Source organism: Ralstonia sp. UBA689, from assembly GCF_002298975.1.
Classification (GTDB): Bacteria; Pseudomonadota; Gammaproteobacteria; order Burkholderiales; family Burkholderiaceae; genus Ralstonia.
In genome coordinates this window covers 169,254-226,645 of the sequence record NZ_DBMV01000037.1, presented here as the reverse complement: position 1 = coordinate 226,645, position 57,392 = coordinate 169,254, and the positions used below count along the sequence as shown (strand labels likewise).

Annotated in this window: 49 protein-coding genes and 1 pseudogene (2 of these 50 cut by a window edge); 33 read left to right on the top strand and 17 right to left on the bottom strand. The window is 64.4% G+C overall.

The window, feature by feature from the left end; genetic code table 11:
• The 4 genes in view from B4F51_RS17725 to argE are tightly spaced (at most 13 nt apart) and all read left to right on the top strand, a layout consistent with a single transcriptional unit that may run on beyond the window.
• Positions 1–115: the 3' end of an ABC transporter permease gene (locus B4F51_RS17725; protein ID WP_296227701.1), read on the top strand. 800 nt of this gene lie to the left of the window's left edge; 115 of the gene's 915 nt are visible here — the last part of the coding sequence; its start codon lies beyond the left edge, outside the window; its stop codon occupies positions 113–115.
• Positions 112–1,128, top strand: coding sequence for an ABC transporter ATP-binding protein (locus B4F51_RS17720; protein ID WP_296227699.1), 1,017 nt, complete (start codon positions 112–114; stop codon positions 1,126–1,128). Before B4F51_RS17725 ends, B4F51_RS17720 begins: the two co-directional genes overlap by 4 nt.
• The gene (locus B4F51_RS17715) at positions 1,125–2,192 is read left to right on the top strand and encodes an ABC transporter ATP-binding protein (protein WP_296227696.1); all 1,068 of its coding nucleotides are present in this window, start codon (positions 1,125–1,127) and stop codon (positions 2,190–2,192) included. The genes B4F51_RS17720 and B4F51_RS17715 overlap by 4 nt, the downstream gene beginning before the upstream one ends.
• 13 nt (positions 2,193–2,205) lie before the next feature.
• Positions 2,206–3,411 (top strand): acetylornithine deacetylase, encoded by a 1,206-nt coding sequence (gene argE / locus B4F51_RS17710; RefSeq protein WP_296227694.1) that lies wholly within the window; start codon positions 2,206–2,208, stop codon positions 3,409–3,411.
• Between the two features lie 158 nt (positions 3,412–3,569).
• Here the strand turns inward: argE and B4F51_RS17705 are convergent, their stop codons facing one another.
• Positions 3,570–4,703 (bottom strand): ABC transporter substrate-binding protein, encoded by a 1,134-nt coding sequence (locus tag B4F51_RS17705; RefSeq protein WP_296227721.1) that lies wholly within the window; start codon positions 4,701–4,703, stop codon positions 3,570–3,572.
• A 272-nt stretch (positions 4,704–4,975) separates the two neighbouring features.
• Between B4F51_RS17705 and B4F51_RS17700 the strand changes: the two genes are divergently transcribed.
• The 3 genes from B4F51_RS17700 (at position 4,976) to B4F51_RS17690 (ending at position 10,070) form a co-directional block, all read left to right on the top strand.
• Positions 4,976–7,096, top strand: a complete 2,121-nt coding sequence (locus tag B4F51_RS17700; protein WP_296227692.1) for a molybdopterin-containing oxidoreductase family protein — start codon at positions 4,976–4,978, stop codon at positions 7,094–7,096.
• Between the two features lie 13 nt (positions 7,097–7,109).
• Complete coding sequence (locus tag B4F51_RS17695) at positions 7,110–8,210, top strand: aminopeptidase (RefSeq protein ID WP_296227690.1); 1,101 nt, start codon at positions 7,110–7,112, stop codon at positions 8,208–8,210.
• Positions 8,211–8,360: 150 nt separating this feature from the next.
• Positions 8,361–10,070: a long-chain fatty acid--CoA ligase gene (locus B4F51_RS17690; RefSeq protein WP_296227688.1), complete on the top strand. Its 1,710-nt coding sequence runs from the start codon at positions 8,361–8,363 to the stop codon at positions 10,068–10,070.
• 170 nt (positions 10,071–10,240) lie between these two features.
• Here the strand turns inward: B4F51_RS17690 and trhA are convergent, their stop codons facing one another.
• The 3 genes from trhA to B4F51_RS17675 form a co-directional block, all read right to left on the bottom strand.
• Positions 10,241–10,858 carry a PAQR family membrane homeostasis protein TrhA gene (gene trhA, locus B4F51_RS17685; RefSeq protein ID WP_296227686.1) on the bottom strand — a complete coding sequence of 206 codons (618 nt, stop codon included), beginning with the start codon at positions 10,856–10,858 and terminating at the stop codon, positions 10,241–10,243.
• A gap of 200 nt (positions 10,859–11,058) precedes the next feature.
• Positions 11,059–12,384: an MFS transporter gene (locus B4F51_RS17680; protein ID WP_296227684.1), complete on the bottom strand. Its 1,326-nt coding sequence runs from the start codon at positions 12,382–12,384 to the stop codon at positions 11,059–11,061.
• Between the two features lie 163 nt (positions 12,385–12,547).
• Positions 12,548–13,726, bottom strand: coding sequence for a porin (locus B4F51_RS17675; RefSeq protein WP_296227682.1), 1,179 nt, complete (start codon positions 13,724–13,726; stop codon positions 12,548–12,550).
• Between the two features lie 393 nt (positions 13,727–14,119).
• Here B4F51_RS17675 and coq7 point away from each other — a divergent pair, with 393 nt between their 5' ends.
• The 18 genes from coq7 to lpxC all read left to right on the top strand — a co-directional run bounded on the left by coq7 (position 14,120) and on the right by lpxC (position 34,805).
• The gene (coq7, locus tag B4F51_RS17670; RefSeq protein ID WP_296227681.1) at positions 14,120–14,761 is read left to right on the top strand and encodes a 2-polyprenyl-3-methyl-6-methoxy-1,4-benzoquinone monooxygenase; all 642 of its coding nucleotides are present in this window, start codon (positions 14,120–14,122) and stop codon (positions 14,759–14,761) included.
• A 360-nt stretch (positions 14,762–15,121) separates the two neighbouring features.
• Entirely contained in the window at positions 15,122–15,550 is a 429-nt protein-coding gene (gene mraZ / locus B4F51_RS17665) for a division/cell wall cluster transcriptional repressor MraZ (RefSeq protein ID WP_296227678.1), read from the top strand.
• Between the two features lie 9 nt (positions 15,551–15,559).
• On the top strand, positions 15,560–16,519 hold the full coding sequence (rsmH, locus tag B4F51_RS17660; RefSeq protein ID WP_296227676.1) for a 16S rRNA (cytosine(1402)-N(4))-methyltransferase RsmH: 960 nt from the start codon (positions 15,560–15,562) through the stop codon (positions 16,517–16,519).
• Between the two features lie 16 nt (positions 16,520–16,535).
• The gene (gene ftsL / locus B4F51_RS17655) at positions 16,536–16,871 is read left to right on the top strand and encodes a cell division protein FtsL (protein WP_296227674.1); all 336 of its coding nucleotides are present in this window, start codon (positions 16,536–16,538) and stop codon (positions 16,869–16,871) included.
• The gene (locus B4F51_RS17650) at positions 16,868–18,655 is read left to right on the top strand and encodes a peptidoglycan D,D-transpeptidase FtsI family protein (RefSeq protein ID WP_296227673.1); all 1,788 of its coding nucleotides are present in this window, start codon (positions 16,868–16,870) and stop codon (positions 18,653–18,655) included. The genes ftsL and B4F51_RS17650 overlap by 4 nt, the downstream gene beginning before the upstream one ends.
• Entirely contained in the window at positions 18,652–20,205 is a 1,554-nt protein-coding gene (locus B4F51_RS17645) for a UDP-N-acetylmuramoyl-L-alanyl-D-glutamate--2,6-diaminopimelate ligase (RefSeq protein WP_296227672.1), read from the top strand. The genes B4F51_RS17650 and B4F51_RS17645 overlap by 4 nt, the downstream gene beginning before the upstream one ends.
• Positions 20,202–21,641, top strand: a complete 1,440-nt coding sequence (locus tag B4F51_RS17640) for a UDP-N-acetylmuramoyl-tripeptide--D-alanyl-D-alanine ligase (RefSeq protein ID WP_296227670.1) — start codon at positions 20,202–20,204, stop codon at positions 21,639–21,641. The genes B4F51_RS17645 and B4F51_RS17640 overlap by 4 nt, the downstream gene beginning before the upstream one ends.
• A 15-nt stretch (positions 21,642–21,656) precedes the next feature.
• Positions 21,657–22,826: a phospho-N-acetylmuramoyl-pentapeptide-transferase gene (mraY, locus tag B4F51_RS17635; protein ID WP_296227669.1), complete on the top strand. Its 1,170-nt coding sequence runs from the start codon at positions 21,657–21,659 to the stop codon at positions 22,824–22,826.
• A 172-nt stretch (positions 22,827–22,998) separates the two neighbouring features.
• Entirely contained in the window at positions 22,999–24,498 is a 1,500-nt protein-coding gene (gene murD, locus B4F51_RS17630) for a UDP-N-acetylmuramoyl-L-alanine--D-glutamate ligase (RefSeq protein ID WP_296227719.1), read from the top strand.
• Positions 24,495–25,736 carry a putative lipid II flippase FtsW gene (ftsW, locus tag B4F51_RS17625; RefSeq protein ID WP_296227666.1) on the top strand — a complete coding sequence of 414 codons (1,242 nt, stop codon included), beginning with the start codon at positions 24,495–24,497 and terminating at the stop codon, positions 25,734–25,736. The genes murD and ftsW overlap by 4 nt, the downstream gene beginning before the upstream one ends.
• Positions 25,733–26,818: an undecaprenyldiphospho-muramoylpentapeptide beta-N-acetylglucosaminyltransferase gene (gene murG, locus B4F51_RS17620; protein ID WP_296227664.1), complete on the top strand. Its 1,086-nt coding sequence runs from the start codon at positions 25,733–25,735 to the stop codon at positions 26,816–26,818. The genes ftsW and murG overlap by 4 nt, the downstream gene beginning before the upstream one ends.
• A 15-nt stretch (positions 26,819–26,833) precedes the next feature.
• Positions 26,834–28,285: a UDP-N-acetylmuramate--L-alanine ligase gene (murC, locus tag B4F51_RS17615; protein ID WP_296227662.1), complete on the top strand. Its 1,452-nt coding sequence runs from the start codon at positions 26,834–26,836 to the stop codon at positions 28,283–28,285.
• Positions 28,282–29,277: a D-alanine--D-alanine ligase gene (locus tag B4F51_RS17610; protein ID WP_296227661.1), complete on the top strand. Its 996-nt coding sequence runs from the start codon at positions 28,282–28,284 to the stop codon at positions 29,275–29,277. Before murC ends, B4F51_RS17610 begins: the two co-directional genes overlap by 4 nt.
• Before the next feature lie 37 nt (positions 29,278–29,314).
• Positions 29,315–30,202 carry a cell division protein FtsQ/DivIB gene (locus B4F51_RS17605; protein WP_296227659.1) on the top strand — a complete coding sequence of 296 codons (888 nt, stop codon included), beginning with the start codon at positions 29,315–29,317 and terminating at the stop codon, positions 30,200–30,202.
• The gene (gene ftsA / locus B4F51_RS17600; RefSeq protein ID WP_296227657.1) at positions 30,199–31,431 is read left to right on the top strand and encodes a cell division protein FtsA; all 1,233 of its coding nucleotides are present in this window, start codon (positions 30,199–30,201) and stop codon (positions 31,429–31,431) included. The genes B4F51_RS17605 and ftsA overlap by 4 nt, the downstream gene beginning before the upstream one ends.
• Before the next feature lie 140 nt (positions 31,432–31,571).
• A complete protein-coding gene (ftsZ, locus tag B4F51_RS17595; protein WP_296227656.1) occupies positions 31,572–32,774 on the top strand; it encodes a cell division protein FtsZ in 1,203 nt (400 codons plus the stop codon).
• Positions 32,775–33,142: 368 nt separating this feature from the next.
• Complete coding sequence (locus B4F51_RS17590) at positions 33,143–33,643, top strand: peroxiredoxin (protein WP_296227654.1); 501 nt, start codon at positions 33,143–33,145, stop codon at positions 33,641–33,643.
• Between the two features lie 244 nt (positions 33,644–33,887).
• Positions 33,888–34,805, top strand: coding sequence for a UDP-3-O-acyl-N-acetylglucosamine deacetylase (gene lpxC, locus B4F51_RS17585; RefSeq protein ID WP_296227652.1), 918 nt, complete (start codon positions 33,888–33,890; stop codon positions 34,803–34,805).
• A 48-nt stretch (positions 34,806–34,853) separates the two neighbouring features.
• On the opposite strand, the gene B4F51_RS17580 is transcribed toward lpxC, so the two are convergent.
• A complete protein-coding gene (locus B4F51_RS17580) occupies positions 34,854–35,363 on the bottom strand; it encodes a DciA family protein (protein ID WP_296227651.1) in 510 nt (169 codons plus the stop codon).
• 80 nt (positions 35,364–35,443) lie between these two features.
• Here B4F51_RS17580 and B4F51_RS17575 point away from each other — a divergent pair, with 80 nt between their 5' ends.
• The 5 genes from B4F51_RS17575 to B4F51_RS17555 all read left to right on the top strand — a co-directional run bounded on the left by B4F51_RS17575 (position 35,444) and on the right by B4F51_RS17555 (position 42,146).
• A complete protein-coding gene (locus tag B4F51_RS17575; RefSeq protein ID WP_296227649.1) occupies positions 35,444–36,409 on the top strand; it encodes a M23 family metallopeptidase in 966 nt (321 codons plus the stop codon).
• A 262-nt stretch (positions 36,410–36,671) separates the two neighbouring features.
• Entirely contained in the window at positions 36,672–39,476 is a 2,805-nt protein-coding gene (gene secA, locus B4F51_RS17570; protein WP_296227647.1) for a preprotein translocase subunit SecA, read from the top strand.
• A 94-nt stretch (positions 39,477–39,570) separates the two neighbouring features.
• Positions 39,571–40,800, top strand: coding sequence for a bifunctional glutamate N-acetyltransferase/amino-acid acetyltransferase ArgJ (gene argJ, locus B4F51_RS17565; RefSeq protein WP_296227645.1), 1,230 nt, complete (start codon positions 39,571–39,573; stop codon positions 40,798–40,800).
• A 16-nt stretch (positions 40,801–40,816) separates the two neighbouring features.
• Positions 40,817–41,701: an ATP-binding protein gene (locus B4F51_RS17560; protein ID WP_296227643.1), complete on the top strand. Its 885-nt coding sequence runs from the start codon at positions 40,817–40,819 to the stop codon at positions 41,699–41,701.
• Complete coding sequence (locus B4F51_RS17555; protein ID WP_414706785.1) at positions 41,679–42,146, top strand: NUDIX domain-containing protein; 468 nt, start codon at positions 41,679–41,681, stop codon at positions 42,144–42,146. Before B4F51_RS17560 ends, B4F51_RS17555 begins: the two co-directional genes overlap by 23 nt.
• Before the next feature lie 22 nt (positions 42,147–42,168).
• Here the strand turns inward: B4F51_RS17555 and B4F51_RS17550 are convergent, their stop codons facing one another.
• From B4F51_RS17550 to B4F51_RS17510, 9 genes are all read right to left on the bottom strand, one after another.
• Positions 42,169–42,735, bottom strand: a complete 567-nt coding sequence (locus B4F51_RS17550; RefSeq protein ID WP_296227717.1) for a c-type cytochrome — start codon at positions 42,733–42,735, stop codon at positions 42,169–42,171.
• Between the two features lie 87 nt (positions 42,736–42,822).
• Positions 42,823–44,163, bottom strand: coding sequence for a cytochrome C (locus tag B4F51_RS17545; protein ID WP_296227639.1), 1,341 nt, complete (start codon positions 44,161–44,163; stop codon positions 42,823–42,825).
• Positions 44,164–44,394: 231 nt separating this feature from the next.
• Complete coding sequence (locus tag B4F51_RS17540) at positions 44,395–44,601, bottom strand: DNA gyrase inhibitor YacG (RefSeq protein WP_296227637.1); 207 nt, start codon at positions 44,599–44,601, stop codon at positions 44,395–44,397.
• A gap of 11 nt (positions 44,602–44,612) precedes the next feature.
• Entirely contained in the window at positions 44,613–45,371 is a 759-nt protein-coding gene (gene zapD, locus B4F51_RS17535) for a cell division protein ZapD (RefSeq protein ID WP_296227635.1), read from the bottom strand.
• 126 nt (positions 45,372–45,497) lie between these two features.
• Entirely contained in the window at positions 45,498–46,112 is a 615-nt protein-coding gene (coaE, locus tag B4F51_RS17530) for a dephospho-CoA kinase (protein WP_296227634.1), read from the bottom strand.
• 13 nt (positions 46,113–46,125) lie between these two features.
• On the bottom strand, positions 46,126–47,007 hold the full coding sequence (locus tag B4F51_RS17525) for a prepilin peptidase (RefSeq protein WP_296227632.1): 882 nt from the start codon (positions 47,005–47,007) through the stop codon (positions 46,126–46,128).
• Entirely contained in the window at positions 47,007–48,284 is a 1,278-nt protein-coding gene (locus tag B4F51_RS17520; RefSeq protein WP_296227630.1) for a type II secretion system F family protein, read from the bottom strand. Before B4F51_RS17520 ends, B4F51_RS17525 begins: the two co-directional genes overlap by 1 nt.
• Positions 48,285–48,328: 44 nt before the next feature.
• The gene (gene pilB, locus B4F51_RS17515) at positions 48,329–50,056 is read right to left on the bottom strand and encodes a type IV-A pilus assembly ATPase PilB (protein ID WP_296227628.1); all 1,728 of its coding nucleotides are present in this window, start codon (positions 50,054–50,056) and stop codon (positions 48,329–48,331) included.
• A gap of 261 nt (positions 50,057–50,317) precedes the next feature.
• Positions 50,318–51,592, bottom strand: coding sequence for an HlyC/CorC family transporter (locus B4F51_RS17510; protein WP_296227627.1), 1,275 nt, complete (start codon positions 51,590–51,592; stop codon positions 50,318–50,320).
• Here B4F51_RS17510 and B4F51_RS17505 point away from each other — a divergent pair.
• On the top strand, positions 51,492–51,920 hold the full coding sequence (locus B4F51_RS17505; RefSeq protein WP_296227725.1) for a hypothetical protein: 429 nt from the start codon (positions 51,492–51,494) through the stop codon (positions 51,918–51,920). The genes B4F51_RS17510 and B4F51_RS17505 overlap by 101 nt on opposite strands.
• Here B4F51_RS17505 and B4F51_RS17500 read toward each other — a convergent pair.
• From B4F51_RS17500 to B4F51_RS17490, 3 genes and pseudogenes are all read right to left on the bottom strand, one after another.
• Positions 51,882–52,396 (bottom strand): annotated as a pseudogene (locus B4F51_RS17500) (NAD(P)H-dependent flavin oxidoreductase); the annotation flags it as partial. The gene B4F51_RS17505 and the pseudogene B4F51_RS17500 sit on opposite strands and share 39 nt — an antisense overlap.
• A gap of 39 nt (positions 52,397–52,435) precedes the next feature.
• Positions 52,436–53,632, bottom strand: a complete 1,197-nt coding sequence (locus tag B4F51_RS17495) for a CaiB/BaiF CoA transferase family protein (protein WP_296227625.1) — start codon at positions 53,630–53,632, stop codon at positions 52,436–52,438.
• A gap of 107 nt (positions 53,633–53,739) precedes the next feature.
• Positions 53,740–55,113 carry an MFS transporter gene (locus B4F51_RS17490; RefSeq protein WP_296227622.1) on the bottom strand — a complete coding sequence of 458 codons (1,374 nt, stop codon included), beginning with the start codon at positions 55,111–55,113 and terminating at the stop codon, positions 53,740–53,742.
• 497 nt (positions 55,114–55,610) lie between these two features.
• On the opposite strand from B4F51_RS17490, the gene B4F51_RS17485 reads away from it, so the two are divergent.
• Together B4F51_RS17485 and B4F51_RS17480 are read left to right on the top strand one after the other, a co-directional pair.
• Positions 55,611–56,639 carry an AraC family transcriptional regulator gene (locus B4F51_RS17485; RefSeq protein ID WP_296227620.1) on the top strand — a complete coding sequence of 343 codons (1,029 nt, stop codon included), beginning with the start codon at positions 55,611–55,613 and terminating at the stop codon, positions 56,637–56,639.
• Positions 56,640–57,198: 559 nt separating this feature from the next.
• On the top strand, positions 57,199–57,392 hold the start of the coding sequence (locus tag B4F51_RS17480) for a 3-hydroxyacyl-CoA dehydrogenase NAD-binding domain-containing protein (protein ID WP_296227619.1). 1,930 nt of this gene lie beyond the right edge of the window; 194 of the gene's 2,124 nt are visible here — the first part of the coding sequence; its start codon is at positions 57,199–57,201; its stop codon lies beyond the right edge, outside the window.

Genomic DNA, 57,392 nt, shown 5'->3' with positions numbered 1-57,392 from the left:
CAAGTACTGGATCAGCTTCTTCCCTGGGCTGGCGCTGCTTGTGACCATCGTGTCGATGAATCTGGTGTCCGACCAGCTTCGTGACGTGCTCAACCCGCGCCTGCAGACGCTATGACGACAGCCAACAACAAACCGACGCTCGTCGTCGAAGGCCTGAAGACCGAATTTGTCACGCGTGCCGGCATTGCGCGGGCAGTGGACGATGTGTCCTTCACCGTGGGCCGCGGCGAGATCATGGGCCTCGTCGGCGAGTCAGGCTCGGGCAAGTCGATGACCGGTTACTCGATCATGGGCTTGATCGATCCGCCGGGGCGCGTGGTCGGCGGACGCATCGAGCTGACCGGCCGCGATGGTGTCACGCACGACTTGCGCGCGCTCTCGGCCCGCCAGATGCGCGACATGCGCGGCAACCGCATCGCCATGATCTTCCAAGACCCGATGATGACGCTGAACCCGGTCCTGCGTGTCGACACGCAAATGATCGAGGCGGTGCAGGCACATCAGCGTGTGAGCCACGCCCAGGCACGGGAGATGGCGCGCGAGGCGCTGGCCAAGGTCGGCATTCCCTCGCCGGACGAGCGGCTGACGGCATATCCACACCAGTTCTCGGGTGGCATGCGGCAGCGTGTCGCCATTGCTATCGCATTGCTCAACAATCCCGACCTCATCATCGCCGATGAGCCGACCACGGCGCTGGACGTCACCATCCAGGGCCAGATCCTGGCCGAGGTGCAGGCACTGTGCCGAGAGAGCGGAACCGCGCTGATCTGGATCACGCACGATCTGTCCGTGGTGGCCGGGCTGGCCGACAGCGTGTGCGTGATGTACGCCGGCCGCATCGTCGAGCAAGGCAGCGTGCAGCAGGTGCTGGAGACGCCGCGCCATCCATACACATTCGGACTGATTGCCTCGGCGCCGTCGCGCAACCCGCGCGGTGTGCCGCTGCGGCAGATTCCTGGGATGACACCGTCGCTGCTGGCATTGCCCGGCGGTTGCGCCTTCCGAGAGCGCTGCGCCTTCGCTACCGAGGTCTGCAAGCAGACGCCCACACTCGACATGCTCGACGATGGCCGCAGCTTGCGTTGTTTCCACCCCGTCACCATCCGCCCCGAGGAGGCCACTGCATGAACGCGATGCATCCCGAGCACGATGCCATGGCGGTCACGGGGGCGACCGAGGCAACGTCCGCTGAACCGCTGGTGCCGATTCTGTCTCTGCACGGCATGTCCAAACGCTTCGTGAAGGGGCTCGACATCTCCTCGCGCATTGCCAACTGGTTTGGTGCAGGCGTGGAGGAAGAGGTGGTGCACGCGGTCGACCATGTTGACCTTGATATCGTCACGGGTGAAGTTGTCGGGCTGGTTGGCGAATCGGGCTGCGGCAAATCCACGCTGGGCCGTCTGGCAGTGGGTCTGCACAAGCCCACCGCCGGCACGCGGCTGTGGAAGGGCGTCGACCTGGACCGTCTACCGCCCGAGCGTCGCCGCGAAAAGCAGCTTGCCATCCAGATGATCTTTCAGGACCCGTACGCGTCGCTCAACCCGCGCATGCGCGTGCAGGACATCGTCGGCGAGGCACCGGTCGTGCACGGCATGGTGAGCGCAGCCGAGCAGCGCGACTACGTGGCCGAGATGCTCACGCGCGTCGGTCTGGACCCGAGCCTGATGCGCCGCTTTCCGCACCAGTTCTCGGGCGGGCAGCGGGCGCGCATCGGCATTGCGCGGGCGCTGGCGGTCAAGCCGGAATTCCTTGTCTGCGACGAATCGGTGGCGGCGCTGGATGTATCGATCCAGGCGCAGGTGCTGAACCTGTTCATCTGCCTGCGCGAGCAGTTGAACCTCACGTATCTGTTCATCAGCCACGACCTGGGCGTCGTGAAGCATGTCAGCGACCGCGTCGTCATCATGTACCTCGGCCGGGTGGTGGAGTCTGCGCCCACGGAAGCGATCTTTGCGTCGCCCAACCACCCATACACACAGGCGTTGCTGGCCGAAGCGCCTAAACTGGAGGTTCGCAAGAAGACCTATGTGGCGATCTCGGGCGAGATTCCTTCGCCGCTGCATCCGCCCACCGGCTGCCATTTCCACCCGCGCTGCCCGCATGCTATGCCGCGCTGCAAGACCGAGCAGCCGGTGCTCAAGGAGATCGCGCCGCTCAGGTTTTCAGCCTGCCACCTGAACGACATGGCCTGAGCGCCAGACCAACATGTCAGCCGACGCCTCCACCCCGCAACCGTCCGATGATGTCCTGCAACTGATCCGCACGTTGGTGGCGTTCGACACCGTCAGCCGCAATTCCAACCTTGGCCTGATCGAATGGGTGCGTGACCGCCTGCGCGCCCAGGGCGCCGAATGTCGCCTCACCTACGACGCCACCGGCGGCAAGGCCAACCTGTTTGCCACGCTGTCGCCGGGGCGCAAGCCAGGATTGGTGCTCTCGGGCCATACCGACGTGGTGCCCGTGGATGGTCAGCCGTGGGACACCAACCCATTCGACGCGCAACTTCGCGATGGCCGCCTGTATGGACGCGGCACGGCCGACATGAAGAGCTTCATCGCCGTGGCACTCGCGCACGTGCCAGATTTCATGGCCACAACGGATAGAGGGGGCGACGCCAGCTTCCACCTCTCACTATCCTACGACGAGGAGATCGGCTGCGTGGGCGTGCGCGGCCTGCTGCGCGATCTGGAGGCCAATGGCATCCAGCCCGCCGGCTGCATCGTCGGCGAGCCCACTTCGATGCGCGCCATCATCGCGCACAAGGGCAAGCGGGAATACCGCTGCTGCGTGCGCGGCAAGGAAGCGCATTCTGCACTGACGCCGCAGGGCGTGAACGCCATTGAGTTTGCGGCGCTGCTGATTGCGCATATCCGCTCGCTGGCTGCCCGCCTGGCTGAAGAGGAGGCGCGCGATGCCGCCTTCGTCGTACCGCACACCACGCTCAACACAGGCACCATTAAGGGCGGCATTGCCACCAACGTGGTGCCGCGCGATTGCGAATTCACCTTCGACTTCCGCTACCTGCCGGGCACCGACCCCGATTGGCTCTTTGGCGAAGTCGAGCGCCATGCGCACGACACGCTGTTGCCGCAGATGCGCAGGATTGCCAGCGACGCCGACATCAGCTTTGCCATCAAGGCCAACACACCGGGCCTGTCGATTGCGCCCACGCACGAGCTGGTCGCGCTGGCGCAAGCGCTGGCTGACAGCCGGGGCATGGTGGGCAAGGTCGACTACGGCACCGAGGCGGGGCTGTTCTCCCGCGCGGGCGTCCCGACGGTGGTATGCGGCCCCGGCAATATCGAGCAGGCACACAAGCCCAACGAATACATCGAGCTGTCGCAGATCGCGCAGTGCGAGGCGTTCATGCGGCGGCTTGCGCAGCGGCAGCCGCAAGTGCAGTCGGCTTGAGGCCTGCCCCCGGGCCTTTGCATACCAGGATGGAAACGTTGCGTGCCGGGCGCTGAACTTGGTGCGCGAGGTTCTTAGCCCGGCATTCGGAGTTCAGAACTCGGCGTGCGAGGTCTTGAACCCGGTGCTCCGGGTTCAGAGTGCCGCGCGTGGCACGATCAGCGGATCACCTGGCCGCTCGAATTGATGATCGTCATCTCGACGAATTTCGAGCCGACATGGTTGCTCGGCGAGAAGTTGACGTTGAAGCCGCCCAGATCGTAGTTGCCCATCGATTCGAGGGCGGTAATCAGCTTCTCGCGCGTGAGGTCGCGGCCGGCACGCTTGAGGCCCTCCACGAACACGCGGGCGGCCACGTAGCCTTCGATGCTGCCGTAGTCGAAGTCCGAGATGCCCTCGGCCTTGAGCAGCTTTTGGTAGTCGCGCACCAGCGGCGAGGCGCCGCTATACGGATACGGCATCACCTGCGAGATGATCACGCCGCCGCCGGCCTTGCCCAGCGTGTTGGCCAGCGCCTTGGTGCCGACGAACGACACGTTGTAGAACTGGCCCGCGTAGCCCTGTTCCTGTGCATCCTTCACGAGCGCCGCCACGGTCTGGTACGCGCTGATGACGACGATGGCCTCCGGCTTCTGTGCCAGCACCGTGCTGATGGCGCCCTTCACGTCGGTCGTGTTGCGGGCTACGCTGGCCTGCGCGGTGAGTGTGACGCCCTTGCCGGCGGCGGTGCCCAGCGCGCGCTGCACGCCGTCCAGGCCGGCCTTGCCGTAGGCGTCGTCGTTGTAGACCACGGCGATGCGCTTGAGGCCCGTCGTGCGGATCTGCTGCACGATGGAGGCGGTTTCGTCGTTGTAGCTGGCGCGCACGTGAAATACGTTGCGCACGAACGGCTCGCGCAGCGCCATTGCACCGGAGTAGGGCGCGAAGAACGGCACGCCAGCCGAGGTGGCCAGCTTGAGCGCGGCCAGGCTGGTCGGTGTGCCGACGTAACCGAAGAGGGCGAATACCTTGGTGTCGCTGATCAGCGTCTTGGTATTGCGCGCGGCGGCGTCGGGCTCGTAGAAGTCATCGAGCACCTTGAGTTCGATCTTGCGGCCGTTGACGCCGCCGGCCGCGTTGACGGCGTTGAAGTACAGCTTGGCGCCCAGGTTCAGCTGCTGGCCGAGCTGGGAGGCTGGGCCGCTCATGGGCGCGGATTGGCCAATCACGATGGTGTCGTTGGTGACGCCGACTTCGGCGTGGGCGGCGGCCAGGCTCAGGCCAAGCACGCAGGCGGACAAGCGGGCAGACATGCGAACAAGCGTGCCCGTCAACGAAATAGCCATGGATTCTCCCCCCAGAGAAAGACGTGATGGGCGCGCTCCCCAGACGCCCAGAACAGCCCGCGTGGCCCGGAAGCGCAGTGTAGGGGCCGACGGGCGGCCATCATAATCGAATACAATCGGCACAAAAAGGCTGAAACCGGCTGCAGGCGCGCCAGACGCATGCATGCAACAATCGTGCGCGGTGTACTGCACATGAGGCAGCACACGCGCATCATGCCAAGCCCCTCGCGGAGCCCCCGATGTCCACCCAAGTCATCCGTGCCGCCTGTCCGCACGACTGTCCCGATACCTGCGCCTTGCTCGTCACTGTGGAAGACGGCCGTGCCATCCGCGTGCAGGGCGATCCGGACCACCCCACCACGCAGGGCGTGCTCTGCACCAAGGTCAACCGCTACACAGAGCGCACCTATCACCCCAACCGTTTGCTCACGCCGATGAAGCGCGTGGGCGCCAAGGGCGAGGGCAAGTTCGCGCCCATCTCTTGGGACGAGGCGCTCGACACGATCGCTACACGCCTGGGCGAGATTGCCGCGCGCAACCCGCAGTCCATCCTGCCGTACAGCTACGCCGGCACCATGGGCCTCGTGCAGGGCGAGAGCATGGCCGCGCGCTTCTTCCACAAACTGGGTGCGTCGCTGCTCGATCGCACGATTTGCGCATCGGCCGGGGCGACGGCATTGCGCTATACGTATGGCGCGAGCCTCGGCATGGACATCGAGCACGTGCAGGATGCCAAGCTGATCCTGATCTGGGGTGCCAACCCGATCGCCTCCAACCTGCATTTCTGGACGCGCGCGCAGGAGGCCAAACGGCGCGGCGCCACGCTCGTCGCCATTGATCCTTATCGTTCGTTGACCGCCGAGAAGTGTCATCGCCACCTGGCCGTGCGCCCAGGCACCGATGCAGCGCTGGCACTGGCGATGATCCATGTGCTGATCCGCGACGATCTGCTCGATCACGACTACATCGCCAATCACACGGTCGGCTTTGATGCGCTGCGTGAGCGTGCGCAGCAGTACACACCCGAATACGCGGCCACGCTGTGCGGCATCGACGCGGCCAATATCGAATGGCTGGCCAAGCTGTACGGCACAACCGTTGTGCGCGACAGGCAGCCGGCAGCCATCCGCCTGAACTACGGCATGCAGCGTGCCCACGGCGGCGGGCAGGGCGTGCGTGCGGCGGCGTGCCTGCCGTCGCTAGTGGGGGCGTGGCGCGAGCCGGCGGGCGGGCTGCAGTTGTCCACTTCGGGCTTCTTCCCGATCGACAGCGCCACCTTGCAGCGCCCGGATCTGCTGCCGACCTGGCCGCACGTGCCGCGCACCATCAACATGAGCACCATTGGCGACGCGCTGCTTCATGTGGGAGATGAGGCGGGCGATGCAGCGTTCGGCCCGAAGGTCGAGGCGGTGGTCGTCTACAACAGCAACCCGGTGGCGGTGGCGCCGGACTCGCGCAAGGTCGCTGCCGGCTTCGCGCGCGAAGACCTCTTCACCGTGGTGCTGGAACATTTCCAGACCGACACCGCCGACTACGCCGACATCCTCCTGCCCGCCACCACGCAGCTCGAACACGTGGACGTGCACAAGGCCTACGGCCACACTTACGTGCTCGCCAACAACGCTGCCATCGCGCCGATGGGGCAGTCGTTGCCGAACACCGAGATTTTTCGCCGTCTCGCGCAACGCATGGGTTTTAACGACACCTGCTTTGCCGACTCGGACGACGACATCGCCGCCCAGGCCGTGCGCCGTGACGACCCGGCCGCTGCGCACATCGACTGGGCGACGCTCAAGCGCGACGGCTGGCAGAAGCTGGCGCACCCGGCCGCGCCGCTCGCACGTGGCGGCTATCGCACGCCGTCGGGTCGCTGCGAGTTCTATTCCGAACAGATGGCCAAGGACGGGCTCGATCCACTGCCCGGCTATGTGCCGCCGCATGAGTCGGCCATCAGCACGCCAGAGCTGGCCAAGCGTTACCCGCTGTCGATGATCTCGCCGCCGGCGCGCAACTTCCTGAACTCGACGTTCGTCAACGTCGACAGCCTGCGCAGCACCGAAGGCGAGCCGCATCTCGACATCCATCCCGACGATGCCCTGGCGCGCGGTGTGGTCGATGGCGAGCTGGTCCGCATCTTCAACGATCGCGGCACCATGCGGGCCCGCGCCCGCGTGACCGACCGCGCACGTCGCGGCGTGGTCGTCGGCCTGTCGATCTGGTGGAAGAAGCTTGCGCCAGACGGCACCAACGCCAACGAACTGACCAGCCAGCGCCTGACCGACATGGGCCGCGCGCCCACCTTCTACGACTGCCTGGTGGAGGTCGCGCCGATGCAGGGGGCGATGCTTCCGGCGGCCTGACGGGGGCATGCTCATGCGTGCTGCTCGCGCGCTGTGTCTCACCTTGTCGCTGGCCGGTGCGGCGCTGCTGGCCGGCTGCGACACCCTCGGCTATTACTATCAGTCCGTGGCCGGGCACCTCTCGCTGATGGCGCAGCGGGAGTCGCTCGACGACGCCATCAAGAACGCGCGCGAAGCTCACAACGATAGGCTCGCCACGCGCCTGGAAGAGGCGCGCAGCATCCGCATCTATGCCTCGCGCGAACTGAGCCTCCCCGACAACGGCAGTTACCGCGTCTACGCCAACATCAAGCGCCCCTTCGCGGTGTGGAATGTCTTTGCCGCGCCCGAGTTGTCGGTCAAGCTCAAGGAATGGTGCTTCCTGGTGGTTGGCTGCGTGACCTATCGCGGTTACTACGATCGCGACGCCGCGCAAGCTTACGCCGACACGTTGCGCGCGCAGGGTCTCGATGTCGACGTGGCCGGGATTCCTGCGTATTCCACACTGGGTTATTTCGATGACCCGCTGCTCAACACCTTCGTCGGCCTGCCCGAAGGCGAATTGGCGCGGTTGATCTTCCACGAGCTGGCGCACCAAGTGGCTTATGCCAAGGGCGATACGGCCTTCAACGAGTCCTTCGCCACCGCGGTGGAAACGATCGGCGTCGAGCGTTGGCTTGCCGATGCGGCAACCCCGCAGATCCGTGCGGAATACGCTACATACGACGTCCGCCGCGTACAATTCCGCGCCTTGCTGCTGGACAGCCGCAAGCGGCTCGAAGCGCTGTACGCCAGCCCCATCTCCGACGACGAGAAGCGCGCCGGCAAGCGAGCCATCTTCGCTGGTCTGCAGGCCGATTACGCCAAGCTCAAGGCAAGCTGGGGCGGGTATGCGGGCTACGACCGGTGGTTCGCGCAGCCCTTGTCGAACGCGCACCTTGGCGCGGTGGCGAGCTACCTGGAGTGGGTGCCGGCGTTCACGGCGCTGTACCACCGCGACGGCGGCGACTGGGCGCGCTTCTACGCCGACGTCAAGGCGATGGCACGTAAACCCAAGCCGCAGCGTGAGGTGTCGTTGAGAGCCCTGACTCCGTCCACGACGCTCAACGCGGACGGCAGGTTTAAGCAAAAGTGATGCCAACGACGGTCGATGCGCCTGTTTCAAGCAGGCTCAACCGCCCGAGGGAACCGTCTAAGTTATTGTTTTGACACGCACATCCGCGTAGGATGCCGAAAAAAACGAACGACCATTCGAAAAAATCGACAATCGCCAGGAGACACACCCATGGATAAGCCGTGGCTGAAGCAGTACCCCGCCGGGGTGCCGGCTGAGATCGATGCCTCGCAGTTTCGATCGCTGGCCCATCTGCTTGAGGATTCCTTTCAGAAGAACCGCAACCGCCGTGCCTTCGAGTGCATGGGCAAGGTCCTGACCTACGGCGAAATTGATACGCTGTCGCGCCAACTGGCGGCGTGGCTACAGTCGCGCGGTCTGGCACCCGGCGCACGCGTCGCGCTGATGATGCCCAACGTGCTGCAGTACCCGGTGGCGCTGGCCGCCGTGCTGCGCGCCGGCTACGTGGTCGTCAACGTCAACCCGCTGTACACCCCGCGTGAGTTGGAACACCAGCTCAAGGACAGCGGTGCCGAAGCCATCGTTATCCTGGAGAACTTCGCGACGACGCTGCAGCACGTGTTGGCCAACACGCCGGTCAAGCACATTGTGGTGGCCAGCATGGGCGATCTGCTCGGCGGCCTCAAGGGCACACTGGTCAACTTCGTCGTGCGCAGCGTCAAGAAGATGGTGCCTGCGTGGGAACTGCCCAACTGCATCCGCTTCAACACCGCGTTGGAAGCAGGCGCCAAGTTGACGCTCAAGCCGACCTCCGTCGGCCCGGACGACGTCGCCTTCCTGCAATACACGGGCGGCACTACCGGCGTATCGAAGGGCGCGACGCTGCTGCACCGGAACATCGTCGCCAACGTGCTGCAGTCCGAGGCGTGGATGAACCCGGCGCTCACCAAGCCCGGCCGCGACGGCCGAAAGCTGGCCGATGGCGAAGAGATGATCACCATCACCGCGCTGCCGCTGTATCACATCTTCGCGCTGACGGTGTGCTGCCTGCTGTCGATGCGCAAGGGCGGGTTGGCGGTGCTGATCCCGAACCCGCGCGATATCCCGGGCTTCATCAAGGTGCTCAAGCAGTACCGCTTCCATATGTTCCCGGCCGTGAACACGCTGTACAACGCGCTGCTGAACAACCCCGAGTTCAAGGACGTCGACTGCTCCAATCTGCGCGTGGCCAACGGCGGCGGCATGGCGGTGCAGGAAGCCGTGGCCAAGAAGTGGCTGGAAGTGACGGGCTGCCCGATCATCGAGGGCTACGGCCTGTCGGAAACCTCGCCGTCGGCCATCTGCAACCCGACCAACACCGACAAGTTCTCGGGCACCGTCGGCCTGCCGATCCCGTCCACCGAAATCGCCATCCGCGACGACGAAGGGCGCGACCTGCCGATCGGCCAAGCGGGCGAAATCTGCATCCGTGGCCCGCAAGTTATGGCCGGCTACTGGAAGCGCCCGGACGAGACCGCCAAGGTTATGTACGCCGACGGTTTCTTCAAGACCGGCGACGTGGGCGTGATGGACGAGCGTGGCTATACCAAGATCGTCGATCGCAAGAAGGACATGATCCTGGTGTCGGGCTTCAACGTGTACCCGAATGAGATCGAGGGCGTGGTGGCAATGTGCCCGGGCGTGCTGGAAGTCGCCGCCGTAGGTGTGCCCGACGTGCACTCGGGCGAGGTGGTCAAACTATTCGTGGTGCGCCGCGACCCGACGCTCACCGAGGAGAGGCTGCAGGAGTTCTGCAAGGAACAGCTCACCGGCTACAAGCGCCCGAAGTTCATTGAGTTCCGCAACGAGCTGCCGAAGACCAACGTCGGCAAGATCCTGCGCCGTGAGTTGCGCGACGAGGCGATGAAGAAGCGCGCGTAAGCCTGCGTTGCCAGCCAAAGAGAAAGCCGCGATTCGTCGCGGCTTTTATATTTGTCCGCCACCAGGCGGTAGATGGTGTCAACCCGAACTGACGAGTCATTGCGCTGGACCAAGTGACCGTCGCCGCCCAGTCCAAGAGGAAACATGGCGGCGCCGGCGGATGCGGCGGGTCAGCCGACGTACCTGAGGATGCTGACGAACTGGCACGCGCTGCCCGCCAGCACGAACAGATGCCAGATGCCGTGGAAGTGCCGCACCTTCTCGTCGAAAAGAAAGAAGCCGATGCCCACGGTATAGAGGGCACCGCCCGCCACCAGCCACCACAGGCCCGGTGCGGGCAGCGCGGCCGCCAGTGGCCCCATGGCAATCAGCACCAGCCAACCCATCACCACGTAGATCAGTAGTGAGAATAGGCGCGTGCGGCGACCGATCCAGAGTTCCTGCGCAATGCCGACGGCCGCCAGCGCCCAGTTGATTCCGAACAGCGTCCAGCCCCAGGGGCCACGCAGCGTGACCAGCGCAAACGGCGTGTAGCTCCCGGCGATCAGCAGGTAGATGGCGCAATAGTCCAGCCGCTGGAAGAAGTCTTTGGCCGGGCCGCGCAGGCTGTGATACAGCGTAGAGATCGTGTAGAGCAGGACCAGCGTGGTGCCGTAGACCACCGAGCTGACCACCTTCCAGGTATCGTGGTGCAGCACCGAGGATGTCACCAGCACCGCCATGCCGGCGGCGGCAAGAATGGCCCCGGCCAAGTGGCTGAAGCCGTTGAAACGTTCTCCGTGATACATGCACTGATCTCCGGGAAAGCTCGGTTGGCGTGCATTCGGGCGAATGCAAAGGCCTTATTTTTGCATGCGCTTGAACGGTTTTGTTGCGGTAAGCCATCTGACCGGATGGCCTTTAGGGGGGGGCAAACGCTTGCCTTTCGTACGAGCAGGCCATCCACGCAGAACGGCGGTGAGCCAGTTCTTGTGCTGATTTTCCGTACCTACATCAGCGTGGAGTTCCGTGTCTCGCGCATGCACAGCACGCCAAACAGGCTCACGGCCGCCGCCACCGACACGTACATGCCGACCCACGACAGGCCGCCCTGCGAAGCCAGCACCTGCGCGATATACGGCGCAATAGACGCTCCCAGGATCCCGCCCAGGTTGTACGACACGCCCGCGCCCGTGTAGCGCACGTTGGTCGGGAACAGCTCCGGCAGCAGCGCGCCCATTGGCGCAAAGGTCACGCCCATCAGGAACAGCTCGATGATGAGGAACAGCGCCACCAGCGGTGTTTGCCCGCTGCCCAGCAGCGGCGCCATCGTGAAGCCCGACAGGATGGCCGCGATGATGCCGACGATCAGCACCGGCTTGCGCCCGAAGCGGTCCGACGCGAGCGCCGACAGGGGCGTCGCCAAGCCCATGAACACCACCGCCAGGCACAGTAGCCCCAGAAAGCTCGGGCGCGAGAAGTGCAGTGTGCTTACGCCATACGACAACGAGAACACCGTCGAGATGTAGAACAGCGTGTAGCAGACCACCATGGCCAGCGCGCCCAGCAGCGTCGGCCACCAGTGGCGGGCCAGCAATTCGGCGATCGGCACCTTCACGCGCTCCTGCCGCTCGATGGCCGCCTGGAAGGCCGGCGTCTCGGCGATCTTCAGACGCACATACAGGCCAAGCGCCACCAGCACCGCGCTCACCAGGAACGGCACGCGCCAGCCCCAGCTACGGAATTGCTCGTCCGACAGTGCAATCGCCAGCCCGAAGAACAATCCGTTCGACGCGAGGAAACCCACCGACGGCCCGAGCTGCGGAAACATGCCGAACCACGCGCGCTTGCCTGCCGGTGCGTTCTCCGTGGCGAGCAGCGCCGCGCCGCCCCATTCGCCGCCCAGGCCGATGCCCTGGCCGAAGCGCAGCACGCAGAGCAGGATCGGCGCCAGGCTGCCGATGCTGTCGTATCCAGGTACCAACCCGATCAGCGTGGTCGAAATGCCCATCACCAGCAAGGAGGCGACCAGCGTCGATTTGCGTCCGATGCGATCGCCAAAGTGGCCGAACAGGAACGAGCCGATCGGCCGCGCAATGAAGGCGATGCCGAACGTGATGAAGGCCGACAGCGCCTGCGCCGTGGCCGAGCCGTGCGGGAAGAACACCGGCCCGATCACGAGCGCCGCGGCCGTCGCGTAGACGTAGAAATCGTAGAACTCGATGGCCGTGCCGATAAAGCTCGCGAAGACGATGCGCGCGCGGCTCGTCTCGGTGGCCAGATCGGCGGCAGGGGCGGCCAGCGTGGATGAGGGCGAGGAGGGTGAAAGGGGCATGCGGGTCTCCCGTGGATGTCGTGTTGTTGTCGTTATGCGCGGCTGCCCGTTGTGCGCCGGACGCGCTCGCAAGAGCATAGCGCGCGACCATGCAAAAAGGCACCCGAAGGTGCCTTCCTGCGCCCGCCAAGGAGAGGGGCGGCGGGCAAAGTGAAACGGTGCGTCAGAACTTGTGGCGGATACCGACCGCCGCACCCAGCTGGTTGCTGGCATCCGGCGTGATGAAGTACGTCTGCGACGCCGCCGGCAGGTAACCCACCGACGTCTGTGCGCCCGTTGCCGGGTTGGTCACGTAGCCGATCGAATCCCAGTTGAGCGAAGCGTTGCGCGCGTAAGCTGCCGTGAAGTACACGTCGGTGCGCTTGGACAAAGCGTAGTCAGCAATGAAGTTCCACTGCTGCGGATTGCGCGGGTTGAGCACGGTGGTGCCGATGGTCGCTTCCTTGATGTTGTCGTAGTAGTACGAGAGCGTGAGGCTCAGCGCGCTGGTCGCCTGGTAGTTCGCACCGATCCAGTACAGGTCGTCACGGTGCGGCAGCAGGGCCGACACGGCGCCGGTCGACTGCGTTTGCGTGTTGCCGTAGCGATAGCCACCCATCACCTTGACCGGGCCGACCGTGTAGCTGGCGGCAATGGCGGCGCGCTTGTCGCGCGCATAGTCGTTGCCCGTGCCACCCAGCGCTTCGGCAGCGGTCAAGACTTTGACTTCGTCATAGGCCACGCCGATGCCGAACGGACCGGCAAAGTAGTTTGCGCCGATACCGTAAGCGGAGTTGGCGGTAGTGCTGCCGGTGCGCTCACCGAATGCCCAGTGGGCCTCGACCGTCACCGGACCGAAGGCGCCGGCGTACTTGATCATGTTGTCTTCGCGGAAGTTCGGGCCCAGCAGGCCGACCACCGGCTCATACTGCGTGGCGTAGCCGCTCGGCGAGAAGTTCGCCATCATGTCGAAGATCGTGGTGTACTGGCGGCCCAGCGTGACCTTGCCCCAGTTGCCTTGCAGGCCCACGAAGGCTTGCCGGCCGAACAGGCGGCCGCCTTGCTGCAGCGTGCCGGTGTCCATGCCGAAGCCCGATTCCAGCACGAACAGGCCCTTCAGCCCGCCGCCGATGTCTTCAACGCCGCGCAGGCCCCAACGGTTGGAAGACAAGCCGCCGGCCTGCATCGCCAGGCGCGAACCACTGGTGCCCGGAACGGCAACCCCTGCCGACGTTACGGTTTGCTCGTGGTTGACGTATTCAACGTTGGCGTCGACCACGCCATATAGCGTCACACTCGACTGAGCCTGCGCAACACCCGCAAACGTGCCCAGCACTGCCATTGCAAGCAGCGATTTCTTCATCGGTCGGTCTCCAGATCTTTATTTATTGAACTTGGTGGCAGGCAGACCCTCCGTTCCCGTCTTCCTGCCCCACGACTTTCAAGTGAAGTCGCTGACTAATGTAGCAACGCGTTATTGGGCTCGGTCGAAATTTGCGAACGAATGTTCGTAAACGCGTGTTTGCTGTCTGATCTGGGCAACAAGCTGTTTCTGAAACGGAAATAGAAATGTGATGCAGGTGCGTGATTCCCTGCGATTTTGGATGCGATCCCGGTGCGAACAGGGTTATCCCGTACAGTTGTGTCTGGTGATCCGGATGCTGACCGGAAGCAAGATCGCGTCGGGCTGCGGCCTTACAATGACACCTGCGCCGCGCGCCATGACTGCCGGCGCCCGTTCTCAGGTTTGACCCGCATGTTCGATCATTTCCTTCCTGAATTCGACCGCGCCCTGCGCGCCGTGGCCGGCGCCACCCGCGCCAGCCGACCGAACCCCGCAGATGCCGTCATCGCATCTGCGCCTGCCGACGAGGCGGCCAGGCTTTCCGAAGCAGAGCGCCGTCACGCCGCCGGCCTGATGCGCGTGAACCACGTGGGGGAGGTGTGTGCCCAGGCGCTATATCAGGGCCAGGCGTTGTTCGCGCGGGACCCGGCTATCCGGGCGCAACTCGACGAGGCCGCGCGCGAAGAGGAAGACCACCTCGCCTGGTGCGCTCAACGTTTGCAGGAACTGAACGACCGCCCGAGCCTGCTCAACCCGCTGTGGTACGCCGGAGCCTTCGCCATCGGCGCGCTGGCTGGCCGCCTGGGCGACAAGATCAGCCTCGGCTTCGTCGCCGAGACCGAACGCCAGGTCGAGCACCACCTCGACGGACATCTCGACAAACTGCCCGAACAGGACACCCGCTCTCGTGCCATCGTCGCCCAGATGCGGGATGACGAGATCCGCCACGGCGACAACGCCCGGCAGGCCGGGGGTATCGATCTGCCCGAACCTATCCGCCAAGCCATGCGCGCGGCTTCGCGCGTGATGACGGCCGCCGCCTACCGCATCTGAAACGGCCGCCGTCGTTTGGCGGCAGACCTCTCTCAGCCGTTCGTCCGACTTGCGCTGTTGCGGTCCGCACCCGCCGCTGCGGGCGCCGGCGCACGCTTTTCTCTCACGTGGTTTCTCCATAAACCACGCTATCTCCTTCATTTGATTGAGAAAAGTGCTATGAGCCTTTGATCGAGGCTCGCTAAGTCATTGTTCTGATTGCAAATTTTCCCTCTCCCAGCCCGCTGCAAGCCTTGACCGTCTAAAATGGTTCCTCTAAAGTGGGAAACAGTGTCAGAAAGTGTAGTTTTGTGGTTTGAATGAGTGATTTTGCAGGGCGTTTAACGACCGCATCGTCACGACCAGGAGAGAGAATCCAACGTGTTCCAGGGTGCGTCGGCGCTGACGCTGGATGCCAAAGGGCGGATGTCCATTCCGTCCCGGCACCGCGAAGCGCTTCAGCTGCAGGCCGAGGGCCGGGTGACTGTGACCAAGCACCCGGACGGCTGCCTCATGCTGTTTCCGCGCCCGGAGTGGGAGCTCTTTCGCGAGCGCATCGCCGCGCTGCCGATGGAAGCCCACTGGTGGAAGCGGATCTTCCTGGGCAGCGCCGCCGATGTGGAGCTCGATACCGCCGGCCGCGTCCTCATCACCCCTGAGCTGCGCACGGCCGCCGGCCTGGAACGCGACGTGATGCTGCTCGGCATGGGCAGCCACTTCGAAGTCTGGGACGCAGCCACATATACCGCGAAGGAGCAAGCCGCCATGGCGCAAGGCATGCCCGACGCCCTCAAGAATTTCTCCTTTTGATGACGCACGATGATTACCCAAGCCAGTACGGGACTGCGCCATCAAACGGTGCTCAGGGACGAAGCGGTCGAGGCGCTCATCTGGCGCGACGACGGCATCTATATCGATGGAACCTTCGGAAGAGGCGGGCACAGCCGGCTCATTCTGGAGCGGCTGGGGTCCGGCGGCAGACTCGTCGCCTTCGACAAGGACCCGGCAGCAATCACCGAAGCGGGCACCATCAAGGATGCCCGCTTCGCTATTGAGCATGACAGCTTCGCGCATCTGGACGCAGCGTTGGATGCGCGCGGCATTGAACGGGTGGCCGGCGTGCTGCTCGATCTGGGCATCAGCTCGCCGCAGATCGACGAAGGCGCACGCGGCTTCTCGTTCCGGATGGATGGCCCGCTCGACATGCGGATGGACACCACGCGCGGCATCACCGCAGCCCAATGGCTGGCCGAGGCTGATGAGCGCGACATTGCGAGGGTGATACGGGACTATGGGGAAGAACGGTTTGCTGTACAGATTGCAAAGGCGATTGTTGCTCGCCGGGGCCAATCCGGGGATCGAGGTCCTCTCGATCGCACATCCGAGCTTGCCGCGCTCGTGGCGCAAGCCGTCAAAACACGCGAGAAGGGCCAAGACCCTGCGACCCGCACCTTTCAAGCTTTACGGATTCACGTCAATCAAGAGCTTGCGGACCTCGAAACCGGTCTGAAGGCCGCCTTTGAACGCCTGGAGCAGGGGGGACGTCTCGTCGTGATCAGCTTCCATTCGCTGGAAGACCGCTTCGTCAAGCGCTTCATGCAGGCCCTGGCGCGCCCGGAGCAATCCGCCGCGCCGGAACTGCGTCGGGCGCCGCTGCGTGCGCATGAGCTGCCGGCGCCGCAGTTGCGCCTGCTTGGCCGCGTGAAGCCGTCGGAGGCCGAGGTGTCGGCCAACCCGCGTGCGCGCTCGGCCATCATGCGCGTGGCCGAACGCTGCTGACCGACGAGGCCGCCCCATGAACCGCCTGAACACGTTCCTGCTGACTGCGCTGGTGCTCTGTGCGCTGTCGCTGGTCAACGCGCAGCACCAGGCGCGGCAATTGTTCGTTGCGCTGGATCGTGCGCAGGCGGAGGAGAAGCAACTGAATATCGACTGGTCGCGCCTGCAATATGAGCAGAGCGCGTTCGGCAAGAGTGCTCGCATCGCCGATATTGCGGGCAAGCAATTGAAGATGGCGCCCGCGCAGGCGGGCCGTACACAGTATCTGCAGGGGTTTGTCGACGCGCCGGTGGCTGCTGGGGCTTCCTCCGCCACGGCCAGCGCGCCCACGGCTTCGGGAGTTCAGCCATGAGCGGCGCACGCAAATTCAACGGCACTGCGGCGCGCGCTCGCCCGGGGCAGTTCTCCGCCAGCCCGGTGCTGGGCTTGCGCTTGCCGATGTGGCGCTCGAAGCTGGTTGTCTTTCTGATGTTCGCGGCTTTCGTGGCGTTGATCGGTCGTGCGCTGTGGATTCAGGGCCCGGGCAACCGTTTCTACGAGGCCGAGGGCAAGAAGCGCTTCCAGCGCACGCTGGAGCTGCCGGCCACGCGCGGCAAGATTCTCGATCGCAACGGTCTGGTGCTGGCGACCAGCCTGCCCGTCAAGGCCATTTGGGCCGTGCCGGAAGACGTGCCCAACAATGTGCCCAGCGAGGACATGCAGAAGCTCGCCAAGTTGCTCGGCATGAACAACAGGGAACTCGCCACCAAGCTCGGCGAGGACAAGGGCTTCGTGTATCTGAAGCGCCAAGTGCTGCCCGACGTGGCCGACCAGATCGCCGCCCTGAAGATCGACGGCATCTACCAGACGCGGGAATACAAGCGCTTCTACCCGGAAGGGGAGGCGATGGCGCACATCGTCGGCTTTACCAATGTCGAGGACAAGGGCCAGGAAGGCATGGAACTGGCGCGCGAGGCAGACCTCGCTGGTGCGGCCGGCCAGCGCCAGGTGATCAAGGACCGCCTGGGCCGCGTGGTGGAAGACGTGGGCGTGCTCAAGGCGCCGCGCGACGGCCGTGACCAGACGCTGTCCATCGATGCCAAGATCCAGTATCTGACCTTCAACGAACTCAAAGCCGCCATCGAGCGCACCCGCGCCAAGGCGGCCAGCGCCATTGTGCTGGATGCCCAGACTGGCGAGGTGCTGGCCCTGGCCAACTACCCGACCTACAACCCGAACGATCGCAGCCGCCTGTCGGGCGAGCAACTGCGCAACCGCGTGCTGACCGACACCTTCGAGCCCGGCTCAATGATGAAGCCGATCACCATCAGCCTGGCACTGCAGCTCAAGCGCGTGACGCCCACCACGCTGGTGCAGACTAACGGCAAATACAGCTTTGAAGGCGCGACCATTTCCGATACCAGTAACTACGGCACGCTGACGGTCGCGCAGGTCATCCAGCACTCCAGCAACATCGGCACGACCAAGATTGCGATGACGCTCAAGCCACAGGAAATGTGGGACATGTTCACCAGCGTTGGCTTGGGGCAGGCGCCCAAGATCGGCTTTCCGGGCGCGGTGGCGGGGCGGCTGCGACCGGCAAACAAGTGGCGCCGCATCGAGCAGGCGACCATGTCTTACGGCTACGGCTTGTCGGTGTCACTGTTCCAGATTGCACATGCTTACACCATCTTCGCGCACGATGGCGAGCTGATCCCGATCACGATGTACCGCACCAATGGCCAGCCGCCGCAGGGCGAGCGCGTGATTTCGCCGGAGGTGGCGCGGCAGATTCGTCAGATGCTGGAGACGGTGACAGCGCCCGGCGGCACCGCGCCCCAGGCCCAGGTGATGGGCTACCGTGTGGGCGGCAAAACCGGTACGGCCTGGAAGCACACCGGGCGTGGCTATGACCGCTCCAAGTATCGCGCCTCGTTTATTGGCCTGGCGCCGATGTCGAATCCGCGCATTATCGTGGCGGTGAGCGTGGACGAGCCCACGGTGGGCAACCGCTATGGCGGCGGGGCGGCTGGGCCGGTGTTCTCGCAGATCGTGGGCGGTAGCCTGCGCGCGTTGAACGTGCCGCCGGATTCGCCCGTGCGCCAGCTCGTGATGACCGAGGACGTGCCCGAAGAACCCGTGGGGGCGCTGCAATGACCGCCCGATCCACGATCGTGACCTCCGATCGCCCGTCCATCGCCGCGCGCCTCGCGCCCGTGCTGGACTGGCTGCGTGCCCAGGTACCGGCCAGCGCCGACCTCACAGGTGATACGCGCAAGCTCAAGACCGGCGATGTGTTCGTCGCCTATGTGCTCGGCAACGTGCGCCAGCGCGGTGACGGCCGCCCGCACATTCCGCAGGCCATCGAAGCCGGTGCCTCCGCCGTGCTCGCTGAAGCGCACGGCTACGTGGTGCCCGCCGACGCACCGGTGCGCATCCTGCCGGTGGACGGCCTGGCCGAACTGGCCGGCCCGCTGGCCGCGCAGTGGTACCACGTACCGGAACCGGGTGGGCTCCGCGTGATTGGCGTGACAGGCACCAACGGCAAGACTTCGTGCTCGCAGTGGATCGCGCAGGCGCTGACCAAACAGGGCGAGCGCTGCGCAGTGGTGGGTACGCTCGGCACCGGGTTTGTCGATGCGCTGGCGGTCACCGGCTTTACCACGCCGGATGCCATCCAGCTCCAGCACAGCCTCGCAGATCTGCACCGTGCCGGCGCCCGCGCCATCGCCATGGAAGTTTCGTCGCACGGTCTGGAACAGGGCCGCGTGGACGGCACGCGTTTCGACATCGCGGTGTTCACGAACCTGACGCAGGATCACCTCGACTACCACGGCACGATGGCCGAGTACGAGCTCGCCAAGGCGCGTCTGTTCGGCTGGCCGGGCCTGCGTGTTGCCGTCGTCAACCGCGACGATGCGGCCGGCGTGCGGCTGTTGCAGAATGCCCGCGCCGCTGTCGAGACCATCGAATACGGCATCGACGGCGAGGCTGCCGCGCAGCACGGCGCCAAGCAATGGCTGCGCGCCACCAACGTGCGCGCGCACCGCACCGGCACGACGTTCGACGTGGACGGCAGCTTTGGCCGCGCTACCGTGCATGCACCGACGGTGGGCTTGTTCAACGTATCGAACCTGCTGGCCGTGCTCGGCGCGCTGCTGGCGGCCGGCGTGCCGTGGCAGGACGCCATCGCCCGCCTGGAAAAGCTGCAGCCGGTCAGTGGCCGCATGGAGCGCTTCGGCGGCGAGGACGGCCCGCTGGTGGTGGTCGACTATGCCCACACGCCTGATGCGCTGGAGCAGACGCTGCGCGCACTTGCGCCGATTACCGAGGCGCGCGGGGGCAAGCTGTGGGCCGTGTTCGGCTGCGGCGGCGACCGTGACCCGGGCAAACGCCCGCAGATGGGCGCCATCGCCGAGCGGCTGGCGCAGCACGTGGTGCTGACCTCGGACAACCCGCGCAGCGAAGACCCGCAACTGATTCTCGACATGATCGCCGACGGCATGGACAACCCGAGCGCCGCCGCGCAGATCGAAGACCGCGCCGCCGCCATCCTGCATGCCGTGCGGCATGCCGATGCGCACGACGTGATCGTCGTGGCCGGCAAGGGGCACGAATCGACGCAGGAGATCGCCGGTCGCAAGCGGCCGTTCTCCGACCAGGAGCACGTGCGCCTGGCACTGGCCGCCCGGGGGGTGAACGCATGAGCGCCGCCCAGACCGTGATGATGCACGCCACTGACGCCGCCGCCTGGATGGCCGGCGCGCACCTTGTCGGCCCGGACGCTGCCATCTGTCGCGTCACGACCGACAGCCTCACCGTGCAGCCCGGCGACCTGTTTGTCGCGCTGATCGGCGAGCGCTTCGATGCGCACGACTTCCTGCCCGATGTGATCACGCGTGGTGCCGCCGCCGTGCTGGTATCGCGCGCACCGGCCGCTTCGCTGGACATGCCTGGCGTGGCCGTGCTGACGGTGGCGGATACGCGCATCGCCCTCGGCCAACTCGCCGCCGGCTGGCGGCGCCAGTTCCCGATTCCGGTGGTGGCCGTCACGGGCAGCAACGGTAAGACGACGGTCAAGGAGATGATCTCCGCGATCTTCGCGCAAGCCGTGGGCGAGGATGCCCGCTTGGCGACCGCCGGCAACCTGAACAACGACATCGGCCTGCCGCTTACGCTGTTCCGCCTGAACGCGCAGCACAAGCTGGCGGTGCTCGAACTCGGCATGAACCACCCAGGCGAGACCGAGGTGCTGGCCGCCATCGCGCAGCCGACTGTGGCGATGATCAACAACGCGCAGCGCGAGCACCAGGAATTCATGGTTAGCGTGCAAGCCGTGGCTGAAGAGCACGCCGCCGTGCTGGCCGCGCTGCCGGCAGACGGCGTGGCGGTATTCCCGCGCGATGCGGCCAACGGCGGTGAATACGCGCCGCTGTGGCGTGCAGCGGCAGGTTCGCGGCGCGTGCTCGATTTTGGTACCGAAGCCGGTGCCGTGACCGGTACGGTGACGGAGACCGCAGACGGCCAGCACATCGACGTGCAAACGCCGGGCCAGCGCTTCGCTTTCACGCTGCCGCTGCTGGGCGTGCACAACGCGCGCAATGCGTTGGCGGCCACCGCGTGTGCGCTGGCTGCCGGCGTGACGCCGGAGGTGATCGCGCAGGCGCTGGGCAACTTCGCACCGGTCAAGGGCCGGCTGCAGCGCAAGCCGGGTGCGCACGGCGGTCTTGTCATCGACGACACATACAACGCCAATCCGGATTCCATGCGCGCGGCCATCGACGCGCTCGTGACGCTGCCAGCGCCGCGCTGGCTGGTGCTCGGCGACATGGGCGAGGTCGGCTCGCAGGGGCCGGCATTCCATGCAGAGATCGGCGCGTACGCGCGCGAGCGCGGCATCGACGCGGTGCTGGCGACGGGCGAACTGGCACGTCACACCGTGGACGCCTTCGGCGCGGCGGCGCGCCATTTTGCGTCCGCAGAAGACTTGATTGAACAAGGCGTGCCGGCGATTGCGCCGGGCGCGACGGTATTGGTGAAGGGCTCGCGCTTCATGCGGATGGAACGCATTGTCGAAGCGCTGGTCTTGAAAGACCCGGCAGCGGAAACCCCGGCCGGTTCCACCACGCAACAGAAGCACTAAGGGAAGCAAGAACCCATGTTATTGGCATTGGCGCAGTGGCTGCAGAACGACTACGGCTTCCTGCGCGTCTTCAACTATCTGACGTTCCGGGCCGTGATGGCATCCCTCACGGCACTGGTGATCGGCCTCGGGTTCGGGCCGTGGGTGATCCGTCGCCTGACGGAAATGAAAGTCGGCCAGGCCGTGCGCAGCTATGGCCCGCAGACGCACCTGGTCAAGGCCGGCACGCCCACCATGGGCGGCGTGCTGGTGCTCATCGGCATTGCGGTGTCCACGCTGCTGTGGGCCGACTGGGGCAACCGCTTCATCTGGATCGTGCTGCTGGTCACGCTCGGCTACGGCGCGATCGGCTGGGTGGACGATTACCGCAAGGTCGTGCACCGCGACCCGAAGGGCATGTCCTCGCGCGAGAAGTTTTTCTGGCAGACCCTGATCGGCCTGTTTGCCGCCGCATATCTCGCGTTCTCGGTATCCGAGACCAGCAACATGCGCGTGCTGGAGCTGTTCCTCGACTGGGTGCGCAGCGGCTTCTCCCTGAACCTGCCGGCCAAGTCACACCTGATCGTGCCGTTCTTCAAGGAAGTCAGTTACCCGCTGGGTGTGTTCGGCTTCATCGTGCTGACGTACCTCGTCATCGTCGGCTCCAGCAACGCGGTGAACCTGACCGATGGCCTCGATGGCCTCGTCATCATGCCGGTGGTGCTGGTGGGCAGTGCACTGGGCATCTTCGCCTACGTGATGGGCAGCGCCGTCTACAGCAAGTACCTGCTGTTCCCGCACATTCCGGGCGCGGGCGAGCTGCTGATCTTCTGCTCGGCGATGGCCGGGGCGGGGCTGGCCTTCCTGTGGTTCAACGCGCATCCGGCGCAGGTGTTCATGGGGGACGTGGGCGCGCTGGCACTGGGCGGGGCGCTCGGCACCATCGCCGTGATCGTGCGCCAGGAAATCGTGCTGTTCATCATGGGTGGCATCTTCGTGGCCGAGACCGTTTCGGTAATGCTGCAGGTGACGTGGTTCAAGTTCACCAAGCGGCGCTACGGCGAGGGCCGGCGCCTGTTCCGCATGGCGCCGCTGCACCACCATTTCGAGCTCTCCGGCTGGAAGGAGACGCAGGTGGTCGTGCGCTTCTGGGTCATCACCATGATGCTGGTGCTGATCGGCCTGTCGACCCTGAAGCTGCGGTGAGGCAATGGACATGACCGACATGACCGAACCCCTCGCACAGCCGGACGACGATATGGCGCCGCTGCCGGAGGCCGCCGTCGAGCCGATCGTGGAAGCTGACGCGCAAGCCGTTGCCGTCACCTTCAACTCCGCCGAGCCGATTCCTGCCGCCGAGACCGCCCAGGAGCCGCGCATGTTCGGCGAGCTGGAAGCTCCGTTCGTACTGGTGCTTGGCCTGGGCGAATCCGGCTTGGCGATGGCGCGCTGGTGCGCTCGTCATGGCGCGCGCGTGCGCGTGGCCGACACGCGCGAGGCGCCGGCCAATCTGCCGACGCTGCGCGCGCACGTCCCGGATGCTGAATTTGTGAGCGGTTCGTTTGCTGTGTCGCTGCTCGACGGTGTGACGCTGGTGGCGATCAGCCCCGGCCTGTCGCCGCTGGACGCGCATGTCGCCGCGCTGCGGGCCGCCGCCAACGAACGCGCCGTGCCGGTCTGGGGAGAGATCGAACTGTTCGCGCGCGCGCTGGCCGGTCTGAAGGCTGCCCAGGGCTACGCGCCGCGCGTGCTGGCAATCACCGGCACCAATGGCAAGACGACCACCACGGCGCTCACGGGCGCTTTGGTTCAGCGCGCCGGCAAGACTGTCGGCGTGGCGGGCAACATCAGCCCTTCGGCGCTGGACAAACTCACCGAATGCGTTGACGCCGGCACGCTGCCGGACGTGTGGGTGCTGGAGCTTTCCAGCTTCCAACTGGAAACCACGCAGACGCTGAACGCCGACGCGGCCACCATCCTGAACATCACGCAGGATCACCTCGACTGGCACGGCACGATGCAAGCCTATGCCGCCGCCAAGAGCCGTATCTTCGGCGCCAACACGGTGCGTGTGTTGAACCGCCAGGACGCAGAAGTGATGGCGTTCGCCGGCAAGCATGGCGGCGACGTCACCTTCGGCACGGACGAGCCGGCCACGCCTGATGCGCTCGGCCTGTTGCGCGAAGGCGGCATGCCTTGGATCGTGCTGGCCGAAGCCGAAGACGATGATCTGCCCAAGCCAGCGCGCCGCAAGAAAGGCGACACCGCGTCCGCCGCGCCGGTGCCTGTACGTCTGAAGCGCCTGATGCCGGCCGACGCCTTGCGCATCCGTGGCCTGCACAACGCCGCCAACGCGATGGCCGCGCTGGCTCTGTGCCGTGCGATCAACCTGCCCGTCAGCGCACTGCTGCACGGCCTGCGCGACTACGCCGGCGAGCCGCACCGCGTCGAACTCATCGCTGCGTTCGACGACATTGAATTCTTCGATGACAGCAAGGGCACCAACGTTGGCGCAACCGTGGCGGCGCTATCCGGTTTGTCCAAGCGTGTGGTGCTGATCGCGGGCGGAGAGGGCAAGGGGCAGGACTTTTCGCCGCTGGCCGCGCCGGTGGCGCAGTACGCGCGTGCCGTGGTGCTGATCGGGCGCGATGCGCCGCTGATTCGCGAGGCGCTGGCCAACAGTGGCGTCACATTGGTTGATGCGCCCACCATGGAAGCCGCCGTGCAGGAAGCTGCCGCGCGCGCCCAGGCGGGCGATGCCGTGCTGCTGTCGCCGGCATGCGCGAGCTTCGACATGTTCCGCAATTACGAGCACCGCGCCCAGGTGTTCCATGAGGCCGTGGCCGCGCTGGCTGCCGACCGAGGAGTCGTCTTATGAGCGACACCCAGATCAAGCGCAGCGGCTTCATCGGCGCGACCATCGGCAATGCGTGGGGTGGCCTGCGCGATGCCGTGTCGGGAGTCAAGCCCACGCGCTCCAAGATGATGGAATACGACCAGCCGCTGATGTGGGTGGCGATCGTGCTGCTCGGCCTGGGTCTGGTGATGGTGTATTCGGCATCGATCGCGCTGCCCGATTCACCCAAGTACGCCAATTACAGCAACGGGCACTTTCTGATCCGCCACATCTTCTCGTTGGTGATCGGTCTGGTCGGCGCCGTCGTGGCGTTTCAGATTCCGGTCAAGTTCTGGGATAAGTACGCCCCCAAGCTTTTCATCATTTCGCTGGTGCTGCTGGTGATTGTGCTGATCCCGCACGTGGGCAAGGGCGTGAACGGCGCGCGCCGCTGGCTGCCGCTGGGCATCATGAACTTCCAACCGTCGGAGCTGATGAAGCTGGCGGTAGTGCTGTACGCCGCCAACTACACGGTGCGCAAGCAGGACTGGATGCAGAGTGTGCGCAAGGGCTTCCTGCCGATGGGCGTGGCGGTAGCCTTCGTCGGTTCGCTGCTGCTGCTGGAGCCCGACATGGGCGCGTTCCTGGTGATCGCGGCCGTGGCGATGGGCATCCTGTTCCTGGGCGGCGTGAACGGCAAGTTGTTCGGCGGGCTGGTGTTGACGGCCATCTCGACGTTCTCGCTGCTGATCGTGGTGTCGCCGTGGCGGCGTGAGCGGATCTTCGCGTACCTGAACCCGTGGCAGGAAGAGTACGCCCAAGGCAAGGCGTACCAGCTGACGCACTCGCTGATCGCCTTCGGACGTGGCGAATGGACCGGCGTCGGCCTGGGCGGCAGCATCGAGAAGCTGCACTACCTGCCTGAGGCGCACACCGACTTCATCCTGGCCGTGATCGGCGAGGAGCTCGGCTTTGTCGGCGTGCTGATCGTGATCCTGCTGTTCTACTGGTTGGTGCGCCGCGCGTTCGAGATCGGCCGCACCGCGCTGCAACTCGACCGCACGTTCTCGGGCCTGGTTGCCAAGGGCCTGGGCATCTGGATGGGTTGGCAGGCGTTCATCAACATGGGTGTGAATCTAGGCCTGCTGCCGACCAAGGGGCTGACGCTGCCGATGGTCAGCTACGGCGGCTCGGGCATCCTGATGAATTGCGTGGCACTCGCGCTGCTGCTGCGCATCGACTACGAAAATCGAGTCCTGATGCGTGGAGGGAAGGTATGACGGCAAGCTCGTCGCGCACCCTCCTTGTCATGGCCGGCGGTACCGGTGGCCACATCTTCCCCGCGCTGTCGGTGGCCAAGCTGCTGGCGGCGCGCGGCTGGAAGGTGGTGTGGCTCGGCAACGCGAGCGGCATGGAAGGTCAGCTTGTGCCCAAGCACGGTTTCCCGCTGGAGTCGGTGCGCTTTGGCGGTGTGCGCGGCAAGGGTTTGCTGACCAAGTTCCTGCTGCCGCTGAATCTGCTGCGCGCCTTCTGGCAGAGCCTGGGCGTCGTGCGACGTGTGCGCCCGAACGTGGTGCTGGGCATGGGCGGCTATATCACCTTCCCAGGCGGCATGATGAGTGTGCTGCTGGGTGCGCCGCTGGTGCTGCACGAGCAGAACTCCATCGCGGGTCTCGCCAATCGCGTGCTCGCGCGCGTGGCCGATCGCGTGCTGTGTGCTTTCCCGAATGCGTTGGCCGGCGCCGAGTGGGTCGGTAACCCGATCCGCGCCGATCTGGCGACGCTGGCCCCGCCGCAGGCTCGCTATGCCGAGCGCACTGGCCCGCTGCGCGTGCTGGTGGTGGGCGGCAGCCTGGGCGCCGCGGCGCTCAATGACGTGGTGCCCAAGGCGCTGGCGCTGCTGCCTGCCCACACGCGCCCGATCGTCATCCACCAGGCTGGAGCCAAGCAGATCGACACGCTGCGCGCCAACTACGCCGCCGCCGGCATCGACGATACGCACGCGCACGCGGTGCCCTTCATCGACGACATGGCTGCCGCGTATGCGCAGGCCGATCTGGTGATCTGCCGCGCGGGCGCGATGACCGTTTCCGAAGTGGCTGCGGCGGGTGTCGCAGCGCTATTCGTGCCGTTCCCTCATGCGGTGGACGACCACCAGACCACCAACGCGCGCTTCCTGTCCGAGCGCGGCGCAGCGCTGTTGGTGCCGCAGCAGGAACTGGGCCCGGCCTCGCTGGCAGATACACTCGCGTCCCTGACGCGTGCGCAATTGGCCGATATGGCGGCTAAAGCACGCGAGCAGGCAAGGCCGGAAGCGGCCGAGCGTGTCGCCGACGTGTGTGTAGCGGCGGCACGGGCATAGAGAAGGAATCGACTGATGAAGCACATCGTCAAGAACATCCATTTTGTAGGCATCGGCGGCGCTGGTATGAGCGGCATCGCCGAGGTATTGCTCAACTTGGGCTATCGCGTGACAGGCTCGGATCTGGGCAGCAGCGCGGCGACGCAACGCTTGGCATCGCTGGGCGCCACGGTCATGCAGGGCCACGCGCCGGAACATGTGATCGGCGCCAACGCGGTGGTGGTTTCTACCGCCGTTCGCGGTGATAACCCGGAAGTGCTGGCCGCGCGCTCTAAGCGCATCCCCATCGTGCCGCGCGCGGTCATGCTGGCCGAGCTGATGCGCCTGAAGCAGGGCATCGCCATTGCCGGCACGCACGGCAAGACGACGACCACCAGCCTGGTCGCCTCCGTGCTGGCCGAGGGCGGCCTGGACCCGACCTTCGTCATCGGTGGCCGCCTCAACTCCGCGGGCGCCAACGCGCGGCTGGGCACAGGCGACTTCATCGTCGCCGAAGCGGACGAGTCCGATGCGTCGTTCCTCAACCTGTTCCCCGTGATCGAAGTCATCACCAATATCGATGCCGATCACATGGATACCTACGGGCACGACTTCGCGCGCCTGAAGCAGGCCTTCATCGAGTTCACGCATCGTCTGCCGTTCTACGGCATCGCTGTGCTGTGTGTGGATGATCCGAACGTGCGCGAGATCCTGCCGTTCGTGTCCAAGCCCGTGGTGCGCTACGGTTTTGCCGAGGATGCCCAGGTACGCGCCGTCAACGCACGTGCCGTGGACGGTCGCATGGAATTCACGGTGATCCGCCAGCTCAACGGCCACGCCGAGCCGCCGCTGTCGATCACGCTCAACCTGCCGGGCCTGCACAACGTGCAGAACGCGCTGGCCGCCATCGCCATCGCCACCGAGCTGGAAGTGCCGGACGAGGCCATCGTCAAGGCACTGGCCGAGTTCAACGGTGTGGGCCGCCGCTTCCAGCGCTACGGCGAAGTGCCGACTGCCGACGGCAAGGGCCGCTTCACGCTCATCGACGACTACGGCCACCACCCCGTCGAGATGGCCGCCACGCTGGCCGCTGCGCGCGGCGCCTTCCCCGGCCGTCGCCTGGTGCTGGCCTTCCAGCCCCACCGCTTCACGCGCACGCGCGACTGCTTCGAAGATTTCGTGAAGGTGCTCGGCACCGTCGACGCGCTGTTGCTGGCCGAGGTCTACGCCGCTGGCGAGCCGCCCATCGTGGCGGCCGACGGTCGTGCGCTCACGCGTGCGCTACGTGTGGCCAACAAGATCGAACCGGTATTTGTGGAGCAGATCGAAGACATGCCGCAAGCGATTCTGGATGCGGCGCAGGACGGCGACGTGGTCATCACCATGGGTGCAGGATCGATCGGGCAGGTGCCGGGGCAAGTGGTTGCGCTGCAGGCGCAAGCGCGGGCCGCAAACGTCGTGGATCTGAACGGAGGCGCCGCAGCATGACGACCGGTCCGTTTGTTTCAAATCCGACGATTGATCCGAAGTCCCTCGGCAAGGTCGGCGTGCTCATGGGCGGTCGCTCCGCCGAGCGCGAAATCTCGCTGATGTCCGGCAATGGCGTGCTGGCCGCGCTGCGTTCGCGCGGCGTCGATGCGCATCCGTTCGACCCAGGCCTGCAGCCGGTCGCCGATCTGGCCAGGCAGGGCTTCGACCGCGTGGTGATCTCGTTGCACGGCCGCTTTGGCGAAGACGGCACGATCCAGGGCCTGCTTGAGCAGTTCGGCATTCCGTACACCGGCAGCGGCGTACTCGCGTCTGCGCTGGCGATGGACAAGGAAGCCACCAAGCGCCAATGGCAGACGCATGGGCTGCCCACGCCCGACTTCGTCATGCTCAAGGCCGATGCCGACTGGCAGGCCGTGGCTGACCGCCTGGGCCTGCCGCTGATCGTCAAGCCGGCACGCGAGGGTTCGTCGATCGGCCTGACCAAGGTGACCAGCGTGGCCGAGTTGCCTGCCGCGTATGAGAAGGCCGCACGCCTGGACCGCGACGTGATGGCCGAGCAGTTCATTGATGGTGACGAGCTGACCTGCCCGATCATCGGCGAGGGCGAGAGCGCGACCGCGCTGCCGCTCATCCGCATCGTCGCGCCGCAGGCCAACTACGACTACCAGAACAAGTACTTCACCGACGACACGCGCTACGAATGCCCGGCACCGATTCCTGCCGATGTGGCAGCGCGCGTGCAGGCGCTGGTGGTGCAAGCGTATCGCGGGCTGGGCTGCCGCGGCTGGGGCCGTGCCGACATCATGCTGCGCAAGTCCGACAACGCGCCGTTCCTGCTGGAGATGAACACTTCGCCGGGCATGACGGGCCATTCGCTGGTGCCGATGGGCGCGCGCGCGGCGGGTATCAGCTATGAGGATTTCGTGTTGCAACTGGCGGCCACCGCGTCGCTGGAATTGCACGCGAGCAGTGATTGGAAACCCGAGTAATCGACGCAACGTCAGCGAAACCGGACAGCACAACGTTATGTGGCACAACACCCGTCTCCTCAACGCCATCGCGAGTGCGCTGTATGCGCTGCTCGCGCTTGGCGGCCTGGGCGTCGGGGCGGTCTGGCTGATGCAGCGTCCGATGTTCCAGCTCCAGCAGGTGCGCGTGATGCCGATGGCCGGCAGCGAACTGCGTCACGTGAACGTGCCGAGCGTGCGCGCCAACGCGTTGGTGAAGCTGCGCGGCAATTTCTTCTCGCTGAACCTGGACGACGCGCGCCAGGCCTTCGAGTCGGTGCCGTGGGTGCGTCATGCGAGCGTGCGCCGCGTGTGGCCCAACGGGCTGCTGGTGGAGGTGCAGGAGCACGAAGCGCTGGGTACCTGGGGCGGCAACGACTCCGGCAAGCTGGTCAACACGTATGGCGAGGTCTTTGTGGCCAACCTGGCCGAGGCCGAGGATGACACCGACCTGGTGGCGCTAGCCGGCCCCGAGGGAACCGAGCAGGAAGTGGTCGACAAGCTGGAGACCATGAGCGAGTGGTTCAAGCCGATGAACGTCGAGCCCGTGAGCGTGACGCTCACCAACCGCTATGCCTGGCGCGCGCGGTTGTCCAACGGCACGGTCATCGAGCTCGGCCGCGAACTGAATGACGACGACCGCACCGCGCTGGCCGCGCGTGCCCGCCGCTTCGTGCGTGCGTGGCCCGAGGTGACAAAGCGCTGGGGCGGTCTGATTGAATACGCCGATCTGCGGTATCCCAATGGATTCGCGGTTCGGGCGGCGGGTGTGCGCTTCCTCACCGATGCGCAGGCTGCGGTGCTGGCCAAGGGGGGCAAGCTGCCCAGCACCGGCAATGCTGCAAAGGCGAAGGCCAATGCGGTGGCCAACAACAAAGCAACGCGAAGCACAGAGAAAACGCGATGAGCAAGGAATACAAGGATCTTCTGGTCGGGCTGGACATCGGCACCTCCAAGGTAGTGGCGGTGGTAGCCGAGTTGCGTCCCGACGGCGCCTACGAGGTCATCGGCATGGGCCAGACCGAATCGAAGGGGCTGAAGAAGGGCGTGGTCGTCAACATCGAGGCGACCGTCCAGTCGATCCAGAAAGCGCTCGAAGAGGCGGAGTTGATGGCCGACTGCAAGATCGGCGAGGTCTTCACGGGCATCGCCGGCAGCCACATCCGCAGCTTCAATTCGAGCGGCATGGTGGCGATCAAGGACAAGGAGGTCACCTCCACGGACGTGGCCCGCGTGATCGAGACCGCCAAGGCCGTCAACATCCCGACCGATCAGCAGATCCTGCACATCCTCACGCAGGAATTCATCATCGACGGCCAGGAAGACGTGCGCGAGCCGATCGGCATGAGCGGCATCCGGCTCGAGGTGAAGGTGCACATCGTGACGGGTGCCGTGAGTGCGGCGCAGAACATCGTTAAATGCGTGCGCCGATGCGGTCTGGAAGTGCACGACCTGATCCTGCAGCCGCTGGCGTCGAGCCTGGCGGTGCTGACTGAAGACGAGAAGGAACTCGGCGTGGTGCTGGTCGACATCGGCAGCGGCACGACCGACATCGCCATCTTCAGCGAAGGTGCGATCCGCCATACGGCAGTGATCCCCATTGCCGGCGACCAGATCACCAACGACATCGCCATGGCCCTGCGCACGCCGACGCCGGACGCCGAGGACATCAAGATCCAGTATGGCATCGCCAAGCAGGTGCTGGCCGATCCGGACGAGATGATCGACGTGCCCGGCGTAGGCGATCGCGGCCCGCGCACGCTGTCGCGCCAGGCGCTGGCCGCTGTGATCGAGCCGCGCGTCGAAGAACTGTTCTCGCTGGTGCACCAGGTGGTGCGCGAATCGGGCTACGAGGAACTGCTCTCCAGCGGCGTGGTTCTCACCGGCGGCACCGCGATGATGCCCGGCATGGTCGAACTTGGCGAAGACATGTTCTTGAAGCCGGTGCGCGTGGGCGTGCCCGAGTACCGCGGCAATCTGCATGAGGTCGTGAAGAGCCCGCGCTACGCCACGGTCATGGGCCTGCTGCAAGAAGGCCGCGTGCAGCGCGTGCGCGGGCGAAAGGTTGTCGTGCAGTCCGGATCGGCTCGGCAGATCTGGACGCGCATGAAGGAATGGTTCATCGGCAATTTCTAAGCGCGTGCGCTTCAGGGTTGGCGATGTGCTCCCTTGAGGGGGCGAGATTGAGTTTCTTGTTTTGATGTTTTTTGTTCAGGAACCAGGGGTTGCGGCGGGGAGGCTGCATCGTCTGGGACTGATCACTTCTGGAGGCAACGATGGACTTCGACATGATTGAAACCGAAATGCAGGATGGCACCATCATCAAGGTGGTCGGCGTCGGCGGCGCGGGCGGTAATGCCGTGCAGCACATGATCAGCCGCGGCGTGCAAGGCGTGGAATTCATCTGCATGAACACCGACGCGCAGGCGCTCAAGCGTTCGACCGCGTCGCGCGTGCTGCAGCTCGGCAACACGGGCCTGGGCGCAGGTGCCAAGCCGGAAGTCGGCAAGCACTGCGCCGAAGAAGCCCGTGAGCAGATCGCCGACGCACTGCGCGGTGCGCACATGGTTTTCATCACCGCCGGCATGGGCGGCGGCACGGGCACGGGCGCCGCTCCGGTGGTCGCGCAGGTCGCCAAGGAAATGGGCATCCTGACCGTGGGCGTGGTCTCCAAGCCGTTCGACTTTGAAGGCGCACGTCGCTCGAAGGTCGGCGAGCATGGCGCCAACGAACTGGAAGGCCATGTCGACTCGCTGATCGTCGTGCTCAATGAAAAGCTCTTCGAAGTCATGGGCGATGACGCCGAGATGGACAAGTGCTTCCAGTGCGCCGACGACGTGCTGCACAACGCCGTGGCCGGCATTGCGGAAATCATCAACGTTGACGGTCTGGTGAACGTCGACTTCGAAGACGTGAAGACCGTGATGGGCGAACAAGGCAAGGCGATGATGGGCACGGCCACCGTGTCCGGCGTCGACCGCGCACGCCTGGCCGCCGAGCAAGCCGTGGCGAGCCCGCTGCTGGAAGGTGTGGACCTGTCGGGCGCGCGTGGCGTGCTGGTCAACATCACGGCCAGCCGCTCGCTCAAGCTGTCCGAGACCAAGGAAGTGATGAACACCATCCGCAGCTACGCCGCGGAAGATGCCACCGTCATCTTCGGTACGGTCTACGACGATGCCATGGGCGATGCGCTGCGCGTGACCGTGGTGGCGACGGGCCTGGGCCGTGCTGCCCGCAACAAGCAGCAACAGCCGCAGACGATGACGCTGCTCAAGACCGGTACCGACAACCAGCCGGTGGCCTTCGGCGGTGGTGCCATGGGCCATGCGGTGGCAGCCGCGCCGGACTACAGCAACTTTGACACCCCGGCCGTGTGGCGCAGCTCGCGTGAGTCGGCATCGGCTCATGTGGCCGCGCTGCAGGAAAAGGGCGTCGACACGTATGACATCCCGGCCTTCCTGCGCAAGCAGGCTGACTGATCGGGCAAGATGATCGGGTAACAAGCCCGCGCACGTCTGGCTGCCTGCGGCACCTCAAGCCGCGTGCGGCTCACGGCTCCCCTCCGTGACCGCCGCAGTGTGATGGTCTGCCGTCGATTGGTTGACAGCGAGCCGACAGCGCGCGATGAACCGGACACAGTCGTTGCCGCCGGGTGGGCTGGCCTCTGGCCGCCTCCCCGGAAGGGTTCACCCCGCCCGGCGGGTGTGTCCGTTCATCGCGCCGCGCGCGATGCGATGTGCCTGATGTGCCCGATGTGGTTGTCTCCCAGGACCGCCCGCGTGATTCACTCACGCGGGCGGTCTCGTTTTATGATCATCGTATTCGCCCGCAACGATTCGTCACCATCATGATCCAGCCTGGTCAACCGCTTCCCGATGCGACGCTGTACGAGTTCTTTGAGGTGGAAAAGGACGGTTGCGCGCTCGGCCCCAATGCCTTCTCCGTGCAGCATCTGGCCGAAGGCAAGACGGTCGTCATCTTTGGCTTGCCTGGGGCGTTCACACCGACCTGCTCTGCGCGCCACGTTCCGGGTTATATCGCGCACTACGACGCGCTGCGGGCCAAGGGCGTCGACGAAATCTGGTGTGTGTCGGTCAACGATGCCTTCGTGATGGGCGCCTGGGCGCGCGCGCAAGGCACCGATGAGAAGATCCGCATGCTGGCCGACGGCAGTGCGGAGTTCACGCGCAAGCTCGGCCTGGAGCAGGATCTTTCCAAGCGGGGCATGGGCGTGCGCTCGCAGCGGTACGCGATGGTCGTCAAAGCGGGTGTGGTAACAGCGCTACAGGTGGAGGCGCCGGGGCAGTTTGCCGTCAGCAGCGCGGAATCGATCTTGGCGATACTCTGACGCCGCATCGGAAACCCGCCAAATGGCGGATCCCACCTGCCTCCCCGCACCGTCACAAGGTTAATGAGCCGCCGGCGTGCGGCATGCGTGCGCTAAGGTTGAGCAGAGTGTGGACATTCCTAACATCCCGATACAAAAGTCGTTTTGAAGGCAGGGGTGTGAAAGTGGTATGCTTAGGGTTATCACCTATGCGGACCGCATAGATAAAAACAATCGTAGAGAATTTCGTGAGTTGAGGGCGGCCATGTTGAAACAACGCACCATCAAGTCCGTCGTCAAGACCGTCGGCATCGGGTTGCACTCCGGCCGCAAGGTAACGTTGACGTTGCGCCCGGCGGCTGCCGGCACGGGCATTGTGTTCACGCGCGTCGACCTGGACCCGGCCATCGAGATTCCCGCCACCGCCAGCGCCATCGGCGACACTCGCCTGGCCTCCGTGTTGCAGAAGGATGGCGCCCGCGTGTCTACCGTCGAGCACCTGATGTCGGCGTGCGCAGGCCTGGGCATCGACAACCTCTATGTGGATGTCGACGCAGAAGAGATTCCCATTATGGACGGCAGTGCTGCCTCATTCGTGTTTCTGCTGCAGTCGGCGGGTATCGAAGAGCAAGGCGCGGCCAAGCGTTTCATCCGCGTGATCAAGCCGGTGGAAGTCCGCGAGGGCGACAAGCTCGCCCGCCTGGACCCGTATTTCGGCTTCAAGCTGGCATTCACGATCGAGTTTCGTCATCCGGCTGTCGACAAGACCGGCCAGACCTTCGAGATCGACTTTGCCGACACCAGCTACACGCGTGAGATCGCCCGTGCGCGCACCTTCGGGTTTGCGCACGAGGTCGAAATGTTGCGTGAGGCGGGCTTGGCGCGCGGCGGCAGCCTCGACAACGCCATCGTGCTCGACGAGCACCGCATGCTGAACAACGACGAACTACGCTACGGCGACGAGTTCGTCCGCCACAAGATTCTCGATGCGATCGGCGATCTGTACGTGGTTGGCCATCCGCTGATCGCCGCGTACACCGCGCACAAGTCGGGCCACGGCCTGAACAACGCACTGCTGCGTGCGCTACTGGCCGATGAGACGGCTTATGAGATTGTCACGTTCGACAAGGTGGAAGAGGCGCCGCGCGCCTTCCTGCCGCAGTTGCAACCGGCGTTTTCCTGATCGGTTGTCGAGGCTGCATACATAAAAAAGCGCCCTGCGGGGCGCTTTTCATTTGGGCGCGCTATGTCGCGCGACCATTTCAGCCAACGCCTGGCGCAACGGCGAATCTGGCAGCTCATTGGCGAGTGTCGCCAGGCTATTGAGCCCAACTGTCGTCATCTTGGCGCGTTTGGGCGGCTTTTCGGTCTCCAGTGGCCATAAGCTGTCATTTCCGCCCTGCGGTTGTACCCGTACACGAATTGCGGTAATCTGCGATCCCCGGCGCTGCAGACGCTCTAGCAAGGTGGGTACCACCTGCCGCACGCGCGCCGCAGCCGCACCATGTGCGGCGAGCAACACCAAGGTCGCTTCCCGACTGTCGCGCGTGTCGTTCCTGATGCCGCCGATGGCCACTCCGCTCCCCAAGCCGGGCGGCAGTAGCGACAAGACCTCCGCTTCCAACGACGCCAATTGCTTGGCCGCCTGCATCAGCGGGCCGACCGAGCCGGCACCCGAGAGCCAGTCCTGGACCGGTTTTGCAATGGGCGTCTTGAGAGCGGGATGAACAAAGATTCGCATGCCGGCATTGTAGGGCGCTTCATCGTGCTTTCGTGTCGTCGGGCGGCCTTTTTGCCCCCTTTTTTGTCCACGGGTGAACGATGCAGATCATCCTGATTCATCCGCGCAAGACGGGCGCGGTGCACCTGTCGCGACGCCATGTCATCGCGACCATCGGTGCGGCACTGCTGGCCGTGGCAGCCCTGTCCGCCGGCGGGATGTGGCTGGCGGTCAAGCAAGGCCTGATGCCGGGTAGCAGTGTTTCCGCCGCTACCGACGGCGACCCGCACGTCACCCGCGAAAACCTCAACCTGATGGCCGCGCGCATCGGCGAGATGCAAGCGCAGATGGTGCGCCTGGACGCGCTGGGCGCTCGCGTGTCGGGCCTAGCCGGCGTGCAGCCGCGCGAGTTCGACTTCAAATCGCAGCCGGGCCGCGGCGGGCCGGAGGGCGCGTTCTCGCGGCCGATGTCGATGCCGGAGATCCGGTCGGAACTCGATCGCCTGACACGCTCGGCCGACCAGCGCAATGATTACCTCAGCGTGCTGGAAAGCACCCTGATGGACCGACAGATCCACGCCAAGATGATGCCGACCGTACGTCCGGTTGCCACGGGTTATGACTCGTCGGGCTTCGGTGTCCGGATCGATCCGTTTACGGGCCGGCGCACGCAGCACGACGGGGTGGACTTTGTCGGCCCGGTCGGCACGCCCATCGTGGCGGCGGCCGGCGGCGTGGTGGTCGCCAGCGAATACCGGTCGGATTACGGCAACATGGTCGACATCGACCACGGCAACGGGCTGAAGACGCGCTATGCCCATGCATCCAAGGTATTCGTCAAGATTGGTGACATCGTCAAGGCGGGCCAGCGCATTGCGCTGATCGGCCGTACCGGCCGCGCCACCGGGTCGCACCTGCACTTCGAGGTGCACGTCAACGACGTGCCGCAGAATCCGGTGGCCTTCCTGGAGAACGCAGGCCAACCCAAGATGGCGGCCACTAAGGCGCCGGGCCAGCAAGTCGCGGCCTCTGACATCGGCAAGAGCATGGCGGCGGCTGGTCACTAACCGGCTCGGGTTGCAATCGGGGCGCCCGCCCCCAATTCAGCGTGACTCGGCGGCCGCCCGGGGCGTACCCGGAATGCAGCCCAAGTGAGGCGTTCCTGCCACATCCGGCCGGCCCGCTGCCATCAAGCGGGGGATTGGCGCATGCTAAACTTCCGCCTTTGCGCCAACCCCCGCGCCAACTACTTTTGGGCCGTTGCGCCGCCTGAGTTTCGCCGTCTCTCGCGAAGCGTTTTTCCGGGTGGCTCACCGGCCCCAGTCATCGATGATCACGGGCCTTCTCAAGAAGATTTTCGGCAGCCGCAATGAGCGGCTGATCAAACAGTACCGCCGCAAGGTGGCGCAGATCAATGCGCTCGAGCCCAAGTTCGAAGCGCTTTCCGATGCCGAACTGCAGGCCAAGACTGCGGAGTTCCGTGAGCGTTTCGCCAAGGGCGAGACGCTGGACGCGTTGCTGCCTGAAGCGTTTGCCGTGTGCCGTGAGGCCAGCAAGCGCGTGATGAAGATGCGTCACTTCGACGTGCAGCTCATCGGCGGCATGGTGCTGCACGACGGCAAGATCGCCGAAATGCGCACCGGTGAGGGCAAGACGTTGACCGCCACGCTGGCGGTGTACCTGAACGCCATCGGCGGCCAGGGCGTGCACGTGGTGACGGTCAACGACTACCTCGCCCAGCGCGACGCCGAATGGATGGGTCGCCTGTACAACTGGCTGGGCCTGTCGGTGGGGGTGAACCTCACTACCATGGACCACGACCAGAAGCAGGGCGCCTACGCCGCAGACATTACCTACGGCACCAACAACGAGTTCGGCTTCGACTACCTGCGCGACAACATGGTGTACGACGCCGACCAGCGCGTGCAGCGTCCGCTGAACTACGCCATCGTCGATGAGGTGGACTCGATCCTGATCGACGAGGCGCGTACTCCGCTCATCATCTCCGGCCAGGCCGAAGACCACACCGACCTGTATCGCCGCATGAACGGCATCCCGGCGCAGCTCACGCGTCAGATCGGCGAAGAGAAGGCCGACGGCACGGGCGTCGAGAAGCCGGGCGATTACTACGTCGACGAGAAATCGCACCAGGTTTACCTGACCGAGCAGGGCCACGAGAAGGCAGAGCAGATCCTGCTGCAGGCCGGCCTGATCGGCGAGGGCGAATCGCTCTACGCGCCGCAGAACATCACGCTGATGCACCACCTGTACGCCGCCCTGCGCGCGCACAGCCTGTTCTTCCGCGACCAGCACTACGTGGTGCAGAACGGTGAAGTGGTGATCGTCGACGAATTTACCGGTCGCCTGATGTCTGGCCGCCGCTGGTCCGACGGGCTGCACCAAGCCGTGGAAGCCAAGGAAGGCGTGCAGATTCAGCAGGAAAACCAGACGCTGGCGACGATCACGTTCCAGAACTACTTCCGTATGTACAACAAGCTGTCGGGCATGACCGGCACGGCCGATACGGAAGCGTATGAGTTCCAGGAGATCTACGGCCTGGAGACCGTGGTGATCCCGACCAACCGTGCGCCCCAGCGCAAGGACCTGCAGGACCAGATCTACAAGACCGCGAAGGAGCGCTACGACGCCGTCATCCGCGATATCCGCGACTGCTTTGACCGCGGGCAGCCCGTGCTGGTCGGCACGACCTCCATCGAGAACTCCGAGCTGCTGTCGAACCTGCTGAATCAGGTCAAGCTGCCGCATCAGGTGCTCAACGCCAAGCAGCACGCTCGCGAGGCCGAGATCATCGCGCAGGCCGGCCGGCCCAAGATGATCACCATCGCGACCAACATGGCGGGCCGCGGTACCGACATCGTGCTGGGCGGCAATGTCGAGAAGCAATCCGGCTTCGTGATGGCCGACGAGTCGCTCTCCGAAGAGGAGAAGGCCGCGCGCGTGAAGACGCTGCAGGATGAGTGGCAATCGCTGCACGAGCAGGTGAAGGCTGCTGGCGGTCTGCACATTGTTGGCACGGAGCGCCATGAATCGCGCCGGATCGACAACCAACTGCGCGGCCGCGCCGGCCGTCAGGGCGACCCGGGTTCGTCGCGCTTCTATCTGTCGCTGGACGATCAGTTGCTGCGCATCTTCGCGGGCGACCGCGTGCGCGCCATCATGGATCGCCTGAAGATGCCCGAAGGCGAGCCGATCGAAGCCGGCATCGTCACGCGCTCGATCGAATCCGCCCAGCGCAAGGTCGAAGGCCGCAACTTCGACATCCGCAAGCAACTGCTGCAGTACGACGACGTTGCCAACGACCAGCGCCGGGAGATCTACAAGCTGCGCAACGACATTCTCGAAGCGGGCGATGTGGGCGAGCTGGTCAAGAACCTGCGCGAATCCGTGTTCACCGAGCTGTTCCGCACCTACGTGCCGGCCGAGACCATGGAAGAGCAGTGGGACGTTGCCGGTCTGGAAAAGACCCTGCGCGACGACTGGGGTGTCGACCAGCCGCTGGTGAAGACGCTGGAAGCTGCGCAGTCCATCGAAGACGAAGACCTGCTGAAGATGGTGCTGGAAGCCGCCGAGGCGGTGTACGAAGGCAAGGTGGCACAGGTCGGTCGCGAGTCGTTTGCCGGCTTCGAGCGCTCGGTGATGCTGCAGAGCCTCGATACGCACTGGCGCGAGCACCTGGCCGCGCTAGACATGCTGCGCCAGGGCATCCACCTGCGCGGCTACGCGCAGAAGGACCCGAAGCAGGAATACAAGCGCGAGTCGTTCGAGCTGTTTGGCCGTCTGCTCGATACCATCCGCAATGAAGTGACGCGCATCATCTTCACAGTGCGCATCCAGTCGCAGGAGCAGCTGGAGCAGGCTTCCGAACAGATCGAAGAAGACCTGTCGGCATTGTCCAACCTGCAATACAAGCACGACGAGTTCAGCGAACTGGCCGAGGTGGCTGCGGGCGATGCCGAGATTCACGGTGCGACGCCTGCCACGCCGGCGCACCTTTCGGCAGCGGCTGCCGCCGCAGCCGCGCTGGCAGGCGAAGTGCCCAAGGTCGGCCGCAATGATCCGTGCCCGTGCGGTTCGGGCAAGAAGTACAAGCAGTGCCACGGCAAGCTGGCCTGACGCTGTTTCTGCGCGCCGCTATTGCGGCGCGTTTCGCTCTCCGTTGAATCACGATGCCCGCAATGCGGGCATCCTCATTTGAAAGGTGTGCTCCATGGCTGTGAATCTCGTCGCGCCCGCTGCCGACTCCCTGTTGCCGATCGACGGCGTGGACCTTGGCTGGGCCGAAGCCGGTGTGCGCAAGGCCAATCGCAAAGACGTGCTGCTGGTGCGCATCGCCGAGGGTTCGAGCGTGGCCGGCGTGTTCACGCAGAACCGCTTCTGCGCGGCGCCGGTGCAGGTCTGCCGTGAGCATCTGGCCAGCGGCAAGGGCGCGCGCGCGATCGTCGTGAACACGGGCAACGCGAATGCCGGCACCGGTGCGCCGGGCCTCGCGCATGCGCGCCAGACGTGTGATGCCGTCGCCAAGCTGCTGGGCGTGTCGGAGCAGCAGGTTTTGCCGTTCTCGACGGGCGTCATTTTGGAGCCGCTGCCGGTTGATCGCATCATCGCCGGGCTGCCGGCCGCACAGGCCAACGCCAAGCCGGACAACTGGCTGGCCGCCGCGGAAGCCATCATGACCACCGATACCGTGCCCAAGGCCGCGTCCGCCACGTGCACGCTGTCGGGCAAGACAGTGCGCATGTCCGGGATCAGCAAGGGCGCGGGCATGATCCGCCCGAACATGGCGACCATGCTCGGCTTCATCGCCACTGATGCCAACGTCGACGAAGCCGTGCTGCAAGGCCTGGTGCGATACGCGGCCGACCACTCGTTCAACAGCGTGACGGTGGACGGCGACACCTCGACCAACGACTCGTTCGTCATCATCGCTACGGGCCGTGCCGGTACGCCGCGCATTGATTCGACTTCGCACCCCGACTATGCCGCGTTGCGCGATGCGGTGACGGGCCTTGCCCAGGAACTCGCGCAGAAGATCGTGCGCGACGGCGAGGGCGCGACCAAGTTCATGACCATCCGCGTTGAAGGCGGCCGCAACGTCGACGAATGCCGTCTGATCGCCTATGCGGTCGCGCACTCGCCGCTGGTCAAGACCGCGTTCTACGCGTCGGACCCCAATCTGGGCCGCATCCTGGCCGCCGTCGGCTATGCCGGCGTGACTGACCTCGACGTGAACGGCGTCAACCTGTGGCTCGACGACGTCTGGGTCGCCCGCGACGGTGGCCGCAACCCCGAGTACCGCGAAGAAGACGGCCAGCGCGTGATGAAGCAGGCCGAGATCACCGTGCGCATCGCGCTCGGCCGCGGCGATGCTGCCGCCACGGTGTGGACGTGCGACTTCTCGCACGACTACGTGTCGATCAACGCGGACTATCGTTCGTAAGCCGGAGCCTGCCGTTATGTCGTCCGACCTTTCTGCTCGGCTCGACCGCTTCCTGGGGCGGCTCGAGCAATGGCTGCCCCCTGAACTGACCGAAGCCGACTGGAAAGAGGCCGTCGCCTTCCGCTGGCGCAAGCGCCAGAGCCTGTTCGGCAACATCGGCTATCTGGCGCCGATCCGCCAGTTGCCGCCGATCCATCTGAGCGATCTGCACAACATCGAGCGCCAGAAAGAAGCAATCGTCGTCAACACGCGCCAGTTCGTGCGTAAGCTGCCGGCCAACAACGTGCTGCTCACGGGGGCGCGCGGCACCGGCAAGTCGTCGCTGATCAAGGCATGCCTGAATGAATTCGTGAAGGACGGCCTGCGCCTGATCGAAGTCGACAAGGATGACCTGGCCGACCTGGGCGATATCGTCGAGCGGCTTTCCAACCGCCCCGAGCGCTTCGCGATCTTCTGTGACGATCTCTCGTTCGAGGAAGGCGAATCGGGCTACAAGGCGCTGAAGTCTGCGCTTGACGGCTCGGTGGCGGCGCAGTCGGACAACGTACTGATCTACGCCACGTCCAACCGGCGCCACCTGTTGCCGGAGTATATGAAGGACAACGAGACCTACCAGCACATGCCGGACGGCGAGATCCATCCGGGCGAGGTGGTGGAAGAGAAGATCTCCCTGTCCGAGCGTTTCGGGCTGTGGCTGTCGTTCTACCCGCCCAAACAGGACGAATACCTGACCATCGTCGCCCACTGGCTCAAACACTTTGGCTGCAGCGACGAGGACATCGCCGCCGCCCGTGGCGATGCGCTGGTGTGGGCGCTGGAGCGCGGCTCGCGTTCGGGCCGTGTGGCGTGGCAGTTCGCGCGTGACTGGGGTGGCAAGCATGGGCGGCAGCATGTCGATTGAGTCGCCTATGCGTGTGCCGCCGACGCATACCCCCGACGGCCGCAAGATCACGGAGGTGGCCGTCGGCGTGCTGGTGCAGCCGGATGGCCGGTTTCTATTGGCGCAGCGCCCCGAGGGCAAGCCGTACGCTGGCTACTGGGAATTCCCGGGCGGCAAGCTGGAGGCGGGCGAAACCGTGGAAGCCGCCCTCACGCGTGAGCTGAAGGAAGAGCTCGACATCACGCTGCACACCTGCGTGCCCTGGCACACCATAGAGCACGACTATCCGCACGCCTATGTGCGACTGCACTTCTGCAAGGTGACGGCGTGGGAAGGCACGCTGCGCGCGCTGGAAGAGCAGGATTTCGCCTGGCAGACCCTGCCGATCACCGTCGATCCGGTCCTGCCGGCGACGCTGCCCGTCTTCGAGTGGATGCGCCAGGAGCGCGGCGCGACGCCTGCATGACCAACGCGCTCCCGACGCTCGATTACTGAGCTTGCAGGAAGGCGGCAACCGCCTTCGCCTGTTCGTCCGTCAGTGTGTGGGCGACGGCGCTCATCACCGGCGCATTGGAGCGCGTACCGTTCTTGAACACGCTGATCTGCCGCAGAAGATAGGCTTCGTGCTGCCCCGCCAGGCGCGGAAAGGTGTCGTTGCCCTCGGCATGGGCGCCGTGGCACGAGGCGCAGGCCGGCACGCCTTCCGTCGGCAGGCCGTGCTCGAAGATCTCCTTGCCGCGTGCCATGAGCGCCGAGTCCCCGGCAGGGCCGGCCGGAGCTGACTGGTGCGCGTAGTACTCGGCCAGCGAGGCGATGGTCGCGTCGTCAAGCTGCGAGGCGATCCCCCACATGAACGCTTGCGCGTCTGTCTCGCCGCGCCCGCGGTTGCGGAAACTCTTGAGCTGCGCTTCCAGGTAGTGCGGCACCTGCGCATCCAGGCGCGGGAACATGGGGGATTCGCTTTTGCCGTGCGCCCCATGGCAGGACGAGCACAGTTGCGCCGCCAGCTTTTCGCCGTCTGCCGCGCCGGCTGCACAGGGCCATCCGACGATCATCGCGGCAGTCAAGGCGACGACATACAGCCATCCGGTGGTGTGAGGTCTTTTCATCGCGCTCTTCCTGTATGCGAGTCGAACCTGCCGCTAGAACATGAACCAGCCGAGCAGGTAGATCGTGTTGTTGTCGATCGCGTTGCGGCCGTTGCCATCGTAGTTGCTGTGTGCGCCGTTGAACTTCGTGTACCACGTGTACTGCAGCGCCAGCTTGACCTGCGGGTGCGGCAGGTAGTCGAGTTCGAAGATGAGGCCCTGCGTGTCTGGTCGGCCATTGGCGCTGCCGGTCACGGGCGCGGGCGCGTATAGGCCGGGGTCCGCGCTGCCGGTGGTCGAGAAGTAGGCCAGCGACGCGCCGTACTTGCGCTGGTAGTAGTAAGACGCCTTGGCCTTGAATGTGTCCAGCTTGTCGGTTGCGTTGGCTGGCGTCGGGCCGGCGCCGATGCCGCCGCTCGGGAAGCTCGCTCGCCAGTTTTGCTGTTCGTGGATCCACGCCATCTGTGCCGTGAAGGCGTGCGTCATGGTCAGGTACTGGTACTGTCCATCCACCGCGAAGTCTCGGAAGCGATCGGTCGGCGTGCCGGGCATGGTGTTGTCGGGATACCGGTTGGCCAGCAGCCCGAAAGTGCCCACCATGAACGAATGCGGCCCCCATTCCTGGTTGTAGGCAATGCGCCAGTATGGGTTGGCACCGCTCAGGCGGGCCACGCCGCCCGGGGTGGCCGTGTCCTGTCCGGCGCGGAAGACCGAAAACGCCTGGTCCGCCGTGCGATACGCGCCGAACTCGGCATAGATGTGACGCTGCCAGAAGGCATACGCGCTCGCGCCGACAACCTGCTGCGCCAGGCTGCCGTCGACCAGCGTACTGGCCAGCGGCGGCACGCCGATATTGGGCGCAGCGTACGGGTAGCCAAAGGCCGGGCTGCTGTTCCAGACATCGGACATCGTCGGATTGTTATTGACCGTGATGCCGTAGATGAAATCGACGTCCTCGCGCGTCAGGTGCCATGCGGCGCGAATGTCGGTGTTATCCAGCGCGCTATGGTGGGCGATGCCGTCATAGGTCCATTGGGCGAAGGCGCCGACCGGCCCATAGATGCGCCCGGCATAGAAAAGACTCGCCTGCTGGAGCACCGTATCGCCGTTGCGAACGAAGTCGAAGTCTTCCTGGTCGATGGTTCGCGTGTTGGTGCGCGACATCTGAACCATGCCCGAGACAGGGATCGTCTTGTTGTTCGACAGCGTGTAGCCGGTCATCTTGAAGAACCGGCCAAACGGCGTGAGTTCGGGAAAGCTGACATGGCAGGCCATGCAGGCCATGCCGGTCTGGCGTGCGAAGGCCGGGACCGCGCCGGCTTGTCCAGACCCGAAAGCCAAGCCGCCAAGCAGCAGCCAGCCAAGCGCCCTGAGCGCAGCCATAGACCGTCGCATGGTGCCCCTCCCTTATTTTTAGGTTTTCACCAGCTCGCCTGATCATGAAAGGCGCTCAGGCTGCTTCTGTCAATACGGGGAAGTGGTCACCCTGACATGGATCAACCGCCGCTCGGTGATGTCCTGGAAGCAGCTTGGTAGGGGCAGCGCAAGGGAAGGGGATTTTGCGGCGTGTTGTCCAGCGCACGCCGCATTCGAGGGGGGGGGGGGGGGCGCGCAGGGCGCGAGAGTTCAGTTGAGCTTGCCGCTTACATCGCCGCCCGGCGCATCAGGCGGCAGATCGTCATCTTCGACCACAGGAATCGTGTACTGCTCGGCAGCCCAGGCGCCCAGGTCGATCTGCTTGCAGCGCTCGGAGCAGAACGGGCGGTAGCGGCTCTCCGGCACCCAGGGCACCGGCTTGCCGCAGGTTGGGCATTTGACGGTCTTTGCTGTCATGGGTGATTCGCTCAGAAATTACAGAGCTTGAGCTGGAACGGGATGTCCGCATCGACCGGCCTGGGCCGCAGGTCGCCATCCTGCTGGGTGAAGCGCACCCAGAGCATGTACTTGTTGGCGCTGATCTCGGGGATGAAGCCCAGCGCCGCATCGTCCAGGCGCACCTGCATAAGCTGGTATACGCGGCCCGACAGCATCTGCTGATAGCTGCCGGCGTTAGCAATGACCTTGCCGCTCTGGCCCGATTCGCGCAGCAGGCGCAGCACGATCATGGTGGCGTCGCGCAGCGGCACCAGGGGCTGGGCCCATTTGATGATGTCGGTGCGCCGGCGCTCGGCCGGGTGATGCTGCCATGCAAAATACGCCGGCAGGTCGAACTCACACGTGCCACCCGGGATGATGGCGCGGCTGCGGATGCTGGTCAGCCATTCGTTGTCGGCGATCAGTTGGCCGGCCTTGCCGTGCGTGGCGGTGAGGTTGCCCGAGGCGGTTTCCAGCTCGCTGATGACGGCGTCGAGCGCGTCCTGGTCGATCTGCGGATTGGCGCGCAGCGCGGTGAGCGTCTGACGCTGGCGGTCGAGTTCTTTGAGGAGGTCGGATTTGAGGTCGGCGCGGCCGGCCACGTCGACGATCTCGAACAGCGTGGTCAGCGCCACATGGTGCTGCAGCGGTTGTTCCTGCACGAGAAAGAAATCCAGCCGCTCGAACAGGTCTTCGAGCCGCAGCAGCGTCCGAATGCGTTCGTTGAAGGGATATTCGTACAGAATCAAAACTTGGGTGCCCGTTTGGCTGGCACGAAGCCCGTTTGGCTTCGATCTGAGCGCATTCTATGCGAGACCCTTGTTCATCACAATGAAAAGGGCGCCAACGTTCGCGAAGTCCGCTTTCAGACGGTTTCAGTTCGTCCGCCAGGCTTGGTCCAGACGGCTGATCTGCGCAAGCAGGTCAGCCAGCGTGCCGCTGTTGTCGATCACGTCGTCGGCGGCAGCCAGGCGGGCTTCGCGTGTGGCTTGAGCGGAGATGATGGCCTCCACCTGCGCGCGCGGCAGGCCGTTGCGGGCCATTACGCGGGCAATCTGCGTCTCGACCGGGCAATCGACCACGAGGATGCGGTCGACCAGCTTGCGCCAGCTCTGGTGCCCGGCCAGCGATTCCACCAGCAGCGGAACCACGTAGACGAGGTACGGATGCCCCCCCGATGCCTGCGCCGCTGCGCCACGTGACAGCGCGATCTCGCGGATCAGCGGATGCGTGATCTGCTCCAGGCGTGTCTTGGCGGTGACATCGGAAAAGACGAGGGCGCGCATGGCATCGCGGTCCATGGCGCCATCGGCGCGCAGGATGCCGGGGCCGAAGGCCTCGACCAGCTTGGGCGTCGCGGCCCCGCCTGGCGCTGTGATCTCGTGCGCGATGGCATCGGTGTCGACGATGGCGGCGCCGCGCTCGGCGAAGCGGTCCGCCACGTAGCTCTTGCCGCTGCCGATGCCGCCGGTCAGGCCGATTACACGCATACGGGCAGCGTCCTCAAGGGGCCAGCAAGGGCGTGGTCCCTGTCAGCCCGATCAATTGCGGGCCTGCCAGCAGGGCGATCACGCCGGCGCCGGCAATGAACGGTCCGAACGAGAACGGCGAGTCGCTCTTCGCGCCGCGCACGATGCGCAACAGCCCGAACACCAGCCCTACCACCGAAGACAGCAGCACCAGCAACGGCAGCGCTTGCCAGCCGAACCAGGCGCCCAGCGCCGCCATCAGCTTGAAGTCGCCGTAGCCCATGCCTTCGCGGTCGCGCAGCAGCTTGTAGGCCCAGTAGATGGTCCAGAGGAAGAGGTAGCCGGCCATCGCGCCCATCACCGCATCTTGCAAGTGCGTGAACATGCCAAACAGGTTCACCCCCAGACCCAGCCAGAGCAGCGGCTGGGTGATGGCGTCGGGCAGCAGTTGGGTATCGGCGTCAATCATCGTGCCGGCGATCAGGAACCACAGCAGCACGGCCGAGGCCACCGCCACCCAGGTCGGCCCGAAGTGCCACAGGCAGGCGGCGGTCAGCAGGCCGGTGACCAGTTCCACGGCCGGGTAGCGCCAGGAGATCGGCGTCTTGCAGGCGCTGCAGCGGCCGCGCAGCGCCAGCCAGCTCAGCACGGGGATGTTCTCCACCGCCTTGATCTGGTGCCCGCAAGACGGGCACGCCGAGCGTGGCACGATCAGGTTGTAGGTGTCGGGGTGGGGCAGCGGTTCCTCGCGCAATTCGGCGATGTAGTTGGCTTCCTCGCGCTCGATCATGCGCGGCAGGCGGTGAATCACCACGTTGAGGAAACTGCCGACCAGCAGGCCGACCAGCCCGCCCGCCCCAATCGCGAACCACGCTGGCAGTTGCGCCAGCGTGGGGATGACGAACATCTCGGGCATCAGACCACCTGGCCCAGTTTGAAGATCGGCAGGTACATCGCCACCACCATGCCGCCAATCAGCACGCCCAGGATCACGATGATGATCGGCTCGATCAGCGCGGAGATATTCGCCACGGCGTCGTCCACCTCGCGCTCGTAGAACTCGGCCACCTTCAGCAGCATGTTGTCCAGGGCGCCGGATTCTTCACCGATCTGCGTCATCTGCAGCACCATGTTGTCGAACACGTGCGTGGCTTGCATGGCGTTGGTCAGGCTGGTACCGATGCGCACCGCCTGCTGGATCTCGAGCGTGGCGTCGTGATAGACCCAGTTGCCGGCCGCGCCCGCCACCGACTCCATTGATTCCACCAGCGGCGTGCCGGCGGCGAACATCGTGGCCAGCGTACGCGTCCAGCGGGCGACGGTCGCCTTGCGGATGATGCTGCCGAAGATCGGCATCTTGAGGATGAGCCGATGCGTCTTGCGCTGGACGTCCTCCGAGCGTTTAAACGCCCGCGTGAACAGCACAATGCCAATGATGGGCGCGAAGACGATGATGTACCACCACTGCACGAAGAAGTCGGAGATGCCCATCACCACCAGCGTCGGGGCAGGCAGCGTGGCACCGAAGCTGGAGAACACGCCCTTGAATGCCGGCACCACGAAGATCATCAGCACCACCGTCACCAGAAAGGCCACCGTCAGCACCGAAATCGGATAGATCATGGCCGACTTGATCTGCGCCTTCAGCGCGATCGACTTTTCCATGTACAGCGACAGGCGCTCGAGCAGCGCGTCGAGAATGCCGCCCTGTTCGCCGGCGTCGATCAGGTTGCAGTACAGCGTGTCGAAGTACTGGGGATGGCGGCGGAAGGCCTGCGCCATGCTGCTGCCCGATTCGATGTCGAAGCGGATTTCCGTCAGCAGTTGCGTGAAGTTCGGATTGGCATGGCCACGCGCGATGATGTCGATCGACTGCAGCAGCGGCACGCCGGCCTTGAGCATGGTCGAGAGCTGGCGCGTGAAGTAAGCCACGTCTTTTGGCGTGATCTTCTTGCCGCGGGCGGCGCGGCGGCGTTTGGACTTGGTGATCGACAAGCCTTGCTTGCGCAGGATGGCGTTGACCTCGGTGATGCTCTCCGCCCGCATCTCGCCCTTGAAAATCTTGCCTTTGCGGTCCTTGCCTTCCCACTCGAAGATGTACTGCGTGGGTGCCTTCTTGGCAGCGGTCTTGCGTGCTGGCGCGGCGGCCGCGCTCTTTGAGGCCGGTCTTGCGGCTGGTGCTCGTGTGGCCATGATTGGTTCCTACCCCCCGGTATGGGAACGATTGATCGAGAAGGTTATTGGTTCGTCGTGGCCAGCACTTCCTCAAGGGAAGTTAGCCCCTGCTTCACTTTCCTCAGACCCGATTCGCGCAGCGAGAGCACCCCCTCCTTGCGCGCCTGCTCGGCGATCTGCAGTGCCGTGCCATGCGTGAGGATGATCTCCTGAATCGCCTCGGTGATCGGCATGACCTGATAGATACCGACCCGGCCCTTGTAGCCGCTGCCGTTGCAGGTCTCGCAGCCAACCGGATGGTACGGCTGCCAGGAGCCGTCGAGGTCGGCCTCGGTAAAGCCCGCATCGAACAGCGTTTCCTTGGGCAACGGCCCCGGCTTCTTGCATTCCTTGCATAACCGGCGCGCCAGACGCTGTGCCGTAATCATCAGGACCGAAGACGCGATGTTGAACGGCGCCACGCCCATGTTCATCAGGCGTGTGAGCGTGGTCGGCGCATCGTTGGTGTGCAGCGTGGAAAACACCAAGTGACCGGTCTGCGCAGCCTTGATCGAGATGTCCGCCGTTTCCAGATCCCGGATTTCGCCCACCATGATGATGTCCGGATCCTGCCGCAGGAACGACTTGAGCGCGGCCGCGAAAGTGAGCCCCGCCTTGTCGTTCACGTTGACCTGGTTGATGCCGGGCAACTGGATTTCAGCCGGATCCTCGGCCGTGGAAATATTGATGTCGCCCTGGTTCAGCTTGTTCAGGAAGGTGTAGAGCGACACCGTCTTGCCCGAGCCGGTCGGCCCCGTCACCAGCACCATGCCATACGGCCGCTTGATCACGTCCAGCAGCAGTTGCTTCTGCTCGGGCTCGTAGCCGAGCTGGTCGATGTCCAACCGCTCGGTGGACGACTCCAGAATCCGGATTACGATCTTCTCGCCGAACAGCGTCGGCAGCGTCGACACCCGGAAGTCGATGGCGCGCTCGACCATCTCTTTGTTCTCTTTGTCCTTCTTGTCTTTCGGGACGGTGATGAGCAGCTTCATGCGGCCGTCTTGCGGCACGCGCTTTTCCGAGATGTCCAAGCGCGAGAGCACCTTGATGCGGGTGGCGATCTTGTCGCGGATATCGAGCGGCGGCTGCGCGACTTGCGCCAGGATGCCGTCGATACGGAAACGCACGCGGTAAAACGTTTCAAACGGCTCGAAGTGCAAGTCCGACGCGCCGCGCAGCAGGGCTTCGGTAAAAAGCTTCTGCAGGAAGCGCACCACGGGGGCATCGTCGATGCCGTCGGCGGCGGTGCGGCGCGTGGCCGCAGCGGCGCCGGGGTCGTACTCGATCTGCGTGGCTTCCTGCTTGGGGAAGAGCGACTTGATCTCGGCCGGCGCCTCATTGGCCAGGCTCAATTGGCGCACCAGCTTGTCGTGCTCGACGATGACCGTTTCGATCGCCACGTTCATCTTCTGGCGCAGCTCGTCGATCGGCTTCGGGTCGCTCGGGTCGGACGTCGCGATGATCAGCCGGTTCTCGCGGCGGCCCAGCGGCAGCAGGCGCATCTGGGCGAAGTGCTTGTTGGCCGTCAGCACGGCCGGCACGGTGTCGAGCTTGTACTGCGCCAGATCCAGCAGCGGCATCTGGTACTTGCCGGCCACGAACACGGCCAGGTCGTGCGCACTCATGATCCCGCTGCTCACCAACTCGTCGATCAGCTGCGTGCGCTTCTCGCGCGCGCTCTGTTCCAACTGGGTGAGTAACGTCGGCGCAATCCGCCGGCTCTGTGCAAGAGCAAGTCCGAGTGTCATGAGTCCGTCTGGCTGACCATTTCAGCGCGCGCCCGGCCCCACCGCCTTGAACGTGCGCCCGCCCCCCAAAGGCGAGTTATTTCATGTTTTGCAGTCGGCGCCCCACCCATTCGTGGGGGGTGGTGCCCGGAACCGGGGCAGTTTGCCGACCGCCCCCTGATTTGTAAAGCGCGCTTCCAAGTGCCACTTGCATTTGTGCCACATCGGCAGAAAACCGCCCGGGCTGAAGCTTTTGGCGTTGCTTCTGTCTTGCGGGTGGCCTCAGCTACGCTTCGCGGGCGTCGGCCGATGCAGCCGCACCGTGCGGATCGACTGGTTATCCATCTGAACGATGTCCATCACGCATCCGGCAATCCTGACACTGACCGCCGCCTCGGGGATCTCCTCCAGCACTTCCAGCACCAGTCCGTTGAGCGTCTTCGGGCCGTCGGTCGGCAGGTTCAGGCCCAGGCGCCGGTTCAGGTCGCGCAGTGACATGCCCGCATCAGCAAGATAGGCGCCAGCGGCATCCCAGGCCTGCTTGCCGGCACTCGGCAGCGTGGTGGTGAATTCGCCGATCATCTCTTCGATGATGTCTTCCAGCGTCACCAGCCCCAGCATGTCGCCGTATTCGTTGACGATCAGGCCGATGCGGCGGCGGTTTTCCTGGAAATACTGTAGCTGCCGGAAAACGGGCGTGCCGCTCGGAACGAAGTAGGGCTGCACGAGCAGGTTGCGGAAATCGTCGTGGGTGAGCGCGGTGTGACCCAGCAGCGACAACGCCTTGCGCACGTGCAGGATGCCGATCACCTGGTCGCTGTCCTGCTCGAATACCGGCAGCTTGTTGTGATAGCAGGTCTCCAGTTGCTGGACCACCTCTTCGATCGGGCGCGACAGATCCAGCGATTCCACACGCGCACGCGGCGTCATCACGTCGTCCACGGTGATGGCGTCGAGGTCGAACAGGTTGAGCAGGATGCTGCGGTGCTTGTGCGGGATGAAGTTGCCCGATTCCAGCACCAGCGTGCGCAGTTCCTCGGTCGACACGCGTTGTTCCGGCGCCGTGCGCGTATTGATGCGCACCAGCCGCAGCAGGCCCATGGCGAAGGCGTTGACCACTGTCACCAGCGGCGTCGCCGCCTTCATCAGCGGTCCGATGATGAAGCTGGCCGGAAACGCGATGCGCTCAGGGTAGGTTGCCCCTACGATCTTGGGTGCGATCTCGCAGAACACGATGATCAGGAAGGCGACCACCGCCGTGGCGATCGACAGCGTGGTGCCGCTGTTGCCAAAGTAATGGATGGCCAGATTGGCGATCAGGACCGGCACGGCAGTGTTGATCAGGTTGTTGCCGATCAGGATCAGTGAGAGCAGCTTGTCGGTCTGGCCCAGCAACTGCTGCGTGTTGCGCGCGCCTGAGACATTGGATTTGGCGAGGTGACGCAGCCGATGGCGGTTGAGCGCCATCATTGCGGTCTCGGAAATCGAGAAGAAGGCGGAACAGCACAACAGCAGCGCGACGGCGCCGAGCTGCGCCCAGAGCGGCCAGGATTCCAAGGCGGGAGAGGGTGAGCGGCGAAGCGCCCACTATAGCAGAGGGGTTTGTCACGTCAGCGTTGACAATGGGTGGGCGCGCAAGCGGTGTGACACTCCCCCACTGGTGTCAGCAGACGACATGCGGAGCGCCTGGAAACCGGATGCGGTGGGGGGCGGCTTCGACGCGACGCACGCATCTGGATTGGACGTGCTGGCAATGGCGAGGTCCCTTGTTCCGAATGCGGATGGCGAAGGTGTCTTCGAGCTGGGTCAGGCGCGGCTTGAGCTGCTGCTTTTTCAGCTCGATGCAATACGCAACCTTCAATTTCCGGGCGGCAAGCGGCAGTAGAATCAGTTGGGGATGTCGTCTTCGCCAGGATGGCCGGCGCATTCGAACGCGTCGATGCTCAACGCATCCAGCCCCGCAGCTTCAGCGCTCAACGCGTGCCGGACGGCCGTGCATTTGTGGACCACCTTGATACCCGCTTCTTTGAGCGGAGGCAGCCATTTCTTGGGATTGTTGCCCGCCGTCTCCACAATCTTCACGCCGCCATCAATGATGGCCTTCACAAAGCCGGGGTAATCAGGCGGCGTTACCGACGGCAAGAACGTCAAGTTGACGCCAAACGGCTTGTTGGTCATGTCGCGGCATCGGGCGATTTCATTCGCTAGGTTCTCTGCCGTACGCTGCGTGACGGCCGTAATCATCCCGAGGCCACCGGTATTCGATACCGCCGCCGCCATTTTGGCAAAACCGCCCCAGTGCATGCCGCCCTGGATAATCGGATGTTCGATGCCGAACAGTTCTGCAATTGCAGTCTTCAAGAGCATCCTCGCGTTTTGCTATAGGTCATTGTGCGCGCCTCAAGCCACCACGCAGCCGGCGCGCAAATCGGCGATCTCACTAGGGTCGTAGCCCGCTTCACGCAGGATCTCATCACTGTGCTGGCCAACGTCGGGCGCTTTGCGTGGTTTGGTTTTCGGCTTACTGGACACGAAAAATGGAGAACCGACCGTCATCATCGTGTCGTTCTCGATCGGCAGCAGGAAGCCGTTGTCGATCGCCTGACGGTCCTCCACAACGTCGGCCAACTCTGCCACGATCTCGAACACTAGGCCGGCTGCGGTCAGGATGGCCCGCCATTCGCCTCGATCGCGCGTCGCGAACGCGGCATCGAGGACTGCGATCAGTTCGACCGAATTCTTGAAGCGGTCAGCCTGCGTCGCAAAGCGGGAATCATCAATCAGGGATTCAATGTCCAGGCACTTTGCGAGCGTCGGCCATTGGCGCTCTTCATTGAGGATCGTCAAAATCAGCCAGCGGTCATCCTTGCAACGGTAATACGTGGTCAGCGCGTTGAACAAGCGCTCACGCGGCGGCCGCGGGAAGATGGTCGCGCCGCACAACGCCGCCTGGATCATAAAGCCGTTGGACCACAGCCCATTGGCAACCAACGACGAACCGACCTGAGTACCGCGCCCCGTGCGCTCGCGCTCATAGAGCCCTGTCACGATCGCGGCGAACAACGCCATCGCCGACGAGTGGTCGCCCATACCGGTGTTCGCGCGGGTGGGCGGAGATTCCGCGTCGCTGCGCACGCCGTCCATCAGCCCCGAGCGTGCCCACCAGGCCGTCATGTCGAAGCCCGGTTTACTCGCCTCTGCGCCAACTTCGCCATAGCCGGTGAACGACGCATAGACGAGCCGATCATTGAGCGCGGAAAGCGCGTCATGGCTGATGCCGAGCTTGTTGCGCACCGCCAGCGGCAGATTGGTGATGAAGACATCCGCTTCGCGCACCAGGCGCTCCAGCACAGCCAGCCCTTCGGGTTGCGCGATGTCGAGCGCAAGGCCGCGCTTGCTGCGGTTATCCAGCAACCACGCGTAATTGACATCTCCCTTCGGCATACCAGGAAGTCGGGCGAGATTGCGCCCCGGATCACCCGCGCCAGGTGGCTCGATCTTGATCACATCGGCACCGAAATCCGCCAGCACGGCTGCAGCGCCGGGGGCGGCGATAAAGCTGCTGCAGTCGATCACGCGCAGACCCTCGAAGATCATTTCCGTATCCTTATTGAACAGGGGGGGCGGCGGGGTCACAAAGGCTCTCGTGACCGCCGATTGAGGACCGCGAAGCGCGGGCAATATCGGTACTGCCTTGCGCCGCGCTACGTTCGGCCCGCAGCATGGGAAGGCATGCCAGCATGGGCATTAGCAGCCTTCACTGTCAGCAGAACAAGAACGCCGGACGCGACATACATGGCCATCACGAGATAGAGGCCCTGAACGTTGCTGCCCGTATTCTTCATCAGCATGGCGTTGACGGACGGCGCGACGGCGGGCCCGAGGTTGCCAAGGCTGCTGATCAAGGCGATACCTCCCGCTGCGACCCGTTTGGGCAAATATTCGCTGGTCAACGTGAAGAACAACGGCGTGGCAGATCCAAGTCCGATATAGGCGACGGCCAGGCCGATGAGCGAGGCTGCAATCTGCACTGCTTCCTGGCCCTGCGTGAGCGTCACGATGCCCAAACCTGCTGCGGCCAAGGTTGTGGAAAACGCAAAATGTCGACGACGCTCCTGATGTGCGTCCGAATGGCGCCCAACCCAGATCATTCCGCCAACGGCGCACAGCTGTGGAGTCGCGGCCAGGCCCCCCAGGATGAAGAGGTCTTTAACGCCCCAGTTGTGGATTAGCGTGGGAAGCGTGAAAACCACGGTATAGGTCGCGCCGAGGAGAAGAAAGTACCCCAGCGCAAGCAAGTACACCTTCGGATCACACAGCATCTGAAGAAAGGCACTGTCACGCTCGCTAACAATGTCCTTGTGATCATGTTCGAGCCGCTCGCGCAACAGTGCTTTCTCTTCAGGTGAGAGCCAATCTGCCGATTCAGGACCGTCGTCCAGGTATAGATACACGACGATGCCCAGTATCGCCGCCGGCAGACCTTGCAGCACAAACAACCACTGCCAGCCGTGGTAGCCGCCGACATCGTTGAAGTACTTCAGGATACCGCCTGAAATCGGACCGGCAAGCATCCCCGCTATCGTCGCGGCCGACATGAAGATTGCGATCACCTGACCGCGGCGTGCAGACGGATACCAATAGGTGAAATACAGAATGACACCCGGAAAGAACCCCGCCTCGAACACACCGAGCATGAAGCGCATCACATAAAACTGCGTTGGCGTGTTGACGAACACCATTGCAGACGCTACCAAGCCCCAGCAGAACATGATGCGAAGGAGCGTCTTGCGCGCGCCAATTTTCTCGAGTATCAGGTTGCTCGGCACCTCGAACAGAAAGTAGCCGATGAAGAAAATGCCGGCGCCCAGTGCATACACCCCGGCATCAAAGCTCAGCGTCTGCTTCATCTGAAGCTGCGCGTAGCCTATGTTGATGCGGTCCAGGAACGCAACCATGTAGCAAACTAGTAGCAGCGGAAGCAGCCGCCAGCCCACCTTCCGGTAAACCAGATGGTCTTCTGACGAAGAAAATGCGGATACGGACGGATTTCCGATCGGTCCGGTCTTGGGGTTCATCGTTGTCTCCGTGCTCCGGTCTGGCCGGATGCTTGTTCTCGATTTGAATTGAGAGGGGGCACGACAACAGTGGAACCGCCAGCGTCGTTTGGTACGGCTGTGCGCGATCGTTGTCTGACCTCTAATGGCACGAGACTATCGAACGACACAATGGACCAGGAAGGTTCCATTTGCCAAACAGGAGGGTGAGTTTTGACCATGTCCCGCATACCGAGGTATCGGGTGAATGCTCATCGCCGTGCGCTCGAGCGCTCAGGCGCGGCCAGCGAGGCTCTTCATTTGCGGCGCCGGCGATGGCACCGGACCAGCCATCGCGATGTCGCAGGCGATCGAAAACAGTCAAAATTGGCCCAGGCCGGGCGATTCTGGACCCGTTCAACGCATGCTCAAGGACTCCGGCACGGAGTCTGGCGGGCTTTCCAGGATATCGGGGTCATTATCGATTGGCAGCACCCAATGCGGAGATAACATTGCCATTCATTTAGGAGAGTCCCTGGATGCAGCTTATTGCCCCTGGTTCCAAAGACAAGATTTACCCGCCGCACAAGATTGCGGCGCTCGTCGCTGCAATGGCGGAGGAAGGCATCGATGCCACTGAAGTGTTGTCAGGAACCGGCATCACGCCAAAGCAACTTCAGTCTCCCGCAATGCGCGTGTCATATCGGCAGACCCGCCAAGTCTTTCTGAATACGCTTGGCTTGACCTCTGACCCGACCTGCGCATTTCGTGCCGGGGGATGCATGCGCGTCACTGCGTATGGAATGTACGGGTATGCGCTGCTCAGCAGCCAATCACACCGGGAGTCGCTACATTTTGCGTTGAAGTATCACCGCGTGATGGGGCCAGTGGCAAACATGGCCTATACCGAAGAGGGCAACGATGCAGTCTTCATCTATACGCCGCTGCTGGCTGAGTCCCCAGAGGACGATTTGTACCGACTGACCACGGAATTTCAGCTCGCCAGCCACCGCACGTTCACTCTGGACTTATATGGCCCGTCTTTCAGGCTGTCAGGCGTTCGTCTGAAATACAGAGCGCCTAAACACGCTCAGGCGTATACGGAGTTTTTCGGCTGCCCTGTGCTGTTTGGCCAGGAGCACAACGCGCTGCGGTTCGATCTGGGCTGGATGTCCGAGCCAATGCCCTATGCGAACCCGATTACCAACGCCATGGCATTGGAGATGTGCGAAAGGAGCTTGGCAGAGCTGAGCAAGACAGGAAGCGTTGCGGCCGAAGTCTATCGTGTGTTGTTCGAGCAGCCGGGGCGATTCCCCAATATTGATGCGATTGCCGAAGAACTGGAGACCAACGCCCGGGCCCTGCGCCGCAGACTGGCAGACGAGCAGACGTCTTATCGGAACATCCTGGCCGAGGTACGGATGCGCCTTGCCATCGAGTACCTGCAGAACACCGATATGACAAACGATGAAATCGCAAGCCGCCTTGGCTACAGCGAGTCAGCCAATTTCCGGCACGCGTTCAGCCGCTGGACGCAACGTACGCCATCGGACTATCGCAACGGATAGGCCCATCCGTGTCGCTTGTCAGGTGGCACGAGGCCGTACAGAACTCCAGTCGAGGTTTCGACATTTTGCTCCCATGACGCGCTGGTCGAAACTCACCCCCGGATCGAGCAAATCGGACCTTTCTTGCGCGTAGCCGCGTTCGATAGTCTCCTGTCAAAGATCACGTAAAAGATGACAAGGAGATCTCGCGATGCCTTTAGCCCAAGACAGCGCTCAGCACAGGAAAGGCCGCTTCGCTCGCACCGCTGAAGCCGAGCGGTACACCCGCTGACATGCTTACTTCTTGCGGGTCGGACGTAGCCAGCACCGCGATTGAACCACAGGGCGCTTTTCCGACGGACTCGCCTGAATCGGTGGCGCGAAGCGCTCGGCGTCCGACGTTGTGCCAAGCAGGCTGCTCAAGCGCCCCGCACTAGGGGCTAACGTCCGCTCGAGAGCCACCAATTCATTCACATGATCCCACCACCGCTCGTGTGATCGCCGTGGCAAATCACATTGCGATGAAGCGACGATGACCCTGCATGGGCAACGTACATGACAACCAGAGACTCAAGCCAGCATGACCAATCAAGAAATCGAAAGTGCTCCAGTCAAAGCGGAACTACGCGGTAATGTGCTGTGCATAACCGTGGACCATCCACCTGTCAATGCACTCAGCGCGGCGGTACGGCGCGGCCTGCTGGATGCACTGGAAGCTGCCGAACGGAATGCCGACGTCGCGGCCGTTCTGCTCGTCGGTGCGGGCTGCAACTT

Excerpts from the sequence above, each read along its gene's own strand:
- B4F51_RS17720 (WP_296227699.1), top strand. The coding sequence starts at position 112 with ATGACGACAGCCAACAACAAACCGACGCTCGTCGTCGAAGGCCTGAAG.
- B4F51_RS17715 (WP_296227696.1), top strand. The coding sequence starts at position 1,125 with ATGAACGCGATGCATCCCGAGCACGATGCCATGGCGGTCACGGGGGCG.
- argE (WP_296227694.1), top strand. The coding sequence starts at position 2,206 with ATGTCAGCCGACGCCTCCACCCCGCAACCGTCCGATGATGTCCTGCAA.
- B4F51_RS17705 (WP_296227721.1), bottom strand. The coding sequence starts at position 4,703 with ATGTCTGCCCGCTTGTCCGCCTGCGTGCTTGGCCTGAGCCTGGCCGCC.
- B4F51_RS17700 (WP_296227692.1), top strand. The coding sequence starts at position 4,976 with ATGTCCACCCAAGTCATCCGTGCCGCCTGTCCGCACGACTGTCCCGAT.
- B4F51_RS17695 (WP_296227690.1), top strand. The coding sequence starts at position 7,110 with ATGCGTGCTGCTCGCGCGCTGTGTCTCACCTTGTCGCTGGCCGGTGCG.
- B4F51_RS17690 (WP_296227688.1), top strand. The coding sequence starts at position 8,361 with ATGGATAAGCCGTGGCTGAAGCAGTACCCCGCCGGGGTGCCGGCTGAG.
- trhA (WP_296227686.1), bottom strand. The coding sequence starts at position 10,858 with ATGTATCACGGAGAACGTTTCAACGGCTTCAGCCACTTGGCCGGGGCC.
- B4F51_RS17680 (WP_296227684.1), bottom strand. The coding sequence starts at position 12,384 with ATGCCCCTTTCACCCTCCTCGCCCTCATCCACGCTGGCCGCCCCTGCC.
- B4F51_RS17675 (WP_296227682.1), bottom strand. The coding sequence starts at position 13,726 with ATGAAGAAATCGCTGCTTGCAATGGCAGTGCTGGGCACGTTTGCGGGT.
- coq7 (WP_296227681.1), top strand. The coding sequence starts at position 14,120 with ATGTTCGATCATTTCCTTCCTGAATTCGACCGCGCCCTGCGCGCCGTG.
- rsmH (WP_296227676.1), top strand. The coding sequence starts at position 15,560 with ATGATTACCCAAGCCAGTACGGGACTGCGCCATCAAACGGTGCTCAGG.
- ftsL (WP_296227674.1), top strand. The coding sequence starts at position 16,536 with ATGAACCGCCTGAACACGTTCCTGCTGACTGCGCTGGTGCTCTGTGCG.
- B4F51_RS17650 (WP_296227673.1), top strand. The coding sequence starts at position 16,868 with ATGAGCGGCGCACGCAAATTCAACGGCACTGCGGCGCGCGCTCGCCCG.
- B4F51_RS17645 (WP_296227672.1), top strand. The coding sequence starts at position 18,652 with ATGACCGCCCGATCCACGATCGTGACCTCCGATCGCCCGTCCATCGCC.
- B4F51_RS17640 (WP_296227670.1), top strand. The coding sequence starts at position 20,202 with ATGAGCGCCGCCCAGACCGTGATGATGCACGCCACTGACGCCGCCGCC.
- mraY (WP_296227669.1), top strand. The coding sequence starts at position 21,657 with ATGTTATTGGCATTGGCGCAGTGGCTGCAGAACGACTACGGCTTCCTG.
- murD (WP_296227719.1), top strand. The coding sequence starts at position 22,999 with ATGTTCGGCGAGCTGGAAGCTCCGTTCGTACTGGTGCTTGGCCTGGGC.
- ftsW (WP_296227666.1), top strand. The coding sequence starts at position 24,495 with ATGAGCGACACCCAGATCAAGCGCAGCGGCTTCATCGGCGCGACCATC.
- murG (WP_296227664.1), top strand. The coding sequence starts at position 25,733 with ATGACGGCAAGCTCGTCGCGCACCCTCCTTGTCATGGCCGGCGGTACC.
- murC (WP_296227662.1), top strand. The coding sequence starts at position 26,834 with ATGAAGCACATCGTCAAGAACATCCATTTTGTAGGCATCGGCGGCGCT.
- B4F51_RS17610 (WP_296227661.1), top strand. The coding sequence starts at position 28,282 with ATGACGACCGGTCCGTTTGTTTCAAATCCGACGATTGATCCGAAGTCC.
- B4F51_RS17605 (WP_296227659.1), top strand. The coding sequence starts at position 29,315 with ATGTGGCACAACACCCGTCTCCTCAACGCCATCGCGAGTGCGCTGTAT.
- ftsA (WP_296227657.1), top strand. The coding sequence starts at position 30,199 with ATGAGCAAGGAATACAAGGATCTTCTGGTCGGGCTGGACATCGGCACC.
- ftsZ (WP_296227656.1), top strand. The coding sequence starts at position 31,572 with ATGGACTTCGACATGATTGAAACCGAAATGCAGGATGGCACCATCATC.
- B4F51_RS17590 (WP_296227654.1), top strand. The coding sequence starts at position 33,143 with ATGATCCAGCCTGGTCAACCGCTTCCCGATGCGACGCTGTACGAGTTC.
- lpxC (WP_296227652.1), top strand. The coding sequence starts at position 33,888 with ATGTTGAAACAACGCACCATCAAGTCCGTCGTCAAGACCGTCGGCATC.
- B4F51_RS17580 (WP_296227651.1), bottom strand. The coding sequence starts at position 35,363 with ATGCGAATCTTTGTTCATCCCGCTCTCAAGACGCCCATTGCAAAACCG.
- B4F51_RS17575 (WP_296227649.1), top strand. The coding sequence starts at position 35,444 with ATGCAGATCATCCTGATTCATCCGCGCAAGACGGGCGCGGTGCACCTG.
- secA (WP_296227647.1), top strand. The coding sequence starts at position 36,672 with ATGATCACGGGCCTTCTCAAGAAGATTTTCGGCAGCCGCAATGAGCGG.
- argJ (WP_296227645.1), top strand. The coding sequence starts at position 39,571 with ATGGCTGTGAATCTCGTCGCGCCCGCTGCCGACTCCCTGTTGCCGATC.
- B4F51_RS17560 (WP_296227643.1), top strand. The coding sequence starts at position 40,817 with ATGTCGTCCGACCTTTCTGCTCGGCTCGACCGCTTCCTGGGGCGGCTC.
- B4F51_RS17555 (WP_414706785.1), top strand. The coding sequence starts at position 41,679 with ATGGGCGGCAGCATGTCGATTGAGTCGCCTATGCGTGTGCCGCCGACG.
- B4F51_RS17550 (WP_296227717.1), bottom strand. The coding sequence starts at position 42,735 with ATGATCGTCGGATGGCCCTGTGCAGCCGGCGCGGCAGACGGCGAAAAG.
- B4F51_RS17545 (WP_296227639.1), bottom strand. The coding sequence starts at position 44,163 with ATGCGACGGTCTATGGCTGCGCTCAGGGCGCTTGGCTGGCTGCTGCTT.
- B4F51_RS17540 (WP_296227637.1), bottom strand. The coding sequence starts at position 44,601 with ATGACAGCAAAGACCGTCAAATGCCCAACCTGCGGCAAGCCGGTGCCC.
- coaE (WP_296227634.1), bottom strand. The coding sequence starts at position 46,112 with ATGCGTGTAATCGGCCTGACCGGCGGCATCGGCAGCGGCAAGAGCTAC.
- B4F51_RS17525 (WP_296227632.1), bottom strand. The coding sequence starts at position 47,007 with ATGCCCGAGATGTTCGTCATCCCCACGCTGGCGCAACTGCCAGCGTGG.
- B4F51_RS17520 (WP_296227630.1), bottom strand. The coding sequence starts at position 48,284 with ATGGCCACACGAGCACCAGCCGCAAGACCGGCCTCAAAGAGCGCGGCC.
- pilB (WP_296227628.1), bottom strand. The coding sequence starts at position 50,056 with ATGACACTCGGACTTGCTCTTGCACAGAGCCGGCGGATTGCGCCGACG.
- B4F51_RS17495 (WP_296227625.1), bottom strand. The coding sequence starts at position 53,632 with ATGATCTTCGAGGGTCTGCGCGTGATCGACTGCAGCAGCTTTATCGCC.
- B4F51_RS17490 (WP_296227622.1), bottom strand. The coding sequence starts at position 55,113 with ATGAACCCCAAGACCGGACCGATCGGAAATCCGTCCGTATCCGCATTT.
- B4F51_RS17485 (WP_296227620.1), top strand. The coding sequence starts at position 55,611 with ATGCAGCTTATTGCCCCTGGTTCCAAAGACAAGATTTACCCGCCGCAC.